The sequence below is a fragment of the Bacillus sp. AP8 genome, assembly GCF_000321185.1.
Taxonomy (GTDB): Bacteria; Bacillota; Bacilli; order Bacillales; family DSM-1321; genus Bacillus_AD; species Bacillus_AD massilioanorexius.
In genome coordinates, this window is the sequence record NZ_CAPG01000082.1 from 1 (window position 1) to 57,671 (window position 57,671).

General features: G+C 34.4%; 53 protein-coding genes, 16 tRNA genes, 1 rRNA gene and 1 riboswitch (1 of these 71 running past the window's edge). Of the genes, 47 read left to right on the forward strand and 23 right to left on the reverse strand.

Annotation, left to right across the window (positions count from 1 at the left end):
* Positions 1 to 163: 163 nt before the first annotated feature.
* The 16 genes from rrf to BN349_RS19515 all read left to right on the forward strand — a co-directional run bounded on the left by rrf (position 164) and on the right by BN349_RS19515 (position 1,643).
* Positions 164 to 279: ribosomal RNA gene (gene rrf, locus BN349_RS19440) — 5S ribosomal RNA — on the forward strand.
* 9 nt (positions 280 to 288) lie between these two features.
* Positions 289 to 363: transfer RNA gene (locus BN349_RS19445), tRNA-Asn, on the forward strand.
* A 7-nt stretch (positions 364 to 370) separates the two neighbouring features.
* Positions 371 to 463, forward strand: a tRNA-Ser gene (locus tag BN349_RS19450).
* A 21-nt stretch (positions 464 to 484) separates the two neighbouring features.
* Positions 485 to 559, forward strand: a tRNA-Glu gene (locus tag BN349_RS19455).
* Positions 560 to 564: 5 nt separating this feature from the next.
* Positions 565 to 640 (forward strand) — tRNA-Val (locus BN349_RS19460).
* Between the two features lie 11 nt (positions 641 to 651).
* Positions 652 to 725, forward strand: a tRNA-Met gene (locus BN349_RS19465).
* A 9-nt stretch (positions 726 to 734) separates the two neighbouring features.
* A tRNA-Asp gene (locus tag BN349_RS19470) sits at positions 735 to 810 on the forward strand.
* Positions 811 to 820: 10 nt separating this feature from the next.
* Positions 821 to 896: transfer RNA gene (locus BN349_RS19475), tRNA-Phe, on the forward strand.
* A gap of 9 nt (positions 897 to 905) precedes the next feature.
* Positions 906 to 981, forward strand: a tRNA-Thr gene (locus BN349_RS19480).
* 16 nt (positions 982 to 997) lie between these two features.
* Positions 998 to 1,081: transfer RNA gene (locus tag BN349_RS19485), tRNA-Tyr, on the forward strand.
* Between the two features lie 16 nt (positions 1,082 to 1,097).
* Positions 1,098 to 1,171 (forward strand) — tRNA-Trp (locus tag BN349_RS19490).
* Between the two features lie 11 nt (positions 1,172 to 1,182).
* A tRNA-His gene (locus BN349_RS19495) sits at positions 1,183 to 1,258 on the forward strand.
* A 41-nt stretch (positions 1,259 to 1,299) separates the two neighbouring features.
* A tRNA-Gln gene (locus BN349_RS19500) sits at positions 1,300 to 1,374 on the forward strand.
* Between the two features lie 5 nt (positions 1,375 to 1,379).
* Positions 1,380 to 1,454: transfer RNA gene (locus BN349_RS19505), tRNA-Gly, on the forward strand.
* A gap of 24 nt (positions 1,455 to 1,478) precedes the next feature.
* Positions 1,479 to 1,553 (forward strand) — tRNA-Cys (locus tag BN349_RS19510).
* A 5-nt stretch (positions 1,554 to 1,558) separates the two neighbouring features.
* Positions 1,559 to 1,643, forward strand: a tRNA-Leu gene (locus BN349_RS19515).
* A 147-nt stretch (positions 1,644 to 1,790) separates the two neighbouring features.
* On the opposite strand, the gene BN349_RS19520 is transcribed toward BN349_RS19515, so the two are convergent.
* Both BN349_RS19520 and BN349_RS26470 read right to left on the reverse strand, forming a co-directional pair.
* On the reverse strand, positions 1,791 to 2,048 hold the full coding sequence (locus BN349_RS19520; protein WP_332306686.1) for a hypothetical protein: 258 nt from the start codon (positions 2,046 to 2,048) through the stop codon (positions 1,791 to 1,793).
* A gap of 76 nt (positions 2,049 to 2,124) precedes the next feature.
* Positions 2,125 to 2,292: a hypothetical protein gene (locus BN349_RS26470; protein ID WP_222860249.1), complete on the reverse strand. Its 168-nt coding sequence runs from the start codon at positions 2,290 to 2,292 to the stop codon at positions 2,125 to 2,127.
* Between the two features lie 412 nt (positions 2,293 to 2,704).
* Between BN349_RS26470 and BN349_RS19525 the strand changes: the two genes are divergently transcribed.
* The 4 genes from BN349_RS19525 to BN349_RS19545 all read left to right on the forward strand — a co-directional run bounded on the left by BN349_RS19525 (position 2,705) and on the right by BN349_RS19545 (position 9,457).
* A complete protein-coding gene (locus tag BN349_RS19525; protein WP_019244004.1) occupies positions 2,705 to 4,987 on the forward strand; it encodes an FIMAH domain-containing protein in 2,283 nt (760 codons plus the stop codon).
* A gap of 208 nt (positions 4,988 to 5,195) precedes the next feature.
* Positions 5,196 to 6,098: a peptidylprolyl isomerase gene (locus tag BN349_RS19535; protein WP_019244005.1), complete on the forward strand. Its 903-nt coding sequence runs from the start codon at positions 5,196 to 5,198 to the stop codon at positions 6,096 to 6,098.
* A gap of 782 nt (positions 6,099 to 6,880) precedes the next feature.
* Positions 6,881 to 8,767: a Xaa-Pro dipeptidyl-peptidase gene (locus BN349_RS19540; protein WP_019244006.1), complete on the forward strand. Its 1,887-nt coding sequence runs from the start codon at positions 6,881 to 6,883 to the stop codon at positions 8,765 to 8,767.
* A 330-nt stretch (positions 8,768 to 9,097) separates the two neighbouring features.
* Positions 9,098 to 9,457: a hypothetical protein gene (locus BN349_RS19545; RefSeq protein ID WP_019244007.1), complete on the forward strand. Its 360-nt coding sequence runs from the start codon at positions 9,098 to 9,100 to the stop codon at positions 9,455 to 9,457.
* 143 nt (positions 9,458 to 9,600) lie between these two features.
* Here BN349_RS19545 and BN349_RS19550 read toward each other — a convergent pair whose 3' ends face one another.
* The 5 genes from BN349_RS19550 to BN349_RS19570 all read right to left on the reverse strand — a co-directional run bounded on the left by BN349_RS19550 (position 9,601) and on the right by BN349_RS19570 (position 13,224).
* Positions 9,601 to 10,617: a ThiF family adenylyltransferase gene (locus tag BN349_RS19550; RefSeq protein ID WP_019244008.1), complete on the reverse strand. Its 1,017-nt coding sequence runs from the start codon at positions 10,615 to 10,617 to the stop codon at positions 9,601 to 9,603.
* The gene (locus BN349_RS19555) at positions 10,614 to 11,381 is read right to left on the reverse strand and encodes a thiazole synthase (protein ID WP_019244009.1); all 768 of its coding nucleotides are present in this window, start codon (positions 11,379 to 11,381) and stop codon (positions 10,614 to 10,616) included. The genes BN349_RS19550 and BN349_RS19555 overlap by 4 nt, the downstream gene beginning before the upstream one ends.
* A 4-nt stretch (positions 11,382 to 11,385) precedes the next feature.
* On the reverse strand, positions 11,386 to 11,589 hold the full coding sequence (gene thiS, locus BN349_RS19560; protein WP_019244010.1) for a sulfur carrier protein ThiS: 204 nt from the start codon (positions 11,587 to 11,589) through the stop codon (positions 11,386 to 11,388).
* A gap of 181 nt (positions 11,590 to 11,770) precedes the next feature.
* Positions 11,771 to 12,373: a thiamine phosphate synthase gene (locus BN349_RS19565; RefSeq protein WP_019244011.1), complete on the reverse strand. Its 603-nt coding sequence runs from the start codon at positions 12,371 to 12,373 to the stop codon at positions 11,771 to 11,773.
* Positions 12,374 to 12,461: 88 nt separating this feature from the next.
* Positions 12,462 to 12,572, reverse strand: a riboswitch (TPP riboswitch).
* Between the two features lie 409 nt (positions 12,573 to 12,981).
* A complete protein-coding gene (locus BN349_RS19570; RefSeq protein WP_019244012.1) occupies positions 12,982 to 13,224 on the reverse strand; it encodes an FtsX-like permease family protein in 243 nt (80 codons plus the stop codon).
* Positions 13,225 to 13,434: 210 nt separating this feature from the next.
* On the opposite strand from BN349_RS19570, the gene BN349_RS19575 reads away from it, so the two are divergent.
* The 5 genes from BN349_RS19575 (at position 13,435) to BN349_RS19595 (ending at position 17,441) form a co-directional block, all read left to right on the forward strand.
* Positions 13,435 to 13,722, forward strand: a complete 288-nt coding sequence (locus BN349_RS19575) for a DUF2325 domain-containing protein (protein ID WP_019244013.1) — start codon at positions 13,435 to 13,437, stop codon at positions 13,720 to 13,722.
* Between the two features lie 26 nt (positions 13,723 to 13,748).
* Positions 13,749 to 14,534 carry an alpha/beta hydrolase gene (locus BN349_RS19580; RefSeq protein ID WP_019244014.1) on the forward strand — a complete coding sequence of 262 codons (786 nt, stop codon included), beginning with the start codon at positions 13,749 to 13,751 and terminating at the stop codon, positions 14,532 to 14,534.
* Positions 14,535 to 15,053: 519 nt separating this feature from the next.
* Positions 15,054 to 15,875, forward strand: coding sequence for a basic amino acid ABC transporter substrate-binding protein (locus BN349_RS19585; protein WP_019244015.1), 822 nt, complete (start codon positions 15,054 to 15,056; stop codon positions 15,873 to 15,875).
* A 176-nt stretch (positions 15,876 to 16,051) separates the two neighbouring features.
* Positions 16,052 to 17,218: a chromate efflux transporter gene (chrA, locus tag BN349_RS19590; protein WP_019244016.1), complete on the forward strand. Its 1,167-nt coding sequence runs from the start codon at positions 16,052 to 16,054 to the stop codon at positions 17,216 to 17,218.
* Between the two features lie 149 nt (positions 17,219 to 17,367).
* Positions 17,368 to 17,441: transfer RNA gene (locus tag BN349_RS19595), tRNA-Gly, on the forward strand.
* A 169-nt stretch (positions 17,442 to 17,610) separates the two neighbouring features.
* Here the strand turns inward: BN349_RS19595 and BN349_RS19600 are convergent.
* Positions 17,611 to 18,276: a B3/B4 domain-containing protein gene (locus tag BN349_RS19600; protein ID WP_019244017.1), complete on the reverse strand. Its 666-nt coding sequence runs from the start codon at positions 18,274 to 18,276 to the stop codon at positions 17,611 to 17,613.
* A gap of 129 nt (positions 18,277 to 18,405) precedes the next feature.
* Here BN349_RS19600 and queG point away from each other — a divergent pair, with 129 nt between their 5' ends.
* The 8 genes from queG to yhbH all read left to right on the forward strand — a co-directional run bounded on the left by queG (position 18,406) and on the right by yhbH (position 26,881).
* Positions 18,406 to 19,533 (forward strand): tRNA epoxyqueuosine(34) reductase QueG, encoded by a 1,128-nt coding sequence (queG, locus tag BN349_RS19605; RefSeq protein ID WP_019244018.1) that lies wholly within the window; start codon positions 18,406 to 18,408, stop codon positions 19,531 to 19,533.
* 214 nt (positions 19,534 to 19,747) lie between these two features.
* A complete protein-coding gene (locus BN349_RS19610; protein ID WP_019244019.1) occupies positions 19,748 to 20,611 on the forward strand; it encodes an amidase domain-containing protein in 864 nt (287 codons plus the stop codon).
* A gap of 72 nt (positions 20,612 to 20,683) precedes the next feature.
* Positions 20,684 to 21,157: a tRNA (uridine(34)/cytosine(34)/5-carboxymethylaminomethyluridine(34)-2'-O)-methyltransferase TrmL gene (trmL, locus tag BN349_RS19615; protein WP_019244020.1), complete on the forward strand. Its 474-nt coding sequence runs from the start codon at positions 20,684 to 20,686 to the stop codon at positions 21,155 to 21,157.
* Positions 21,158 to 21,460: 303 nt separating this feature from the next.
* Positions 21,461 to 22,096: a LysE family translocator gene (locus BN349_RS19620; protein WP_026089401.1), complete on the forward strand. Its 636-nt coding sequence runs from the start codon at positions 21,461 to 21,463 to the stop codon at positions 22,094 to 22,096.
* Between the two features lie 210 nt (positions 22,097 to 22,306).
* Complete coding sequence (locus BN349_RS19625) at positions 22,307 to 22,738, forward strand: CBS domain-containing protein (RefSeq protein ID WP_019244022.1); 432 nt, start codon at positions 22,307 to 22,309, stop codon at positions 22,736 to 22,738.
* Between the two features lie 400 nt (positions 22,739 to 23,138).
* Complete coding sequence (locus BN349_RS19635; protein ID WP_019244024.1) at positions 23,139 to 25,034, forward strand: PrkA family serine protein kinase; 1,896 nt, start codon at positions 23,139 to 23,141, stop codon at positions 25,032 to 25,034.
* A gap of 70 nt (positions 25,035 to 25,104) precedes the next feature.
* Positions 25,105 to 25,284 carry a hypothetical protein gene (locus BN349_RS19640; protein WP_019244025.1) on the forward strand — a complete coding sequence of 60 codons (180 nt, stop codon included), beginning with the start codon at positions 25,105 to 25,107 and terminating at the stop codon, positions 25,282 to 25,284.
* A gap of 427 nt (positions 25,285 to 25,711) precedes the next feature.
* Entirely contained in the window at positions 25,712 to 26,881 is a 1,170-nt protein-coding gene (yhbH, locus tag BN349_RS19645) for a sporulation protein YhbH (protein ID WP_019244026.1), read from the forward strand.
* A 164-nt stretch (positions 26,882 to 27,045) separates the two neighbouring features.
* Here the strand turns inward: yhbH and BN349_RS19650 are convergent, their stop codons facing one another.
* Genes BN349_RS19650 through BN349_RS19660 form a run of 3 tightly spaced genes read right to left on the reverse strand, consistent with a single transcriptional unit; the run spans position 27,046 to position 28,700 of the window.
* Complete coding sequence (locus BN349_RS19650; RefSeq protein WP_019244027.1) at positions 27,046 to 27,831, reverse strand: DUF4097 family beta strand repeat-containing protein; 786 nt, start codon at positions 27,829 to 27,831, stop codon at positions 27,046 to 27,048.
* Positions 27,824 to 28,384, reverse strand: coding sequence for an HAAS signaling domain-containing protein (locus BN349_RS19655; protein WP_019244028.1), 561 nt, complete (start codon positions 28,382 to 28,384; stop codon positions 27,824 to 27,826). Before BN349_RS19655 ends, BN349_RS19650 begins: the two co-directional genes overlap by 8 nt.
* Positions 28,377 to 28,700, reverse strand: coding sequence for a PadR family transcriptional regulator (locus BN349_RS19660; protein ID WP_019244029.1), 324 nt, complete (start codon positions 28,698 to 28,700; stop codon positions 28,377 to 28,379). Before BN349_RS19660 ends, BN349_RS19655 begins: the two co-directional genes overlap by 8 nt.
* A gap of 857 nt (positions 28,701 to 29,557) precedes the next feature.
* Here BN349_RS19660 and BN349_RS19665 point away from each other — a divergent pair.
* On the forward strand, positions 29,558 to 30,580 hold the full coding sequence (locus BN349_RS19665; protein WP_019244030.1) for a PTS transporter subunit IIC: 1,023 nt from the start codon (positions 29,558 to 29,560) through the stop codon (positions 30,578 to 30,580).
* A gap of 281 nt (positions 30,581 to 30,861) precedes the next feature.
* On the opposite strand, the gene BN349_RS19670 is transcribed toward BN349_RS19665, so the two are convergent.
* The gene (locus BN349_RS19670; RefSeq protein ID WP_019244031.1) at positions 30,862 to 31,314 is read right to left on the reverse strand and encodes an AraC family transcriptional regulator; all 453 of its coding nucleotides are present in this window, start codon (positions 31,312 to 31,314) and stop codon (positions 30,862 to 30,864) included.
* Positions 31,315 to 31,682: 368 nt separating this feature from the next.
* On the opposite strand from BN349_RS19670, the gene BN349_RS19675 reads away from it, so the two are divergent.
* The 6 genes from BN349_RS19675 (at position 31,683) to BN349_RS24385 (ending at position 38,870) form a co-directional block, all read left to right on the forward strand.
* On the forward strand, positions 31,683 to 32,594 hold the full coding sequence (locus tag BN349_RS19675) for a D-alanyl-D-alanine carboxypeptidase family protein (RefSeq protein WP_019244032.1): 912 nt from the start codon (positions 31,683 to 31,685) through the stop codon (positions 32,592 to 32,594).
* A gap of 119 nt (positions 32,595 to 32,713) precedes the next feature.
* Positions 32,714 to 33,670 (forward strand): LCP family protein, encoded by a 957-nt coding sequence (locus BN349_RS19680; protein WP_019244033.1) that lies wholly within the window; start codon positions 32,714 to 32,716, stop codon positions 33,668 to 33,670.
* Positions 33,671 to 34,362: 692 nt separating this feature from the next.
* Positions 34,363 to 35,058, forward strand: coding sequence for a copper homeostasis protein CutC (locus BN349_RS19685; RefSeq protein WP_019244034.1), 696 nt, complete (start codon positions 34,363 to 34,365; stop codon positions 35,056 to 35,058).
* A gap of 247 nt (positions 35,059 to 35,305) precedes the next feature.
* Positions 35,306 to 36,022, forward strand: a complete 717-nt coding sequence (locus BN349_RS19690; RefSeq protein WP_019244035.1) for an MBL fold metallo-hydrolase — start codon at positions 35,306 to 35,308, stop codon at positions 36,020 to 36,022.
* A 1-nt stretch (position 36,023) separates the two neighbouring features.
* Positions 36,024 to 36,602, forward strand: a complete 579-nt coding sequence (locus BN349_RS19695) for a TetR/AcrR family transcriptional regulator (RefSeq protein WP_019244036.1) — start codon at positions 36,024 to 36,026, stop codon at positions 36,600 to 36,602.
* Positions 36,603 to 36,725: 123 nt separating this feature from the next.
* Positions 36,726 to 38,870 carry a beta-propeller domain-containing protein gene (locus tag BN349_RS24385; protein ID WP_019244037.1) on the forward strand — a complete coding sequence of 715 codons (2,145 nt, stop codon included), beginning with the start codon at positions 36,726 to 36,728 and terminating at the stop codon, positions 38,868 to 38,870.
* A 76-nt stretch (positions 38,871 to 38,946) separates the two neighbouring features.
* Here BN349_RS24385 and BN349_RS19705 read toward each other — a convergent pair whose 3' ends face one another.
* Positions 38,947 to 39,567 carry a DNA-3-methyladenine glycosylase gene (locus BN349_RS19705; RefSeq protein WP_019244038.1) on the reverse strand — a complete coding sequence of 207 codons (621 nt, stop codon included), beginning with the start codon at positions 39,565 to 39,567 and terminating at the stop codon, positions 38,947 to 38,949.
* Positions 39,568 to 40,055: 488 nt separating this feature from the next.
* On the opposite strand from BN349_RS19705, the gene BN349_RS19710 reads away from it, so the two are divergent.
* The 5 genes from BN349_RS19710 (at position 40,056) to chbG (ending at position 44,308) form a co-directional block, all read left to right on the forward strand.
* The gene (locus BN349_RS19710) at positions 40,056 to 40,367 is read left to right on the forward strand and encodes a PTS sugar transporter subunit IIB (protein ID WP_019244039.1); all 312 of its coding nucleotides are present in this window, start codon (positions 40,056 to 40,058) and stop codon (positions 40,365 to 40,367) included.
* Positions 40,368 to 40,406: 39 nt separating this feature from the next.
* The gene (locus tag BN349_RS19715) at positions 40,407 to 41,747 is read left to right on the forward strand and encodes a PTS sugar transporter subunit IIC (protein WP_019244040.1); all 1,341 of its coding nucleotides are present in this window, start codon (positions 40,407 to 40,409) and stop codon (positions 41,745 to 41,747) included.
* Positions 41,748 to 41,783: 36 nt separating this feature from the next.
* Positions 41,784 to 42,113, forward strand: a complete 330-nt coding sequence (locus tag BN349_RS19720) for a PTS lactose/cellobiose transporter subunit IIA (protein WP_019244041.1) — start codon at positions 41,784 to 41,786, stop codon at positions 42,111 to 42,113.
* A gap of 132 nt (positions 42,114 to 42,245) precedes the next feature.
* Entirely contained in the window at positions 42,246 to 43,583 is a 1,338-nt protein-coding gene (locus BN349_RS19725; RefSeq protein ID WP_019244042.1) for a 6-phospho-beta-glucosidase, read from the forward strand.
* Positions 43,580 to 44,308: a chitin disaccharide deacetylase gene (gene chbG / locus BN349_RS19730; protein WP_019244043.1), complete on the forward strand. Its 729-nt coding sequence runs from the start codon at positions 43,580 to 43,582 to the stop codon at positions 44,306 to 44,308. Before BN349_RS19725 ends, chbG begins: the two co-directional genes overlap by 4 nt.
* A 182-nt stretch (positions 44,309 to 44,490) precedes the next feature.
* Here the strand turns inward: chbG and BN349_RS19735 are convergent, their stop codons facing one another.
* From BN349_RS19735 to BN349_RS19765, 7 genes are all read right to left on the reverse strand, one after another.
* Entirely contained in the window at positions 44,491 to 47,187 is a 2,697-nt protein-coding gene (locus tag BN349_RS19735) for a sigma 54-interacting transcriptional regulator (protein WP_019244044.1), read from the reverse strand.
* A 142-nt stretch (positions 47,188 to 47,329) separates the two neighbouring features.
* Positions 47,330 to 48,706, reverse strand: coding sequence for a peptide MFS transporter (locus BN349_RS19740; protein WP_019244045.1), 1,377 nt, complete (start codon positions 48,704 to 48,706; stop codon positions 47,330 to 47,332).
* A gap of 223 nt (positions 48,707 to 48,929) precedes the next feature.
* Complete coding sequence (gene ald / locus BN349_RS19745; protein WP_019244046.1) at positions 48,930 to 50,075, reverse strand: alanine dehydrogenase; 1,146 nt, start codon at positions 50,073 to 50,075, stop codon at positions 48,930 to 48,932.
* A gap of 318 nt (positions 50,076 to 50,393) precedes the next feature.
* Complete coding sequence (locus BN349_RS19750) at positions 50,394 to 51,209, reverse strand: EcsC family protein (RefSeq protein WP_019244047.1); 816 nt, start codon at positions 51,207 to 51,209, stop codon at positions 50,394 to 50,396.
* Positions 51,210 to 51,265: 56 nt separating this feature from the next.
* Positions 51,266 to 52,525 carry a PucR family transcriptional regulator gene (locus tag BN349_RS19755; RefSeq protein WP_019244048.1) on the reverse strand — a complete coding sequence of 420 codons (1,260 nt, stop codon included), beginning with the start codon at positions 52,523 to 52,525 and terminating at the stop codon, positions 51,266 to 51,268.
* 247 nt (positions 52,526 to 52,772) lie between these two features.
* Positions 52,773 to 53,771, reverse strand: a complete 999-nt coding sequence (locus BN349_RS19760; RefSeq protein WP_019244049.1) for an inorganic phosphate transporter — start codon at positions 53,769 to 53,771, stop codon at positions 52,773 to 52,775.
* Positions 53,772 to 53,785: 14 nt separating this feature from the next.
* Complete coding sequence (locus tag BN349_RS19765; RefSeq protein WP_019244050.1) at positions 53,786 to 54,406, reverse strand: DUF47 domain-containing protein; 621 nt, start codon at positions 54,404 to 54,406, stop codon at positions 53,786 to 53,788.
* A gap of 422 nt (positions 54,407 to 54,828) precedes the next feature.
* On the opposite strand from BN349_RS19765, the gene BN349_RS19770 reads away from it, so the two are divergent.
* Positions 54,829 to 55,086 (forward strand): GlsB/YeaQ/YmgE family stress response membrane protein, encoded by a 258-nt coding sequence (locus BN349_RS19770; RefSeq protein WP_019244051.1) that lies wholly within the window; start codon positions 54,829 to 54,831, stop codon positions 55,084 to 55,086.
* Between the two features lie 204 nt (positions 55,087 to 55,290).
* Here BN349_RS19770 and BN349_RS19775 read toward each other — a convergent pair whose 3' ends face one another.
* A complete protein-coding gene (locus BN349_RS19775) occupies positions 55,291 to 56,187 on the reverse strand; it encodes an RluA family pseudouridine synthase (protein ID WP_019244052.1) in 897 nt (298 codons plus the stop codon).
* Positions 56,188 to 56,354: 167 nt separating this feature from the next.
* Between BN349_RS19775 and BN349_RS19780 the strand changes: the two genes are divergently transcribed.
* Positions 56,355 to 56,765, forward strand: a complete 411-nt coding sequence (locus tag BN349_RS19780) for a DUF5365 family protein (protein WP_019244053.1) — start codon at positions 56,355 to 56,357, stop codon at positions 56,763 to 56,765.
* A 285-nt stretch (positions 56,766 to 57,050) separates the two neighbouring features.
* Here BN349_RS19780 and BN349_RS19785 read toward each other — a convergent pair whose 3' ends face one another.
* Entirely contained in the window at positions 57,051 to 57,518 is a 468-nt protein-coding gene (locus tag BN349_RS19785) for a thioredoxin family protein (RefSeq protein WP_019244054.1), read from the reverse strand.
* Positions 57,518 to 57,671, reverse strand: the 3' portion of a protein-coding gene (locus BN349_RS19790; RefSeq protein WP_019244055.1) for a disulfide oxidoreductase. Its footprint extends 275 nt past the window's final position; the window shows 154 of its 429 coding nt (coding positions 276-429); its start codon lies beyond the right edge, outside the window; it ends in the stop codon at positions 57,518 to 57,520. Before BN349_RS19790 ends, BN349_RS19785 begins: the two co-directional genes overlap by 1 nt.

Here is a 57,671-nt window from a genome sequence, read left to right on the forward strand (position 1 = left end):
GTAACTAGACATGGTTAGTCATACGCAACAAACAATTTACACCTTCTGTTATCTAGTTTTGAGAGAGTGAAAAATTTCCTCTTGAAAAATGCAGAGAAAATATTATAATAATATTTGTCTTTGATAAAAAGTCTGTTTTCGAAAGAAGGTCAGACAGCAATTATCTGGTAATGATGGCGAAGAGGTCACACCCGTTCCCATTCCGAACACGGAAGTTAAGCTCTTCAGCGCCGATGGTAGTTGGGGGGGTCCCCCTGTGAGAGTAGGACGTTGCCAGGTTCATATTGATCCGCAGTAGCTCAGTGGTAGAGCACTCGGCTGTTAACCGAGCGGTCGTAGGTTCGAATCCTACCTGCGGAGCCATAAATATGGAGAGCTGTCCGAGAGGCCGAAGGAGCACGATTGGAAATCGTGTAGACGGTTAACCACTGTCTCAAGGGTTCAAATCCCTTGCTCTCCGCCATTTTAATTCATTTGTTACCATGGCCCGTTGGTCAAGCGGTTAAGACACCGCCCTTTCACGGCGGTAACACGGGTTCGAATCCCGTACGGGTCACCATATTTGGAGGATTAGCTCAGCTGGGAGAGCACCTGCCTTACAAGCAGGGGGTCGGCGGTTCGATCCCGTCATCCTCCACCATATATTATCGTCGCGGGGTGGAGCAGTCTGGTAGCTCGTCGGGCTCATAACCCGAAGGTCGCAGGTTCAAATCCTGTCCCCGCAATACAATGAAGGTCCCGTGGTGTAGCGGTTAACATGCCTGCCTGTCACGCAGGAGATCGCGGGTTCGATTCCCGTCGGGACCGCCATTTCTAATTAGGCTCAGTAGCTCAGTCGGTAGAGCAAAGGACTGAAAATCCTTGTGTCGGCGGTTCGATTCCGTCCTGAGCCACCATTTATATGTGCCGGTGTAGCTCAGTTGGTAGAGCAACTGACTTGTAATCAGTAGGTCGGGGGTTCGACTCCTCTTGCCGGCACCATTCCAAATTCAATATTGGAGGGGTAGCGAAGTGGCTAAACGCGGCGGACTGTAAATCCGCTCCTTCGGGTTCGGCAGTTCGAATCTGCCCCCCTCCACCATTTTTATATTTAGTTTAGGGGTATAGTTTAAAGGTAGAACTACGGTCTCCAAAACCGTCAGTGTGGGTTCGATTCCTACTACCCCTGCCAATCAGATAATGGCGATTGTGGCGAAGTGGTTAACGCATCGGATTGTGGTTCCGACATTCGTGGGTTCGATTCCCATCAGTCGCCCCATTATTATCATAAATTAATGAAATGAGCATATATTTTATAAATGGGCTATAGCCAAGCGGTAAGGCAACGGATTTTGATTCCGTCATGCGAAGGTTCGAATCCTTCTAGCCCAGCCACTTATGCGGAAGTAGTTCAGTGGTAGAATACAACCTTGCCAAGGTTGGGGTCGCGGGTTCGAATCCCGTCTTCCGCTCCATTTCTTCTAAATAAATAATATATCGGCGGCATAGCCAAGTGGTAAGGCCAAGGTCTGCAAAACCTTTATTCACCGGTTCGAATCCGGTTGCCGCCTCCAAATTTGCCGGTGTGGCGGAATTGGCAGACGCGCACGACTCAAAATCGTGTTCCTTCTGGAGTGTCGGTTCGACCCCGACCACCGGTACCATACAATTTACATATTGATATTACAAGGATTTCAGCTATTTATAAGTTGAAATCCTTTTTTGTGTTATTACTAAAAAGCAATGTTTAATAACAAATTTGAAAGATTATTCTACTTTATAGTTAATAACATTCTGTAATATAGTTTCAGCTACTGCTCGTTTTGTTTCATTGTGTACGAATAATTAGGACAGCAAAAACCACCATCATCATTACTAATTACTAGGTTTAATGGAAATGATATTTGCATATTTCTATGTTCTTTTAAAGCGTTAATTAAGAAATCATTTAATGGAAGAGTACGAATACTAGATTGAGTTTTTTGTAGAGTGAGTCCCATATTTCTCTTAATGAGTTGACAATCAATTATGATAGAATTCTTTTCAAAATCAATTTTGTCCCAGGTCAATCCGAAAATTTCTCCTCTTCTTAGACCTAAAAAGAGTCCCAATAGTACAGGAATCTTAATACCAGTTCCATTATGTTCAGAAGTTATTATTAAATCTTTCCGCTGTTTTCTTCTGTATTTCTTCATTTGTATGAGAGTAAATATCCATTGTGATGCCGAATCGTGCATGCCCTAACTGTTCACTTACAACCTTTGGTTTTTCATCCATTCGCATTAATATTGTTGATCTATTTCCTTTTCCCAATACGTGAACTCATTTTGGTGTGGAATGCTTTATTAATTATAAATTCACAATACTTGTAATATTCTGTAAATTATGTAAATATTAGGATTAACATTAACGTTAAAAGAATCTATGAATATTTTTTTAAGATTCGTAGATTTTCCCTCATTGCAAAATCTTTGTGTAAGATTATTCCTTTTTCAACTTTCCAAATTAGTATTTTGGCATTTTTGCAGGTAGTAGTCATATTAATGACAATGCTTTATGACTGTGAGGGGGGTGATAACCAGGTATGGTATTAAGCTTTGAATGGAGGCGATAAAACGGCTAATAACGATAAAGAAATAATGACATAAGTTTATCATCAGGTGGGATTTGAAAACATAAATCTACATTTACAGTAGGTCATTTTCTAATAGGAAGGTGAATTTATTTGAAGCTTAGAAATAAGATTACAGCAATAACGACCACTATATTGCTTGCAATGTCTTCAACAGCCGCTTTTGCTGCTGAGCCAGGGCTGGATAAAATACCCGACCCAGTGGATCCACAATCATGGGTGAATCCGGAAAATATGACTTGGAAGGATTATAATACGATTCCAGGGATTGACTGGAATAACACCGATATTAAACCGAAAACAGAACTTAAAGGGGCATTGATTTTGGTCGACTTTCCTGATCAGGATTTTATCTTGACCAAACCAAAGGGTTCAGAACTCGTTGGTAACCCACAAGTCGATGCTGTTCCTCGTGAAAAATTAGGGGAATGGTGGAGGGATTTCTTGAATGTTCCTAGCAAACTCAATAACTATCAGACAATCGATAGCTTTTGGAAAGAGAACTCTAATGGAAAATGGGGCGTAGCCCTTGATTCTTATGGTCCATACCGCTTGGATAAAAATGAATTTCAGTATGGGCTTGAAAGCAGTTTTAACTCTAATTCACTTCCGAGTAACTATACAAGAGGAAACCTTTTTCAGGATGGTATAAATGCAGCTACCGCTGATATAGCTGCATCTGGAGAAGAATATGACTTTGCGTTCATCGTTCATGCCGGCTATGATGAATCAACTGTATGGCAGGAACTCGGAGAAATGATGTTTCTGAATCCAGAATCGGTACCTGGTGAATTTGGTCCACCAGATTTACCTGGATTTGAAAACATGCCAAATTGGGCAAAAACTCGTTATGTACCATGGACCTCTTATTATGCAGCCAAAGCTATTTGGTCTGCTGCATCTAGTGCAACGATTAATGGCAAAGCGATTCGAGTTTCTATTCAAGGCGAAAGTGATGGTATGGGCGTATTTGCCCACGAATTTGGTCATCTCCGCGGTCTGGGTGATAACTACAATAATGCAGCACTTGACCCTAGAACCTACTCGGGTTATTGGGAAACAATGAGCCGTGGATCATTTAATGGTCCTGGTGGAACTCACACTCGCTGGATGATTCCATCCACTCTTGGTGCTTCTTTATCGGCACCACATATGCTTCGTAATAAGATGAAACAGGGATTTGTAGAAGAAGATGAAGTCCTCCAGCTAAACCGTGATACCTTAAAAGAATCTGGACCAGTGTTTGCGGATATTATCGCGCGTCAAGCACCAATTGGCAGTGAATTTGGCCGGACCGGACTACACGGCATCAACATCAGTATGAACGATTTAACACCAACAAATTACCTTGCCGGTGACTGGCGTAACGATATTATAAACAATAGATTGTACAATAACTATACCCTTGAAGTGGTAGACCGCTTTGGTACGGATTCCTTTGCAGCAGACTCCGGTGTATTGATAGCCAAGACGAAAAATGCGGAGACTTCCCCGAACATTTGGGTAGTTGATTCACATCCTGAGGATATCAATCTGAAGGATTTTACAAGACCTGACGGCACAACAGTAATGGTTGGCAAAGGTGACCCCCGTCAAGCTCTTGATGCTTTATTCAAAGCTGGGAGTGGGACAAGTTTGGTTGCCGGAAAGTTCGATGGTTCTATAGACAAAGACACTATTGTCAGTGAGTATATAGATTCATACAATAAACTGCATTTCTATATCTTAGGTAATTCCAAAGACAAAGATGGTGTACTTCGTTATCAGGTTGCCGTCCGTAACACGGATGGTGCAGGTGCCTATAAACGTGGGCTAAATTTAAGTGCTGGAACTGTAGAGCCTGCCGTACAAGACAAAGTGGCAGTCTATCATTTTAATGTTACGAATACTGGCGAAGCAAAGGATCTTGTTCGTGTCAAAGCTTCTGCAGGTGATGATTGGAAAGTCCAAATGGATCATAACGTACTAGCTGTGGAGCCTGGAGCAACCGTTGATGTACCTGTGTACGTGAAAATTTCGAAGGGTAAGACTGCCCCTGATACTCTTACCTTTACGGCAACGTCAGAGACAGACCCTAATCAAACTGTTACAGATACAAATCTTTTGGCTAGCAGTCTTAACGCAACCGGTTTAAGTTCTATTATTGATAGCTTTGCCAAAGAGGGAGCCTTTAAAGCAGGTACAGCGCAAGCATTAAAGGCACATTTGAATTCCGTTGGCCAATTTGAAAAGAAAGGCTCTGCGGATAAGGTTGTTAAACAAATAAATAATTTTAAAGGATTTTTAGAGCTTAAAAAAGAGGCAAATCAGATCTCTGAGAAAGCTTATAACAGCTTAAAAGCTCATGCAGATGCAATAATTATGATCTGGCAATAGTAAGGTTCACTGTTTTAGAATATACCCCCTGTAACAGGGATGACTGTTCCAGGGGGCAAACTAAAAATCTTTCTAGTGAATGTGGGAAATTAAAGAATGGACTCCTGTGAAATTTGTATACTTAGTTGATTTTCTGGATGGTAAATCAAAGTTAAATCCGTAAGTTGTAATGGACTTGGGTAGTTGTCAAAAGTAGGAGTGAAGATAATTGAAGAATATACTTACCATTTTATCCATTTTAATATTGTTAGTTTTACTTGGCGCCTGTTCGGCTCTAACCTCTAGTGATGATAGTGATGTGCTTATTAAAACGGAATATGGAAATATCTCAAAAGATGATTTATATAACGAAGTGGCTAAGACCAAACGGGGAAATGAATTGATTCAGAAATTGGTTTATATGCAAATTTTGAAAGGCAAATATGAGGTATCTGATAAAGAAGTAAACCACCGGCTGGCAGAGATAAAGGAACAAGTAGGTGAAAAAGATGAATTTACAATGTTCCTGCAAAAACAGGGGTTTACTAACGAAAATGAACTAAAGGATTATATCGAACAATCTCTTTATTTTTCAAAAGCAACAACAGAAGGAGTGAAAGTCTCAGATAAACAAATAAAAGATTACTATGAACAACATAAAGACCAATATACAGAGGTGAGAACAAGCCATATTCTCGTGGATAATGAGTCGATTGCTAAAGAAGTTGGTAAGGAGCTAAAGAAAGGAACCGACTTTGCTGAAGTAGCAAAAAAACAATCGACAGATAAGGTGTCCGCAACACAAGGAGGGGATTTAGGCTATCTTTCCGGGAAAAGTAAGGAATTGGATCCAACATTTCTTGCTTCCGCTATGAAATTAAAAAAAGGTGAAGTGAGCGAGCCAGTCAAGACAGTATTTGGTTATCACATTATTATGGTAACAGATAGAAAGGAGACACCATTAAGTGAAGTGAAAGACCCAATCAAGCGAGCGCTTATGGAGAAAGACGCAAAACTGGTACAAGAGGTATTAAACAATTTGAATAAAGAAATTGAGATCAAAGAAGATGCATTTAAAGATGCATTTAAGGATGTAGAACCAAAACAAACAAATATGCCCTCTCAAGGTTAAAATGTTCAACGATAGTTTGGTTATCGTTGAACTTACACCAGTTACATACTTATCTATGCTAATAACGAGCTTGCAATCCAACTAATGAGTATTTTGCTATTTAAGGTGAGATGCAAATATATTTTTTAAAAAAATTCACCTGCACCTCATGTGTTGCTATGTACACTCTACACATGGGGAGTGAGGGAACAGGTTTTTATGTACTTATATTATTGATAACAAACTACATGAACGTAATGTAATGAACATTATAAAACAAACTATTTAATAAATAGAAAACCGGCTAAAACAGATAAAAAGGAACATGTAAAATGAGTTGATAATTAGATGAACTTCTATATCATGCGACTCAAAATCGTGTTCCTTCTGGAGTGTCGGTTCGACCCCGACCACCGGTACCAGTATTTTTTATAATGATATGTAAATAATTATTTGACTTTAACACGAATTGTTAAGGTTTTTTTATTTTAAATTCCGTGCTAAATCGTCTTGTGGAAATGTATTTTAGTAAAAAATAAAATAGTTAATAGGTTCTAGAATGGCAACTCTTTTAGAAAGAGTTGTCATTTTTTCGGGTATGAGAGAAGTGTTTATTTGGAGGTAAATGGACCCACTAGCCCAAATAGAAAGACAAAAGGAAGTTTTTCTCCATTTTTATCAGTTCTTTTGACATAACTCTCTTAATAGGAGTTTGATAGTTATTGGTAATATTAGGTAAAAATATGCTATTAATATTCCTATCATAACTTATAATTATATTAATTTATGATAGGAGGGATAGGATGAGAAATAAAAAATTACTACTAGTAACAAGTGTTTTTACCACTATTGCTCTAACTCTATCATCTTTGAATTTTAATCCACAAGTACATGCAGAAACGCATAGCATAGCCAAGTCTATGATAAAAGACTTGAAAACAAAACCGATTTATTCTTACAAGGACGCTATTCGCGAGACAGTTTTTGTAGAATCTAGCCTTGATACTGATAAGAACGGCGAGAAGGACCGAATTGCAGTAGATATTATCCGTCCTAAAGAATCAAATGGCAGACTCAAGGTACCAGTTATAATGGATGCAAGCCCATATTATGAGAGTATGGGTAGGGGAAATGAGAGTGAAATAAAGGATCAAAATAAAGATGGAATCAACGAGAAATTTCCTCTCTACTATGATAATTATTTCGTTCCTAGAGGGTATGCTGTTGTATTACCGGAAATGGTAGGTACTAATCAATCGGACGGATGTCCTACTACTGGTGGTTATGAAGAAATTGAAAGCATAAAAGTCGTTGTTGATTGGTTAAACGGAAGAGCGAAAGCATGGGATAAAAACAATCAAAAAGTCAGTGCAAAGTGGTCTACTGGTGATGTGGGCATGATTGGGAAATCATATGATGGAACTTTAGCAAATGGGGTTGCAGCTACTGGAGTAGAAGGCTTAAAGACAATTGTTCCTATAGGAGCAATAAGTAGTTGGTACAATTATTATCGTCATGAAGGACTTACATATTATAATAATGGTCCGAGTGGTTTAGCAAGTCGAGTCGTAAGTAGTACTCGAAAACAAGCTTGTCAGCCAGTTTTCGATCGTTTAAAAGCTGAATCAGATGATCAAACAGGAGACTATAATTCTTTTTGGGATGAGAGAAACTATGTAAAAGATGCCAAAAAGGTTAAAGCGAGTGTATTCGCTGTTCATGGATTAAATGATTATAACGTTAAAATGAACCATTTGGCAGATTGGTGGAATGAGCTCTCCAAAAATAAAGTACCAAGAAAGCTATGGCTTACACAAACCGGTCATGTCGATCCTTTTGATTTCCGCCGAGCTGAATGGGTAGATACATTGCACCAGTGGTTTGATTATTGGTTAATGGATATCGATAATGGAATCATGGATCAACCTGCTGTTGATATTGAACGAGGGGCAGATGAATGGCAAACTCAGTCATCTTGGCCAGCTAAAGAAGCAAAAGAAATTAAAATAAATTTGGCGCCCGGGAAAAATGTCAGTTCAAATGGGACACTGACTACAAGCCCTGTTAAAGGAAAGCCTACACTTAACTTTACTGATAATCCTAAACAAACAGAGAAAGAAATGGTTACAAATGAAACGACAGTTAGATCCGATCGAATGGTATTTCTGACAGATACATTAAAAAATGATGTTCAATTAAGTGGAATACCTGAAATCTCACTTCGTGCAAATGTCGATAAGGAAGATTCTAATCTGACCGTTTTAATTGTTGATTATGGCATGGATACCAGAGTCAATCATGAGGGCAGAGGTGAAGGTATTGAAACATTGTCTACAGAAAGTTGCTGGGGTGAAAGCAGTGAAACGGATGATGCTTGCTATAAAGATACAAAAAAAACGACTCACGCAGCTCCATATGAAGTTGTAACAAGAGGTTGGTTTGATCCGAAAAATTGGAAATCACTTTCAAAAGAAGAACCATTAACAATAGGTAAGAATTATAAGTTTGAGTGGCATGCATTGCCTGAAGATTATATATTTAAGAAAGGTCATCGAATGGGTGTCATCATTGCTGGAAGTGATTCTAGACGAACGATACCTTCTTCCACAGGTGCAACATTTGAAGTGCAACTCGGGCAAAGCTATATTAAACTACCGATAGTACATGGAAAAAAAGCAATAGATTTTTAAATAGTGAATAGGGCTGACTGAATAGTGATTTTATCACTATAAGAGTTCCTTAAACTTTATGTTATCTTGACGTATTTTGCCTAAGGGGTATTCTTATGTTACTCGTATTGTCCTATACATCGCTTTATTTTACACTTTGGGATGAGGTAAGAAAGAGTATAAAAATCATATAAAATGTAAAAGGGTGTCCATCAAATTTTTCCTTTTTGGACACCTTCATTTATTTTGGGAAGAAAGCTACTATTTTTCTTTTTTTATTACATAATGTAATATAACAATAACTTTAACATTCATGTTAAGGTTTTTTATTTGAAAAAGGGAGATGTTCCAATGAGTAACAATGAATCTATCTATATAGGAAAAACGACTAAAGAAATGAATCAATTTTTTGGTGAATCTTTCTTTCCTGAATTTCAGACAATTGCTATGATGATTTTTGAAAATGAAAAAAAGGTAGAGTTTCAAGAGTTTCAAGTATTTAAAGAGCAACATGTTGAAAAAGGCGAGGTTCTTTCATATAACCTTACATGTATGAGAGATGATAGAGAATTACCTTTAATTAATATATGTGGTACACAAGTAGTGGATTCTAGGGAACCGTTAAAAATTATTTTAGATTATTTAACATTAGATGGGCAGCTAAAGGAAGAATATATTTTATTTGAAGATGGAGAGTTCTTTTTTAATTAATGGGTGTGAGGGTATCTGTTATATTTTTTGAATTTTAGGATAAGTAAAGTTGTAATGATAGCGATGAATCTCTAAAAGCTTGTAGCCATAATTACTTAAGTAATAGGATACAGTTTTTAGAGATTCATGTATGGATATTCTCATTATGTATTATATTGCATGATTTTATTGTAGAGAGCTCTAGCTTCATCAGGATTGTTTGTTCCATGAATAATCGCCCTGCCATCTTTAAAAAGTACAATTCGATTTCTATCGATTGAGCAAGAAAGTAAATACGAATTCATAACACAATCGGATATGATATTTTGTACCCGTTCATATACACTTTGAATGGATATATGACGTTCAGCAGCTGGTCGAATTTGCACGGCATCTCGTCCGCAAAGAATATCTGTTTTTGTTGAATAATTCATGGAAAGGAATGGATATGTTCTATCATCACCACAGCTTAAACAGTTTTTCTTTTTTAAACTGTTGATATTGATTGCTGAGTTTTCTCCTTTCCAAATGTCAAAAGATCTTAATATAGGGTCAAAAAATGTATTCGTTATTACTTGTAAACCTTGTGTTACTTGATATGAAGCAACAAGTTGAACAATAGGACTGATGACACCGACTGTATCACAGGTCATTTGCTGATTTGTCACATGATCAATAAGGCAGTGTAGGCATGGAGTTTTATCAGGTATAACCGTAAATTGTAAACCATAGCTGCTGACACATGCTCCAAAAACAAAGGGTTTGTTATGTTTAACGGCAGCATCATTTACAATTAATCTGGTTTCGAAGTTATCTGTTGCATCGATGATGAGATCTACACCAGCTATTATGCGTTCAATATTTAATGTGTTAACATCCATAATCCACGATACTATATCAATTTCGCTATTTATACTTTGCAATCGTTCCTTAGCAGCTATCACTTTTGGAAGCTTATTAACTGCATCTCTTTCTGTATATAATTGCTGTCTTTGCAAATTACTCCATTCTACATAATCACGGTCGACAATGGTTATTTTACCTGCACCAGCTCTTGTTAACATTTCGGCACTTGCTGAACCAAGTGCTCCAGCTCCTATAATTAAAACATGTGCTTCTTGTATTTGCTTTTGACCAATCCTACCTATAAATCGTTCTTGCTTAGCGTAACGATTTATCAAGATGTCACCATTCCTGTTATAGGGCTACTTGCTTCCCCATAGTTTTTCTCTGGTATTCTTCCTGCTTCGAAACCTAATTGTCCTGCCTCGATTGCTAGTTTCATAGCGATAGCCATTTTTATAGGGTCTTTCGCATTCGCGACAGCTGTATTCAATAAGACCCCATCGGCTCCTAATTCCATAGCGAATGCAGCATCTTTAGGTGAACCGATACCAGCATCAACAATGACTGGAACAGAAGATTGTTCAATGATGAATTGTAAATTTAATGGATTCATTAGACCTTTACCCGAACCTATTGGGGAGGCACCAGGCATAATAGCATGTACTCCAAGTTGTTCAAGTCGCTTCGCTAAGACAACATCATCCGATGTATAGGGAAGAACTATAAAACCTTCTTCTAGTAGCATTTCTGATGCTTTTAACGTTTCTATAGGATCAGGTAAAAGGGAGCGATCACAGCCGATTACTTCTACTTTTATCATATCGCATAAACCAGAAGCTTTAGCTAATTTAGCTATTCTTACTGCTTCTTCAGCGGTCTTTGCTCCGGCAGTGTTAGGCAATAATTTGTATTTAGTCAAATCTAAGTGTTCCAAAAAATTGGGCTGACTTTCTTCAAAGATTTTCATTCTTCGCACGGCGAATGTTAAAATTTCAGCACCAGATACGGCAACTGCTTCTTTTTGAATTTCAAATGATGGATATTTACCTGTGCCAAGTAAAAGTCTTGATTGAAATGAATGATGGGCTATTTTTAACATATAATCATCCTCCTCCTACAAAATGAACAATTTCTACAGTATCACGTTCGTTAAGCGTGACAGAATCATAGGCTTCTTTGGTTACAATTTCTTTATTTAACTCTACAATGACAATTCGATTTTCTAGTTGATAATGCTGTAATAGATGTTGGACTGAGAGTACTTCTTGAGGTAATTCTGCTATTTTTCCATTTAGAGTGATATACATCATTTCACCTCCTTTTATCAGAGAAAGTTTCTTGAAAAGCTTCTAGCAAATCTTTTATCGGATAAGTTGCTGTAGAATGATGCGGATTATATAATGCTTGACTGAAAAATAGAATTCTTTCAGACTGTTAATGTATAAGGGACTTTATGCTAATTACAAAAATTCCAAAATTCATTATCTCTTATATGTTGTCTTTACACTTTTTATAATAAAGACTAGTGGAATCTGTTGGACTTGATGCTGAAAAAATTCCTGACATGACAGCTATTCCGTTCGCTCGAATACGCTGTAATTGATGTATGCGTTCTGGTGTAATACCACCAATAGCAAAAACGGGAATGGATAGATTCTCTTTTATTTGACGAAGAGTTTCTAATCCATTAGGAGTTTTCCCTTGTTTGCTCTTTGTTTCAAAGCAATGACCATATAAAACATAGTCAGCACCATCTGCTTCAGCTTCTGTGGCTTCTTTGAAAGTATGAACAGATTGCCCTACAGTGAAATGAGGACATTTTTGCTTTACTTTTTTGACTGGTAGTCCATATGAAGGTAAATGAATATTTGGAATATCCATTAGTAAGGAAACATCTAATCTATTATTCATGACGATTTTTTCTTTTGGGAGGTTTCCCATTATTAAAAGCTCTAATAACTTAAGAAGTTGCTTAGTCGTTTTGGATTTTTCTCGAATGTGTATAAAGTCAATTCGATCTTTTATTTGTAAAATGATTGATGATAGTTCATGTACAGAATGCTTGTCATCGGTTATGGCAATTAATTTCATAATGCTTGCTCCTATTCATTTCATAATAAAAAACCACTTCCAAATAAGTAGGAAAGTGGTTGTGCGAATTAGTCCTTAAATAAGTCCAAAAAAGCCTTAAGCACTTCCCTACGCAGGTACGAACCTGTTCAGGTTTTGAGGGTTTGCAAGTAAACTACTTTATTCTCAGCCCTTATCAAGGGATCCCCTAGTGTAAATATATGGTTGTTTCGAGTTATTAATTAAAATAGCATGTATTTGGAAGATGTGCAAGTAGATTTTGGAAATTAAATGGTATTTATTGAGTATTAGGCTATAGTTAGAAATGCGAGTTTCTGCATAGAAGTTTATAAGATGAATAAATAAAAGCTTTAGAAGTAGAGTAATCCTTGTATCTAAAGCTTTAAATAGATTATTCAGTAATCAAATTGTGAGCTGAAATATGCTTAATTCGTCCAGTGACCAACATAGATACAATTTAAGCCAATACTATAATACCAATACTATAATACCAATACATAAGGCAATCATGAACGGAATATTGACTGAGAAGACTGAATTAAATATGCCCATTTCAGAGAATAGGATGGAAGGAATGGAATTAGAAAATAGAGTACCAAAAACTCCTCCTATAAAACTCCCACGATGACAACAGGTAAAAAGCTCAAGGTGATTTGTGTTATGAGTTGGAAAGTAGTGTAACCAAGCGCTTTTAAAATACCCAATTCTCTTTTGTGTTTAATAATCATTGTTTTAATGATAAGGTATAAGATTAAGCTAACAGCAAGTACGGTCATAATGACAACAAGTATCATTACATAAGAAATTGATTTTATTGTAGAGCCCATTTGACTTTGAAAAGCGGCTTCCATATCATCCTAATAATCGACATATCCGAAGCTTCAATGTGCGATTATAAATGAAGCACATATATATATATATGGATTCTAAAAATTTTTTATTTTAATTCATACTTGATTTATATGAATTATATGATTAATATGGAATTATAACATGATATCTTACTTTGAATAGGCAACTAGAAAATATCTAACAGTCTTTGAAAAGGAGAACTCATAATCATGCAATCTTTATTAGTTGTAGGTGGAGATTATTTAGGTAAAATAACTGAAAATTTGTGCAATGAAGGTTTTACAGAAATCATTCATATAAATGGAAGAAAAACTCAGATGGTTCGAAAGGAAATACCTTCTAATATTGATTTAATTTTAGTTTTAACAGACTATATCAACCATAATTTATCAACCAATATTAAAAAAAGAGCGAATGAACAGTCTATTCCTATTTTTTATTCAAAACGGTCTTGGAGCGCTATTCATAATGAATTACAGAAAATCAAGAGGAGCTAAATTTAAATGGTAAGGGGATGAGCGATATGAGAGAAAACTTTGATGTAATAAAGGGAGCAGAGCCATTTTTTCATCCGGGTAATGAGATAGGTGTTCTCATTTCACATGGCTTCATGGGTACTCCACAAAGTGTACAATATGTGGGAGAAAGCTTGGCGCAATATGGCTATACAGTACTTGCCCCTAGATTAAAGGGACATGGTACACATTATTTAGATTTAGAAAAATGTACTCATGAAGATTGGTTCAACGAGCTAGAAAAGGGCTATTTTCAATTGAAGCAAACATGTGAAAATATTTATATTTTGGGGCAATCAATGGGAGGAGCTCTAGCGTTATGTCTAGCAAGTAAACACAAAGATATTAGTGGAATTATAGTTATTAATGCTGCTTTATCTGTACCTACCTATGATTATTTGAGAGAAAGAACCAGTCCTAGATATATAATTGAAGGGGAACCTGATATTAAGGCAGCAAATGTTTACGAAATAACCTATTCAAAAGTACCCATAAAAGCGGTTCATGAACTACAAAAAATAATGGATATATCAAAAAAAGTAATACCAACGGTGCATTGTCCAGTTTTAGGAATAAAATCTGCAATAGATCATGTTGCGCCACCTGAAAATACTGATTTTATTCTTCAAAATATCAGTTCTTTACAGAAGAAATTAAAAATATTACAGAACTCTTATCATGTGGCTTCCATGGACCATGATAAACTGAAAATAGTAGAATATAGTCAACAATTTATTGAAGAACTAGAAGGAAAAGCAAGCAAAAGAAGTAATCGATGGATGGAAAGTGTTTGAGATAGAAATATAAGTATAAACATATAAAAAGGAACCTCTAGAAAAGGGATATTTTATTACTTTTCAGAGGTTCCTTTTTATATGATCTGCATTTTTATGGATACGATTTATGTGAGTGCTCTGACTTTCTAAAAAAGCTGATTTTTCATGCTTTGTTTTATTTTCCTTTTTGGTTAATAGAAGGAGTGGTTTGGAAATAACTTAAAATGTAAGAGGGTGTCCATCACTTGTTACTCATTGGACAGCCTCTTTTTTGTTTTTTTTTCATTATGTTTAAAAAATATTTAATGCTGAAGTTACGACAGTTTTGATTCGTTTATTTGAAAGAGTTGAATATATGGTATAAGGAGGGGAGCTTTATTTTCAATCATCCTATTAATTATGATATGCCTCTGTAGTATATGATTTTCTAAATTTTATAAAAATAATATTTATACAAAATATTGAATAAAAATGAACGAGCGTATATAATATATAAAAATCAGAAAATAAAAACTTCTAGTTGAGGGAGATAAGTCTATGAAAAAGTTGACGATTAGTTTTATGCTATTATGTGCTTTTTTAGTTGTATTAAGCGGCTGTGGTAAGTCGGAAGAAAGCGGTAGTAAGAGTGGTAGTGAAAGTAAAGATAAAACATTACGTATTGTAACAAATGCCGAATATGCTCCTATGGAATATAGAGACAAAGATGAAATTAAAGGTTTTGATGTTGATTTAATTAAAGCAGTTGCGAAGGAAGCTGGATATAAAGTAACAATCGATCATGTTGGTTGGGATCCAATGATGGTTGAAGTAAAAGATAAACGAGCAGATTTAGCTATTGGTGCTATTACGATTAATGAAGAACGTAAACAGTCTTATGAATTTACGGTACCATACTTCCTAGCATCTCAAAAAATCCTTGTACCAAAAGGTAGTCCAATTAAAAGTGCTGCTGATTTGAAAGGGAAATATGTAGCAGTGCAAGGTGGTACAACAGGTATGATCGTATCTGAAAAACTATTAGGTAAAAATAGCAAGTATGTTAAAAAATTTGAGAATAATAATTTAGCAATAATGGAACTTAATAAGGGTGGAGCAGATGCTGTAGTAGCTGATAATGCTGTAGTTGAGGAATATGCTAAAAATAACCCTAAAGATAAACTAGTTGTAATTGAAGATAAAGGAACTTTTGAGTCAGAATTTTATGGATTTATGTTCCCTAAAGGTGAAACTAAACTTAAAGATGAATTCGATAAAGCTTTAAATACTTTGTTTGACAATGGTGAGTATGCAAAAATTTATCAGGATTGGTTTGGAAATGAGCCAGACGTTGCATTCTTAAAAGAACAACAAAAATAATTTCTAAAAAACACCGGATCTTATGGCGATTCGGTGTTTTTAGTATGGAAATTTTTTTATGAATTCGGTTTATTAAGATTTTGTAAAAAATCGAGTGATTTTCCTTTTGTATGTATAGACTCATATATAATAAGAAAAATTGTGTTTTTTAACACGTAAAGATTATAAGGAGGAAAATGAAAGTTAGAAACTATTTAGAAATTTTTCTTGTATCATTGAAACTTGGACTTACTTCTTTTGGAGGGCCGATTGCTCACTTAGGCTATTTTCAAAATGAATATGTGAAGAAGAAAAAGTGGCTTGATCAAGATACATACATGCAGATAATTGGTTTGTGTCAATTTTTACCTGGACCTGCTAGCAGTCAAGTTGGTATGGCAATTGGAATGATTAGAGGAGGTATTTACGGAGGAGTTCTTTCTTTTTTAGGGTTTACACTTCCATCTGTACTTGTTTTGGTATTTTTTGCTTATTTATTTGGTATATATCAATTTTCTGGTATGGGATGGATTCATGGATTAAAGTTGGTCGCAGTAGCAATTGTAGCCCAAGCTGTATTGGATATGTCAAAAAAAATTTCAAATAATCGAGTTCAAATTGCAATGGCCATCGCGGCAGCTGCAATGATATTGTTGTTTCCCTTACCATTTATACAAATCATTGTTATTGCCATAGCAGGATGCATAGGGATTTTCGTTTTTAGAAATCAAAAAGATGTTTTCACTGAAACATTCCATATACCGATAAGCAAAAGAATTGGGATGCTTGCTTTCATTTCCTTTTTCGCACTATTAATTGGGCTTCCAGTATTAAATAAGTTTTTTGATCTTACCTGGATTTCTATCTTCGATTCGTTTTACAGAGCAGGTTCTCTTGTGTTTGGCGGGGGACACGTTGTTTTGCCGCTACTAGAGCAGGAAGTAGTACCAACGGGATTACTGAATAAAGAGGAATTTCTGGCAGGCTATGGATTAGCACAAGCGGTTCCAGGACCGTTATTTACATTTGCAAGTTATTTAGGAATGATGATTTCAGGTGTGATGGGGGCATTAATTGCAACACTAGCCATCTTTTTACCAGCCTTTTTATTAATTGTAGGTTCCTTACCGTTTTATGGACTAGTTAGAAATCAACCACTATTTCAAGGAGCCTTTAAAGGAATCGGAGCAGCCGTTATAGGAATTTTGTTAGCTGCTTTATATGACCCTATTTGGACGAGTACAGTGCAAAATAATTTAGATTTTATTATAGTAATTATTTTATACTCATGTCTCGTTTTTTGGAAGTTGGCACCGTGGAAAATTGTTTTAATAGGAGCTTTATTAGGTACAATTGCCTTTTAAAATAGAGATGTAAAGAGGAAGATTCATAAGTATACGATATGTGAAAAAACAAAGGTATACTTATGAATATTTTTTTAAAAACTACTTGCAATAAGGTTTGAAAAGGTATATAATCAATTTTGTTGTTACAAATTTCGACAAAAATATATGCGGGTGTAGTTTAGTGGTAAAACCTCAGCCTTCCAAGCTGATGATGAGGGTTCGATTCCCTTCACCCGCTCCATACATAGCTACTAACGCAGTGTTTCGTTACATAGGAGAACGAGGCATTGCGTTTATTTATGTTTTTAAATACTATTAAACAAGGAATTTGAGACAAAATTTTTTTACTATGAAATAAAAGGATGCCTTACTATATGGAAGAGAAGGCATCCTTTTGTATAGTTTTTGTATTAGCGATATATGGTAAAGCTTCCTTCTCCTCCATGTATGCTTAATAACATGTTCATCAAAGATTCTGTTAGTTTTTCAGATTCTTCTAAGGATAAAGAAGGTCGTAAATAAATAAATTGAATAGCATTTGTTGTACTAGTTGTAACAATCGTTCGTTTAGAATCGACATAAGGACTTCCGAAGGCTCCAATTTCATCTTTTGATATAATAATGTTTTTCATGGTATTATTTCTTTCGTTAATACCTAAATATTCATCAGTTTCTTTACCGATAGTAAATACAATGTTTCCCTGGATATGTGCTAAATCATAAATGCCTAGGGGACATTCGTATTGTAAAGAAAAGAAATTATTAATATCTGTAGCTGTATGTATAGAAGGTAAATAGTTCTGTTTTTTTACTCGGCGGTATAAAGCTTCAGCTGAGTGACGATAACGAGAAGGGTCACCTCCAGCTAATTTAAAAACATTTCTCCATTCTTTTAAACCTGGAAAATCCATTAATTCTTTTTCCTGAGTTTCAAAATATAGAGATTCCTGAAACATCTGCAATCGTCCTTTTAACATTTGAGGAGAATCACTTACGGTTATAGAGTGATAGTAAATAGCAGCTATTTTAAAGTCTGGAATTTTTTCTTTTAATATAGAGTCAATTTGGATAGTCAAGGGATCATCTCCTATGGTTTTGGTAGTTAGTCCTTTTTATTGATAAATATTTGTGAATTTATAAAGAGCGATAACTGCTTTTTTTTATATATTTTACCATATTATCCTATTTAGAAAGGAGGTAAACTCTTGGATTATAAACAATTGAAGTATGATATTATCCAATATAGTAAACAAATTGGAATCGATAAAATTGGCTTTACAACAGCTGATCCGTTCGTTGAATTAAAGGATCGATTAATTAGACAACAGGAATTGAATTATCAGTCGGGGTTTGAGGAACCAGATTTGGATAAACGTACAGATCCTTCCCTTTTATTTGATCAACCAAAGTCGATTATATCGATTGCATTAGCTTATCCGTCTAAAATGAAAGAGCATATACAAGGCAAAAAGGGAGAAAGAAGAGGAATCTTCTGTCGAGCATCCTGGGGAGTAGATTATCATGTATTAGTGAAAGAAAAGCTACAGATGCTAGAACAATATCTATTGGATAAAATTCCAGATGTGCGTACAAAATCTATGGTTGATACAGGTGAATTATCAGATCGTGCTGTTGCAGAACGAGCTGGGATAGGTTGGAGTGCGAAAAACTGTGCGATTATTACACCAGAATTTGGTTCTTATGTTTATTTAGGTGAATTGATTACCAATCTTCCTCTTGAACCAGATGAACCTTTAGAAGATCAGTGCGGCTCATGTACGAAATGTTTAGATGTCTGTCCAACAGGAGCGTTAATTGAAGGCGGACAAATAAATGCGAAGCGTTGTATAGCTTTTTTAACTCAAACAAAAGAGGTTATACCAGAAGAACTTCGAAAAAAAATCGGAAATCGCTTATATGGCTGTGATAGTTGCCAAACGATATGTCCGAAAAATAAAGGAATAGATTTTCATTATCATGAAAAAATGGAACCTGATCCTGAAATTGCAAAGCCATTGCTAACACCACTTCTAACGCTTAGTAATCGTCAATTTAAAGAGCAATTTGGTCATTTATCTGGAGCGTGGAGAGGAAAGAAAATTATCCAAAGAAATGCCATAATCGCTTTAGCACATTTTAAAGAGGAAGAATCACTTGAAGCATTAGAGGAAGTATTAAGAAAAGATCCACGTGCTGATATGCGAGGTATCGCAGCTTGGACAATTGGAAAGATTTCATCTGAAAGAGCAGACGATGTATTACAGAGAGCTTTGTTAGCTGAAAAGGATGAAACCGTATTAGAGGAAATTAAAAAGACGTTAAGCAACAGATAATTACTTCTGTTGCTTATTTTTTTTCATTTCTTTCATATATTTTTATTATGAAGTTATTTGCTCTTATGTTTTTGTTCGTTCAATACGATGTTTGTTTAACTATAGCGATTCGTATTTGATTGACAGAGGTGTATCCTATGATATGGATTGGCATTGCTTCAATTCTTCAACATATGTGAATCGTTATGGTTTTTCATAAAAAGGAGGTTAAGACTTGAAAAAACAACTGCAGGAGCATTTGCAAAAACGTTGTCAGGAATATGTTGATGATTCTACTTCTCTTAGTTGTACTAAAGTGGAATTGAAATCCAACTTATTTCAAAAAAGAAATGCTCAAATTGTATATGTAAAGGCGAGAGGAACCATTCGTTCTCATCACTCAGCAGATGAACGTTCAAGTGTTAATTATACAATTCATTGGCAGTTTTTTATTAAGCAAAATCAAAAATTTTATATCGAAGAAGAAATGGAGGAGCGTAAGGCCTATTTTGATAGAGAGACATTAGTGGAAGATGAAGAAGTCATTTTACTGTTTTCTGAGGAACAATCATCTGCAAAATGGAGGAAAGATACAGATTTACGTATTCCCTTTTATTATGATCGATTAAGGGCCGTTCAGTATGCAGAAACATGGTGGAATGAGTTCAATCCTTCATTTGAGATGTTCGAGAACGACTGTACAAACTTCATTTCGCAATGTTTACTAGCTGGCGAAGCACCCATGAGAGGAGCACCGAATCGTTCAGCTGGTTGGTGGTATAACAGAAATAACTGGAGTTATAGCTGGGCAGTGGCTCACGCATTTGTTTTGTATTTATCTAATTCAAAAACAGGATTAAAAGCCATTGAAGTAGATTCTCCTGAGAAATTGTTATTAGGTGATGTCATTTGTTATGATTTTGAAGGTGATGGACGTTTTAATCATACAACAATTGTAACAGGAAAGGATGCAGAAGGGATGCCACTCGTTAATGCGCATACGACGAATAGTCGTTTAAGGTACTGGTCATATGAAGATTCAACAGCATATACACCAAACATCCAATATCGATTTTTTACAATTGTAGGCGATGAATAAGACCGAATCAGAAAAGCATGATATAATTATAAGATATGAATTGAAGATATTTTTTAGAGGTGAACATATAAGGTGGCAATACACGTAGTATTATTTCAACCCGAAATACCTGCAAATACTGGTAATATAGCAAGAACTTGTGCAGGAACGGATACAATTTTGCATTTAATCCGTCCACTTGGTTTTTCAACAGATGATAAAATGCTAAAAAGAGCAGGATTGGATTATTGGGAGTTTGTCCAAATCCATTATCATGATAATTTAGAGGCTTTCTTTGAAAGTACTAAAGGCGGCGAATATTTCTATATAACGAAATTCGGTAAAAAAACGTACACAACATTTGATTATAGTGACGTTTCTAAGGATTATTATTTCGTGTTTGGTAGAGAGACAAAAGGATTACCTCCAGAACTGATTCAAAATAATCTAGAACATTGCCTGCGTATACCGATGAATGACAATATTCGTTCTTTAAACCTGTCTAATACAGCAGCAATTCTCGTTTATGAAGCATTACGTCAACAAAATTATATTCATTTGAAATGATGAATTAAAAGCATGTCTTTTCTTTATTGAATAGATGTGCTTTTTTATGAAGGTTGTATTTTCATACTTTGTCTATCAACATAGGTTTCAGTTGAATTCCGTTTCAGGACGCTTACTTTATGAGTATCGGATTTGATCCCCCCTTACACGTAGATTCTAATCCTTATGCTTTTCGCCTAGATGGCGTTTACTATGAATAAAATTGTGAAACAGTGAACAGGAATTTATTATTATCTTAAGTCCACATTGTTATAAATATATGTTAAATTTAAAATACTGAATTTTTAGATAAATGGAGATGTAATTATGAATCATTATTTTGTATTTGTTCTTATGTGTATTTTTTTAATTCTTTTACCTGGACCTGATGCGGCTGTTGTCACCAAAAATACGCTAGTTATGAAGAAGGTAGGTGGCTTTAAAACATCGCTAGGTATATGTTGTGCGTTAATGATTCATACGCTGGCAGCCATAGTAGGATTATCTGCAATCATTGTGAAATCTTCTTTTTTGTTTTCTATTTTTAAGTATGTAGGAGCGGTATATTTAATTTATTTAGGAATTAAAACATTATGGGCTTTGAGAAAACAAGAGCAGGCTGTAGAAATTCAAGCTGAAAAAGTGAATAATCATGTATCCTGTTTTAAACAAGGTTTTTTTACGAATATTTTAAACCCGAAGGTAGCAATTTTCTTTTTAACCTTTTTCCCACAATTTGTTGATCCAAAAGGAGATACTTTGATTCCTTTTCTTATCATGGGAATCACATTTATTGCTTTGTCAGCATTATGGTATTTGTTTTATGTATCTTTAATTATTCAAATTAGTGAATGGATGAGGAAGCCTATTGTTCAAAAAGGAATTGAAGGCATTACTGGTATTGTTCTTATTGGATTTGGAATAAGATTAGCATTAGAAAAAGCACAAAATTCAGTTTAACCATATAAAAGCGGATGTTTGAGAAGCCTAGCTTTTTCAGACATCCGTTTCTTTTGGCTGTTGTATTTGTCAATTACCTCGCCTTGTTATAGCATCTTGTATTTTGACCCTTTATATCTTGTTTCCATCTTGCTAGTGATGTTCTTAGTATAATTTTGGATAACAAGAAAAAAATACATGATAGGTATAGGTATGAAGGAGAGATGACAGATGAAAACAGTTAAAGATGTAATGACGACAAATATTCATTATTGCACTCCCTTAGATAATGTATATGAGGTAGCTGTTCTGATGAAGGATTACGGGATTGGTGTAGTACCAATTTGTGAAGAGGGTATTCTACTAGGGATGATAACAGATCGAGACATAGCGATAAGAGGAGTAGGAAGTAAACGTCCGGGTTCAACAAAGGTTACCGATATTATGAGTGAAAACTTAGTTACTATATCACCTAATACAAGTATTGATGAAGCTGCTGAAATTATGTCTGATGAGCAAATACGGAGATTACCGGTTGTAGAGGGAAATCGTCTCGTAGGAATGGTTTCTCTTGGAGATCTTGCGGTGAGAAAAAACTATGAACACGAGGCGAGCCAAGCGTTAAGTGAAATATCTGAAAACCATAGTGAATGGCAACACTAAAAGAAGACAAGCTTCTCAATATGAGAGCTTGTCTTCTTGTATGTAGCTAGCGCCTGAAGAAAATAATTATTTAGTACTTGGTTTATCATTATAACCAGAAGTAAAGATTGCGATTAAGAATGTAAGACTCACTAAAATAATTAATGTTAATTTCAACTGAATTCCCCCTTTTCGAAAATCACCTAAAATATCCATTTATTCCATATATAATCATTATATCGGAAGTGCGGCTACGATAAAAGGAAAACTATGGCTATTTTCGTACAAGTTCACATGCTATTTCTTTTTCATATGTTAAGTAAAGGATTGTTTAAATCAGCAAGTACTCTTTAATCATTATTATGCTTGGTTGTGCATAGATTATAGAAACATCTCTGAAAAAACTAGGGGAGGTTCCTTTATGGATATTTTGAGAAAAATTGAAAGATATAGAGAAGAAGAGCAAAAGTTAAAGTGGGAAGGCACCTTCGCAGAATATTTAGAGCTTTTAAAAGAGCGACCTTGGATTGCTCAATCCGCACATTCTCGTGTCTACAACATGATAAAGGATGTCGGAATAGAAGAAGTAAATGGAAAGAAAAGTTATCGTTTTTTCAATAGCCAAATGTTTGGTCTCGAAGAATCATTAGAGAGATTAGTAGAAGAATATTTTCATCCAGCTGCTAAAAGATTAGATGTTAGGAAAAGAATTTTATTGTTAATGGGTCCTGTTAGCGGAGGGAAATCGACTCTTGTTAGTATGTTAAAAAGAGGATTAGAGCAATATTCTCATAGCGATCTTGGTTCCATATATGCAATTAAATCGTGTCCGATGCATGAAGATCCTCTTCACCTTATTCCACAACATTTACGAGAAGATTTTTTTGAGGAGTATGGAATTCGGATAGAAGGAAATTTATCACCTCTTAATGTTATGAAGCTTGAACAAGAATATGGTGGACGAATTGAAGATGTAATGGTTGAGCGTATCTTTTTATCAGAGGATAAACGTATAGGAATTGGAACCTTTAGTCCATCAGACCCTAAATCGCAGGATATAGCTGATTTAACAGGGAGTATCGATTTCTCAACTATCGCAGAGTATGGATCAGAGTCGGATCCACGTGCTTATCGTTTTGATGGAGAGCTCAATAAAGCAAATCGAGGAATTATGGAATTTCAAGAGATGTTGAAATGTGATGAAAAGTTTTTGTGGCATTTGCTTTCATTGACACAAGAGGGAAATTTTAAAGCAGGAAGGTTTGCGCTCATTTCAGCTGATGAACTTATAATTGCTCACACCAATGAAACTGAATATCGTTCTTTTATTTCGAATAAGAAAAATGAGGCGTTGCATTCACGAATTATCGTTATGCCGGTTCCGTATAATTTACAAGTTTCCCAAGAAGAAAAGATTTATGAGAAAATGATTAGAGAAAGTGATGTAAGAGATGTGCATATAGCTCCTCATACATTACGAGTAGCAGCGATGTTTACCATTTTAACTCGATTAAAAGATCCGAAAAAGGGAGATATTGATTTAGTTAAAAAAATGCGCCTATATGATGGAGAAAGTGTTGAAGGCTACAATACAGCAGATATAGAAGAATTGAAGAAAGAGCATCAAGATGAAGGAATGTCAGGCATTGATCCACGTTATGTCATAAATCGTATTTCTTCGACTATTATTAGAAAAGAAGTAGCATCCATTAATGCATTAGATGTATTACGAAGTTTAAAAGAAGGATTAGATCAGCATCCATCGATTACGAACGAGCTAAGAGAAAAATATTTAAACTACATTTCTTTAGCTAGAAAAGAATTCGATGATATTGCTAAAAAAGAAGTACAGAAAGCGTTCGTTTATTCATACGAAGAATCTGCTAAAACGTTAATGGATAATTATTTAGATAATGTTGAGGCATATTGTAATAAAACGAAGCTTCACGATCCTTTAACTGGGGAAGAAATTACACCTGATGAAAAATTAATGCGCTCTATTGAAGAGCAAATTGGTATTTCAGAGAATGCCAAAAAAGCATTCCGTGAAGAAATATTAATTCGAATTTCTGCTTATGCTCGTAAAGGGAAGCGTTTTGATTATAATTCGCATGATCGATTACGTGAAGCTATACAAAAAAAATTATTTGCTGATTTAAAAGATGTCGTAAAAATTACAACTTCTAGTAAAACACCAAATGAAGAACAATTGAAGAAAGTTAATGAAGTAGTCGCTCGATTAGTAAATGAGCATGGTTACAATACAACTTCTGCAAATGAACTACTTAGATATGTGGGCAGTTTGTTAAATAGGTAAAAAAAACTAATGTTTACATTTATTTGAATCGGGTATTTTAAAGGTACAGATGTTTAAGGAGTGATGATATATGAATCAAAATCCAAAGAAAACATTTAATAAAGATTTTGTACCAGAAAATAGTTCGATGGCAAAAGATTTAGAAGAAGTGAAAGAATTAGGCAAACAAATGGAGCAGATGGAAACAGCAAAAGAACTTAGAGAAGAGAAGGATTTAATTTCTGATCCAATACAAGAAAAGCATCTATAAAAATTTTTATAGGGCTATCTTAAAAATGATGCTTCATCGTTTTTAAGAAGCCCTTATGCTATTACAAAGAGTTTTTACTTTGGTATATGGACGATTAGAGAAATATTTTGGTGGAAGATGGAATAGTAATCCGTTCGTTTTACAAATGAAGTCTGTTTTTTTGTGTGATCAGTTTCACTGTTTGCATATGTAGTATTGGTTTCAAGTTTGGGGAACTTCTTGTTTTAAGCGAGGATTTTCATTAGGACCAAAAGTAGGTAAAAGTACAATTGTCAAAATAATTCGCAAATTATAAGAGATTCGTGCATAAGATAAAGAAACCAAAAATTTTATCTTATACACACTATTGCATAGAGTAGTTGGGTCGTTTCACAAGACTGATGTTTAAGTAGTTGCATTCAATAATTTCATAGAGGAGGGGAACAGCATGTCGGTTAACAGCAACCATCAGTATGTTATTTCAAAAGAAGATTGGTCCCTCCATCGCAAAGGATTTGATGATCAACAACGTCATCAGGAAAAGGTTCAAGAGGCCATTAATAATAATTTACCTGATTTAATCTCAGAAGAGAGTATTGTCATGTCAAATGGCACTGATGTCATTAAAATACCGATTCGTTCATTAGATGAATTTAAAATTCGCTACAACTATGACAAGAATAAGCATGTTGGTCAAGGCGATGGAGATAGTCAAGTTGGCGATGTTGTAGCAAGAGATGGATCAAGTAATCAAAAGGGACCTGGGAAAGGCCAAGGAGCAGGAGATCAAGCTGGAGAAGATTATTACGAGGCTGAAGTTTCTTTATTAGAGCTAGAAGAAGCGCTTTTTAGTCAACTAGAGCTTCCTAATCTGAAAAGAAAAGAGCACGCAGAGCATACTGTAGAATTTATTGAGTTTAACGATATCCGCAAAACAGGTTTAATGGGTAATATTGATAAAAAGAAAACGATGGTTTCAGCATTTAAACGGAATGCACTTAATGGAAAACCAGGTTTTCATCCCATTTTTCAAGAGGATCTTAAATTTAAAACATGGAATGAAGTCATTAAACCTGATTCAAAAGCGGTTGTGCTAGCGATGATGGATACTTCAGGTTCTATGGGTATCTGGGAAAAGTATATGGCACGCAGCTTCTTCTTTTGGATGACTAGATTTTTGCGAACGAAGTATGAAACGGTGGAGATTGAATTTATTGCCCATCATACAGAAGCAAAAGTGGTTTCTGAAGAGGATTTTTTTACTAAAGGGGAAAGTGGCGGCACAATTTGTTCCTCTGCCTATCGTAAAGCGTTAGAAATTATAGAAGAGAAATATCATCCTGATAAATTTAATATTTATCCATTTCATTTTTCAGATGGTGATAACCTAACATCCGATAATGCGCGGTGTGTGAAGCTGGTCGAAGAAATTATGAAGGTATCGAATATGTTTGGCTATGGAGAAGTGAATCAATACAATCGTCATTCTACACTTATGAGTGCGTATAAAAATATTAAAAATGAACAGTTTTTGTATTATATTTTAAAACAGAAATCAGATGTATTTCACGCCATGAAGAGCTTTTTTAAAAAGGAAGAAGATAAGCAATTTGTGTAAAACAAAATCATTATAAAGTTTAAAGACATCTAAGCGGTGATTTAAAATCACTGTTTAGATGTCTTTTTATCTCAATATGGCTTTATTGCCTACTTTGTATAGTAATATGAATGTCTAAAAAGGAATAGAGATTCACTTTTTAGATAGCCCTTTTGTTTTAAATTTTATTCTACTTTGATACTTCCGGTTTTTGTTTCTAGTTTCAAAGTATGCTGACTATTGCCGTTTGTATAAGTATTGGTATCTTCACCAAAAATCGAAGTGCTACCAATTTTAGTATTCGCTGTAATCATGTAGTTTTCTGGTTTTTTATCTGTAAAAACTTTTATAGATCCAACAGAACTACTGATTGAGCCAGGATGTTGTAAAGAGTCAGTATCTACTTTAATAGAGCCAGCTTCACTTGATAATACAAGATTTTTGGTTTCTCCGAAAACCTTTATGGAGCCAACTTGTGAGCGTGCAACTGTTTTTAATACATCTACATCTTTCATCTGTATACTGCCTGTTTTTGAAGATAATACAAGATTTTTAGCCTGTATATTAGCCACTTTAATAGAGCCAACACTATTATCTACAATTATTTTTTTGAATTCTTTTTTTGGAAGATACACATACATTTTGTCTTCATTATATCTGAAATTGATTCCTAACTGAAATTGGTTTTTATGTGAAGTTTTTATAAGTAATGTATCTCCGTTAATTTCGACCTTTGGCTTCATTGCTTTATTTGATTGGGATGTTTTTATAATAATTTCATCAGATGTTCCTTCAACAATTTCAAAAGCTCCATAGCTTGAGTTAAGTTTGATTACTTGAATAGAATCACTTTGTATTTTTTGTGTATCTTGTTGTTCGATATTTGTAAAATAAGCTTTAGCAGTAAAAACGGTTCCAATAATTCCAATGGTCAGAAGGAAAATAGCAAGTATAAATAGCTTTTTATGCATGGTTTATTCCTCCTTTGACAATGGAAATATTCCAACGATAATACATTTTAAAACCTTTTGAAACTATTTTTGATAAATGATACATACCTACTAAAAGAAAAATACCTAAGCCAGAGCAAGCGATGGCGACAAAAAATTCAAAGAGATAATAATCATTAAATCCGAGTACTAAGCTTAGAACTTGAAGAAGAGGTGCTGCTGTTAAGCAAATACCAGCTACCCAACCACCGAATAATACACCTATAAGACCAATTGCTGGTCCAAGTATAAAAACGAGATTGAAGAAGCCGAGAGCGATTGTAGCAACGATAGAACCGAATGAACTAGAATTCTTTGTTGTATTCTCGGATAAATCCAAGCCACTATTAACTCCTAATTCTTTCGCAATAATTATGGGTGATCCTAGTTTTTCTACAATTTCTTCCTCTGATTTTCCTTCTGTTAAACCGTTGGCAAAATACTCGTTATAATCAGTTAAAATATCTTCACGCTCCTCTTTAGATAAAGAAGAGAGTAAGCGTTCTAATTCATTTAAGAATTGTTTTCTATTCATTTTGTTCACCTTCCTCGATAATTTGATTTACAGCTAAAGAGAAGTCCTTCCATTCTTGAACCAACTGTTTCATATATAACTGACCACTATCTGTTAAATGATAATATTTACGCGAAGGACCTTCTGTTGATTCTTTAAGATAGGTTGTAAAATACTCTTCTTTGGTTAATCGTCTTAATAAAGGATAAACGGACCCTTCGGATATTTGGAATCTATCTGAGATGTTTTGAACTAACTCATAGCCGTAGCGATCTTTTTTATTAACTAATACAAGTACACATAATTCTAGAACGCCTTTTTTGAATTGAACATTCAAATTTTGTCCTCCTTTCTGCAACTACTGTTTAATGTATAGTACTGAGTTAACTATAGTATGACATTTACTATTATTTAATGCAAGGTAGTGAAAAATTTTTTAAACAATATGCTAAACGATCATTTACATGTTTTTGCAAAATAAGACCACAATACCTTCCAGTGTACTGTGGTCTTATAGCTTTAATTTGAATTTTGACTTTCATTTCTGCTCTTTCGCTGTCTTTTAATCTTGGACAAATATAACATTTTTCACCATCTTTACGGCAGTCGTACAAGCAGCAAGCAGAGCGTAAAATCAATTTCTCATCTGGTTGATAAGGATTATCTACGTAACAAATTTTATGTTTGAAAGGGTTGCGGCTGCGATTAAATATTTCAGGTGATAATGTTCCACAGCAAGACGGACTGATTTTTCAAATGAAAATTATTATTTTAAACTTTTTATAACTTTATATTTATATAATGGTGAGTTGCGAATATTTGATAATAAATTCATCTAATTATTGATACAAAAAACATTTATGTTTTAAAAATCTTCTTTTGAAATAGATTAAATGTTTTGCTTTTTCAGAAAATAAGTGTTAGTATTTCAAAATAACAAATAGAAAAGAGGTACCTAAGATGAGAAGATTTAACAGTAAAAATATAAATCTTATAACTCTCATATTATGCTAAAGGCTCAAGCGTTTCTAACATATTAAAAAACGTTTGGGTTACGCTTGTTATGAAGTAGTGAATGAAGCGAAGTGCTCAAACGGGATGCATATATTTCCCGTCCTTAATGGTCAGGGTTTTTTATTTGAATTCATACGTTTGAATATTCGGAATATTTATGCAGCATAGGAGTGGTACAAGATGAGTAGAAAAGAATATATCATTGATCGCATGTTTAAGGCTTCAACAGGAATTGCGAATGCCGTATTAGTAACATTAGGGATTGGCCTTTTATTTGAATCAATTGGAAATTATTTAGATTGGGAGATGTTTCTAACAATTGGTGGGGCGGCTAAAGTACTGTTAGCTCCAGCGCTAGGTGCAGGGATCGCCTATCAACTTGGAGGTAATTCATTAGTTATCTTTAGTGCAATGGCTTGTAGTACTGTTGGTGGTGCAGCGATTAATCGGACCGCAGAGGGTGCTATTACGATTGTGACTGGACAGCCTATTTCAGCAGTGTTAGCTGCAATTGTTGCAACCTATGTAGGCAAAAGAATGCTAGGAAAAACAAAACTCGATATTATGGCTATTCCATTAGCGGCTATTTTTGTTGGTGGAATTGCAGGTGTTGGTTTGGCAAAGGTTACAACGCCATTATTAAATTGGATTAGTGGACAAATTACAGAATCTGTTTCTGGTTCACCTTTAATTGGTTCAATTGTTCTTGCTCTTGTATTTAGTTTATTATTAATGACACCAGCATCTTCAGCTGCACTAGCAATTGCGTTACAATTAGATCCTGTATCCAGTGCAGCAGCACTTATCGGTTGTACGGTACAATTCGTTGGCTTTACATTAATGTCATTAAAAGACAATGACCTTGGAGGTTTCCTCGCACAATCAGTGGTAACACCGAAGGTTCAGTTTCCAAACTTAATTAAAAATCCAATTTATCTAGTACCAACTTTAATTGCTGCAGCGATTAGTGCACCGATTGCAACGATGCTATTCAATTTTCAGGTTCCTTATGAATTGGGAGGAATGGGATTAAGTTCTTTAATTGCACCAATTAATATCGTCACATCACAAGGCATACAAGTATTTTTCATTTATGTAGCAGTAGGAATGATCTTACCAGCAATTATTACACTTATTTTGCACAAAGTTTTAAAACTAATGGGAAAAGTAAAACCAGGAGATCTTCACTTAGAAGTAAATTAATCATCCGTTTTTACTAACCATACTTGAATCTTTTCATATATGAATAGAAAGGTACCTAAAGAATTTTTCTTTAGGTACTTACAAATTGTCGCCAAAAGGTATGGATAGGGTTTCCTCTTCATATCTTTTGGTATTTTTATTGAGTACTAAGGCTCTATTGATATTGAATTTTGAATAGCTTGTTTTGTTCAATTGCAGCTAAGCTGAAGAAGTTATTGGCTTAATAAGCCACGTGCTCTTCTCAATGATAAAGTATTACGTAAGTGAAAACTACTAATCAACTATAACGGTTTAACAGGTACACATATTTCGCAATAATGGCTTTTAACCAAATCGTCCGTGTATCTTTCCAAAATGGGCTTGTTATCAATTTGATATCCACTATTGTGTAAAGCAGGAAATATTTCAGCCCATGCTTTTTGAATATCTTCTGCTGTATGTTTAACTTGGAAGGTTGCATATTCGCCACCAGAAAGTTCGCCTTCATAAACAGAATCCTCTAATGGATAATCCATAGAGATTACAATACAAGCATCATATCTACAATTTTCTGAAAGTGTTATAGCAGGATTATCTTGTGGAATTCCAAATATTATTGCTGATTTAAAAAGATTTTTCTTTTTAGCCCATCCCTTTAAATTTTCCATTACCTGACTGTTAGCGGGTCCATAAGGACCGACTTGTCGCATATATGCAACGCGATATTTTGGGAGAGTTTCAATTTTAAATGTCATAGATCGCTTCATCCCTTCTTCATTTGAATTTGTGGGGTACATTTTGAATGTAACATGCTTTAAAAATATATACGCTTTATTTTTATAAATTATTGAAAATGACAGGAACGTTAGTAGAAAAAGAAACAGTCGAGATTCTGGACTGTATGTAGCGAGGAAAGTGCATCGGCCCTGCATGTGGAAATCAATAAGGTTATTTTATATTTTGCACTATATAGAAGATAGGTGAAGAAGGTAAGCGATTGTTCTTATCCGAATGAGGAATGATGCTTTTTATTAACTTTAAGAAGTTCTTAAGATTCTTTTTAATCTCTCTTAAGATTGATTGGCTATCATGATAGTAGAACTCATGTAAGAGGAGAATTAAAATGATGAAAAATTCGAAATTCGTTTGGGTTATAGCCATCGCCATTATTATATGTGTAATTCCTAATTTAAAAGAGCTTGTTTCTTCTAAAGAAAATGAGTGGAAAAGAGCCATTTATCAAAAAGGGATGAATGAGCCCTACATTTCAGGAGAGGCAGCAATTGTTCTCAATCAACAATCTGAAAAAGTTTTGTTTTCTAAAAATGAACATGAAAAATTATATCCTGCCAGCACCACAAAAATTATGACGGCATTATTAGCTATAGAAAAAGGAGATTTAGAGGATGTTATTATGGTGGGTAAAGAAGTTTCTTTAAAGGAGTCAGGAGAAAGTACAGCTTATCTTCAAAAGGGTCAAACCCTAACATTAAAACAATTATTGTCCGGATTAATGCTTCCATCTGGCAATGATGCTGCTCGAACAATCGCAATTTATGTTGCAAATAAAGAAAAGCCTGGCTTATCCAATAAGAAAGCTATGGAGTATTTTGTGAGCTTAATGAATAAAAGAGCGAAAGAATTAGGGGCAAATGAATCGAATTTTATGAATCCACATGGTCTTCATCATAAGAATCATTTCTCAACAGCATACGATTTAGTAAAAATAGCATCTGAAGCAATGAAGCATCAAGAGTTTCAAGAGATTGTTAATCAAAAAATGTATAGAGATTCAGAATTAACATATTCGAATCGCAATAAATTATTAGATGATGATAATGATTATTTTTATAAAGGTGCAAATGGAGTGAAAACTGGATATACAGATGAGGCTGGCTATTGTCTTGTTTCATCAGCTACAAGAAAGAATCAAAATGTAATTGCTGTTGTTTTACATTCGACAAAAAATGATGTTTGGAGCGATTCGATTAATCTATTAGATTACGGTTTTTCTTCTGTAAAAACTAGTAACTAAGACTTAGGTAAAATTTAGTTTATATAGATTTTTGAGAAAATATTGTCTACTTTTGGCTTGTTTGATAAATTAGAACTAGGTAATTGTTTATTCTAAAAATTCAAATACGGAGATTGTTCATGAGTAGATTAAGGAGAGCGAAAAAAAGAAAAAAGAAAAAGATTGTTATATCAACGATTCTAGGTATTGCTATATTTTTAATTAGTGGTATTTCTTATGCAGCATACGGGTATTACAGTAGTTATAAGGATGCAGAAAAAGCAACTGGTATAAAAAAAGAGGAACTCGATTTTAAAGGAGATCCATTCGAAGGAACGATGAATGTACTCTTAATAGGAGTAGATACCCGTGGTGAGGAAGCCTCTAATTCTGATTCTATTTTACTAGCACAATATGATACTAAAACAAAAAAGGCGAAGCTTGTATCATTTTTACGAGATATGTATTTAAATATCCCTGGTAAAGAGAAGAAATATCGGATTAATGCATCCTATTTAATGGGTGGAGAAAGTTTATTGACAGAAACACTTAAACAGACTTTTGATATCGATATTCACTATGTAGCTATTGTCGATTTTAATGGATTTATTCATGCAATTGATACAGCTTTTCCAGACGGCATTGAGATTAATGTAAAGAAAGAAATGTCTGAAGGTATATGGCAAACATTGCATCCTGGAGTACAAAGACTAAATGGCAAACAGTTATTAGGTTATTCACGTTTCCGAAAGGATGCAGAAAGTGATTTTGGAAGAACGGAGAGACAGCATGAGGTACTACAAGCTATAACAGATGAAATCGTCAGTGTTAAAGGTATGATGAAAATGCCTCAAATGATAGGTTCTGTTCAGCCGTTTATTACAACAAATATAAAAACGGGTACTTTATTAAGTGTGTTAGCATCCTTTTTCTCAAGTGATGATCATACGATTGAAAAATTAAGAATTCCAATTGATGGTGCTTATGAAAATATCACACTAGATGATCAGTGGAGATCACAAGTATTGGATATTGATATAGAAAAAAATAAAGAGGCATTGCATGAGTTTTTAAATAGTGAACCAGTTACTGAATAAATCATAATAGAATAGTAGATAAAGTAATATAAAGAAAGTACTTAATTCTGCAGAGGATTATGATAGAGATTGTGTTTTTTTACTAAAGGCTGTTTTCTAAAAGATGGTTGTTTTTGAATAAGCTCGGTGGCGCATATATAGAGTGTAAGGATTGAAACTCCTTGTGGAAGCAGCGGGGGAGGCTATAGGTGAACCGGCTTTTATAAATAACATGGTAGTATAGGAACAACTAAGTCTGTAATCCTCTAAAAAATGGATGCAGGCTTTTTGTTTTTTATATAGTATTATGATAAATAATGCTTTTTTGATATAAAGCTAGAATAGTGATAACAGTGGTCATAAAGAGAGTTATAGATGAAGCTGCTTTCTAAAAGATAGTTGTTAAAACTAACATAAAAGGTCTATAGGATCGTAAGGTACTAGACTCCTGAGGAGAACAGCTGGGGATCCCAAAGGCTGGAGCTGAATTCAATTTAGTCTATATTTACTAGCTTGTTCCACGACAATAAAGTATGCGAAAACAGTATAAGATAAAAAGATGTAGTTAAGGAAGATAGCATTTGGTATTTTACGGAAATATATACCGATTTATTATTGTTCGGTTATAATAATGAGAGAAAAGCATAAGATGGTGCTATCGATATAACTTGGACATCTTAGAAAATTAGTAAAATGAAAAGAAGGTGGATAGCATGATTTTAGAATGTATTGTGCAAAATGAAAAAGACGCTATAATAGCTGAAAAATTAGGGATTAATCGCTTAGAATTGGTTTCAGCCATATCAGAAGGTGGATTAACACCAAGCTATGGAACAATCAAACGTATAATAGAAAATGTAGCCATTCCTATTCAAGTTATGATTCGACCTCATAGTTATCATTTCACATATGATGAGAGTGATTGGAATGTGATTCGTGAGGATTTAATAATAGCAAAAGAGTTAGGCGTAACAGGCATCGTATTTGGATGTCTGAAAAATGGAGAAATTGATCAATCACTTTTAGAAAAAGTAATTAATTTAGTTCCTGATCTTGATATTACTTTCCATCGTGCCTTTGATGAATTACATCATCAAGCAGATGGTTTAGAAGTCCTTTGTCAATATAGTAAGCATATACGACGCATCTTAACATCAGGTGGCATGGCTAATGCTGTTGAAGGAAGAGAAAAGCTTCAACAACTCATGACGTTATCTGATGTTTGGCACGGACCAAAAATTTTAGTGGGAGCAGGACTTCAAGCGGATAATATTTCTGAAGTTCATTCATTCTTAAAAGCTGATGAATATCATTTTGGTACGGGTGTTAGAATAGGAGGCTCATTAGAGAATCCTTTTGATGAAGAAAAGGTAAGTAAAGTTCTTTCAGTACTTCATTCAGAAATATAATTAGTAAAACAGAGAGATTAGTTAAATGAATCGTAGCTAGCTTAATCCATTTATGATTTTATAAAAATATCAGTTTGATTAATCAAGCAAGATAGACGCAACTTTATGACGTTTGTTATAAGGTTGCGTTTTTATTTGCCGTCGTAACCTAAAAAACAATGATTCACATCCAACTGGAAAAAACTCGAAAAACTAATGGTGTTAGTTATAATAAAACTAGTACCATTAGTTTTCAGGAGGCCTAATTATGAGATTGACTAAAATGAATACGATTTATCAACTTTCCTTCATGACTCATTTTTTCCCTGTAAATTGCTATTTAGTTGAAGAAGTAGATTCTTTTACTTTAATTGATGCGGCTCTTCCTTTCTGTAAAAAATCTATCTTGAACACGGCACGTAAATTAGGAAAACCCCTTAGTAAAATTGTATTAACACATGCTCATAGTGACCATTTGGGAGCTCTTGATGGATTGAAAGAAGAACTTCCTAATGTGGAAGTTCTTTTGCCAAAACGAGAATTAAAGTTGCTTGAAGGAGATTTATCATTAGAAGAGGGAGAAGGCAATATGCCGATTAAAGGGAGTTTTCCAAAGAAAATGAAAACGAGACCTGACACGTTAATAAATGATGGAAATCAAATTGGGTCCTTGGTAGCTATTCATTCACCAGGCCATACTCCAGGAATGATGGCGTTTATGGATGTTAGAAATAACAGTTTAATTGCTGGGGATGCTTTTCAGACAAAGGGAGGAATAGCTGTATCAGGTAATTTGCGTGTAAGCTTTCCATTCCCCGCCTTGGCTACGTGGAATAAAGAAGTTGCTATACAATCAGCAGAAAATCTATTAAGCTTTAAGCCATCCCTTTTGGCAGTGGGGCATGGAAATATCATGACTAAACCAGAGAAAAATATGAAACAAGCAATAAATCAAGCTAAAAAATATCTATTGGGAGGGGAATGATATGGCACCTCAAGCTGGGTTAAATCAAGAGATTATAACGAATAAAGCACTTGAAATAGCTGATAAAGAAGGGATGGATGCAGTAACAATGGCTACATTAGCAAGGGAGCTGCATGTCAAAACACCTTCTTTATATAATCATGTCAAAGGATTAACAGAAGTAAAGGAAGTTATGGCAATTAAAGGATTTAACCTCCTTTTTCAACATCTAAAGGAAGCTACTTTGGATGTCAGTAAAGGCTTTGATGCTATTCAAGCTATGGGAAAAGCTTATATAAGATTTGCTAATCAATATCCTGGAATGTACGAGGCTTCCTTATGTACTCCTGATTTATCATCAAAAAAAGTTCAAGTTTCAGGAGATGCTATTATCAGTTTGATGAGAGAGGCGTTGTCTATATATTCATTAACTGAATTTGAGATGATTCATACTATAAGAGGAATAAGAAGCTTATTGTATGGATTAGTCGATTTAAAAAGAAAAGGTGGATTTAATTATCAAGTAGACCTTGAGGACTCTTTAGAAAGTATTATTGGAACCTTTATGAAAGGATTGGATGAGAAAATGAAAGATAACTAGAAGGTATGAAAAAATGATTATTAATTAAATACCATAGATCATATAGTAAGCTACTATATTTCGTGATGTAACTTTCTTAATTTTCTGTCGTCTAATTGGTAAACAGGAAATGGAAGTGAGAATATGCGAAAAAAGGGATGGTGGATCGTAGGCATTTTTACAGCAGTAGTAATTTGTTTTTGGGGTGTATGGCAATTTGGTACGACGAAGATTACAAATAGTCAGGTAAAGGGTTCAGAAAGAATAATTTTGACGAATTCGAATTTGAAGATTTCTTTTTCGAATCCGATAAAGGCTTCAAGCATCAATTCTGAAAGAATAAAGGTTAAGGATGAACAAGGAAAGTTAGTCCCTATAACTTATAAGCTTAGTGATGATCGAAAGATGTTGATTGTTTCCCCTCCGAAAGAAGGATTTAATCTACAAACGAAAAACTACGAATTATCTATTTCTGATAACATAACATCAAGCATAGGAATACCACTATTGGGCGAAAAAAAGCTTGCATTTACAGTAGCAGCTACTTTACCGAAAATGCAATCAAAAAAGCAATTACAAGAGTACATGAAATCTTTTTTAAACAAAGAAAGGCCATTTGCAAAATCAGAGTTCTTTCAAAGTTCAAGAGAAGATAAAGCTGAAAAGACTTCAAATACTTCAAATGATTTTTCGCAAACGAATACACAAGTAGCGGGAATTGATGAAGGCGATGTTGTGAAAACAGATGGTAAATATATCTATACGATAAGTAATCAACAATTATTTATTACCCAGGCTGTTCCAGCAAAGTCAATAAAATTAACATCGTCTATCCACTTTAAAAATAACTTTTATCCGAGTGAGTTGATGCTTTCCGAGCACAAGTTAATGGTAATTGGTCATGGTTTTGATGAAAATCGAGGGAAATCTACAGAGGATAAAGTCGAAAAAATCATGCTAAATGGTTATACGAAAGTTTTCATTTACAATATTAGTGAAGCATCAAAACCGAAATTAATGAAAGAAATTGCAATGGAAGGCAGCTATGTTACGGCTAGAAAAAACGGAAAATTCTTATATTTGGTAGCGAACCAATACCCAGATCTATGGATGCTAAGAGAAGATACAACAGCTGTTATGACTCCTCGATTTTTTGATAATGAAAAAGGGGTATACGAACAGAAAGTAAGTCAAATAAGTTATGTGCCAGAGTCCAATGAATCAAATTACGTTCATATGGCAGCAATCGACTTAGAGGATGAAAAAATACCATATAAGATAGAAACTTTATTAGGCAGTGGAGAAAATATCTATATGTCTGAAGAAAATATGTATATTGCCGCTACGAAATATGGGGACCAAAATAAAAACAATTTCACTCAACCGTATACGGAAGTATATAAATTTAAAATAGATGGCTTAAATATGACGTTCTCTAGCATGGGTGAGGTAGAAGGTAGAGTTCTTAATCAATTTTCTATGGATGAACATAAAGGACATTTTCGCGTAGCGACGACAGAAGATCATGATATCACGAAAAGAGATTCTTCAACAAATGCTCTTTTTATATTAAATGACAATATGAAAAAGGTTGGAGAAGTGAATAATTTAGCTAAAGGGGAACGGATCTACTCTGTTCGTTTTATGGGAGACAAAGCGTATATAGTGACATTTAAGCAAGTTGATCCCTTATTTGTCATAGATACAAGCGAACCAACAAAACCAAAGGTATTAGGAGAACTCAAGATTCCGGGATATAGTACTTATTTACATCCTTATGATGAAAATCATTTAATTGGATTTGGATATCACACAGAATTAGTAAAAAATAACTTTGGTGGAGAGCCTAACGTAAGAAATAAAGGAATGAAAATATCCTTATTTGATATTACAGATTTTCATAATCCAAAAGAAAAAGATTCTGTTATTATCGGCCGAGCTAGCGTGGAATCTCCTATCCTTTATGACCATAAAGCATTATTTCAGCACAAGGATCAACATTTATTTGGTTTTCCAATCACTGTATACGATGAAATAGAAAATTTTGAAACGAAGCTAACTTTCGACGGAGCGATGATATATGAAATTACTCCTGAAAAAGGCATAGTTCAAAAAGCAAAACTAGCTAACGATAGTCAAAAGCGTGATTATCCTGATTATGATGAAATGATTCGAAGAATGATTTTTATTAAGAACGATATATATTCAATTTCTAATAAAAGGATTAATGCTTATCAATTAAGCAACTATGAGAAAATCGGTCAAGTAAAATTACCATTGAAATACTAAATAAAAAAAGTTGAATCTACATTCGAAAGGATGGATTCAACTTTTTTTATTTTAACCATTGTATAAATATATCATTTTATTTAGAGACAAAAGGATTATTTGAAATCCAAAAACGGTAAGGATAATCTTTTGCTTCACCCGAATTTTGAATACCAATACGTTTACCAACAGAAATATTAGATGGAGTAAATCCAGTTGAAATCGTTAAAGAGGAAGAAAAAAAGGTTTGTCCATAGTCAGCCATTGTAATATTCATAGCTTTAGTAAGCTTCCCTGGACCATTTGTTAGTTTCTTTAAATCTGTTATCCCTCTTCGTTTTTTCATGATTTCTTTCCCGACAAAAGGTTCAATAGCTCTTATTAAGATCGCGTTAGGAGTATCTTTGGGAGCACAAACAACGTTTACTAGGCAATGGGTATGCATTAAGTATGTATATATGTGACCAGGTGAATGAAACATAATTTCAGTACGTTTCGTTCGCTTGTTATTAAAACTATGTGCAGCACGGTCATTTGCTCCCATATAGGCTTCTGTTTCAACAATAAAGCCAGCTGTTGAGCCCTCTTCATCTTCTTTAATTAATAAGCAGCCTAAAAGAGATTGAGCTAATTCTAATGTTGGTTGATTATAAAAGCTTTCAGGAAGTATTTCAGGAATTAAAAGAATTTGGTTAGGATGTAGCGTTTTATTTTCCATGGTCCGCTCCTTCTTACATAGGTATGTTCGTAATGAAATAATGATAAAAAGAGGTTTTTATAGTGATAAAAGAGAAACCATAATATTCAAATTGTTTCATCTTTTTTATACTGCTTGTAAGTTAAAGCCTAATTGTTCATATATCGTACTTTAAATCTATTCCATAATCAAACACTAGTCATCAATCCTAAAAAAACAACACAAAAACGAAACACTAATGAAATGAACGAAACACTAGCATCTTTTCATTAGAACACTACTGGTATTATAGGGAAACAGTAAAAATGAAGGACGAGTTTCTCTATTTAAAACATGAGACAAACGTTGAAAAATAGGGATTTTAATTCATGAAAATGAAGATGATATAAAGTTGGCATGGCAATTGCAATAGAAATAAGTGTAAATTTCTTTCGAAATCATTTACCGTGCATTTATTCATAATCATTTTATTTTGGTAAATGTACTGAAAAACAAAGGAGGCATTATTAATGAATATCTTATTAGTTTGTTCAGCAGGTATGTCTACTAGTTTACTAGTAACGAAGATGGAAAAGGCAGCAGCAGCAAAAGGGGTTACAGCGAAAATATGGGCTGTATCGGGAGAAGCAGCAGAAGCAAACATGGATCAAGCGGATGTTTTACTTTTAGGTCCTCAAGTTCGTTTTTTATTGAATAAGATGAAAGGGCTTGCAGAACCGAAAGGGGTTAAGGTAGACGCTATTAATCCAGTGGATTATGGAATGATGAATGGAGAGAAAGTGTTAGAACAAGCAATAGCTATGTTGGGCACGAAAGCATAATAAACACTTTATTATTATGGAAAAGAGGGATGATGACCCATGATGAAATTTATGGAAAAGTATATAATGCCAGCAGCTACTAAGATTGGAAATCAACGTCACTTGTTGGCAATTAGGGATGCACTTATTGGGATATTAGCGATTACGATGATTGCTTCTTTTGCAGTATTAATTAATAACTTAGGTGGAGCAATCCCAGCTTATGAAAAAATGATGATTGCTGTTTTTGGAGAGAACTTTAGACAGCTAGGCGGAGATATTTACTGGGGTACAATGTCATTCCTTACAGTTTTCGCTGTAGTGGGAATTGGTTACAAGCTAGCAAAATCATACGGAGATGAAGGTTTTGAAGCAATGCTTATTGCATTAGCCTGTTTCTATGTTTTAACACCTCAAATTGCGAAAGTAACTGTACAAGCGGATGGAAAAGATATAACAGGTGACATGTATGGATTATTACCTGTAAGTTATACAGGTGCAACAGCACTATTTACTGGAATTATTGTAGCGTTACTTGCCACTGAAATCTTTGTTCGTTTGTCAAAAGTAAAGTATTTAGTTGTTAAAATGCCAGATGGTGTACCACCAGCTGTATCAAGATCATTTGCAAGATTATTCCCTGGAATGCTAACTATTGCTATTTTTGGAATTGTAGGATTGTTATTCCGTAAATTAGTAGATGACGTTTATTTCCAAGATTGGATTACAAAAATACTTGTAGCACCACTAACAGATTCAGCAGACTCTTTAGGATTTGCTGTGGTTCTTGCTTTATTAATTCATGGTTTCTGGGCATTAGGCTTACATGGACCAAATATTCTCGGCGGTATTACAACACCTTTATTTACTAAATCAGGTGTGGAAAATATGGATTTATATGCAAAAGGGGTTAAAGACCTTAGTGAATATGGAATTATGGCAGGTAAATTCTTCGACGCTTTCGTATTCTTAGGAGGATCTGGTGCTACTTTAGGTTTGTTAATTGCTTTATGGATTGCATCGAAAAAACGAAAACAAATGGTTGCTCTTGGTTTACCACCGGGGGTTTTCCAAATTAACGAACCAGTTCTATTCGGTTTGCCAATTGTCTTAAATCCAATTTGGTTAATTCCGTTTATTTGTACACCTATTATATTAACAATTATTTCTTATCTATCGATTCAGGTTGGAATGGTTCATCCAGTCGTAGTTGATATTCCATGGGTAACCCCAGCGATAATGGGTGGATGGTTAGCAACAGGGGGACATCTATCGGGTGCAATCCTTGCAGCTATTAATCTAGCCATATCGATAGCCATATATTTCCCATTCGTGCTTATTCAAGAGCGAATGGATAAAAAGAAAATCACAGAATCAGGTGATGGTGGTCAGGCAGCGTAACGAACCTAGCAATATCTTTAATAAGGAGGAGACATCATGACAGCGTCTTTATCATTCGACCAAATAGCTTTTCAACTTATTCTTCATAGTGGCAATGCCCGAAGTAGTGTAATGGAAGCTATGTATTTAGCTCGTGAAGGGAAATTTGAAGAAGCAAAGCAAAAAGTTGAATCTGCAAGATTAGATTTGAACGAAGCACATAGGACACAAACAACACTTATTCAAGCTGAAGCAAGTGGTGAAAAGAAAGACGTTACAATACTAATGGTACACGCTCAAGATCATTTGATGACGTCTATAACAGTGAAAGAATTAGCAGAAGAAATTATCTTTCTCCATGAAAAAATGGCAAAAGATGAAAAGTAAATACTTGTAAGAATGGTAGTGAGATAGAGAAGGAAGAGAATGAATATTTCTTCTCTTCCTTCTCTAATTATCATAATTTTTAGATACATCCAAAGAACCTAAGTCGTGTTTCAAATAGAAAGGGTGAGTGGAATGGGTAAAGGAATTAAAGTTGTAACAATTGGTGGGGGTTCAAGTTATACACCAGAGTTAATCGAAGGTTTTATAAAGAGGTACCATGAATTTCCTATCGAGGAACTTTGGCTAGTTGATATAGAGACAGGGAAAGAAAAACTACATATAGTTGGAGAATTGGCGAAACGTATGGTTGCTAAAGCAGGAATCCCAATGACGATCCATTTAACTTTAAACCGTAGGGAAGCATTAAAAGATGCAGATTTTGTTACGACGCAAATGCGTGTAGGGCAAATTGATGCCCGCATTATAGATGAAAAAATTCCTTTAAAATATGATGTAATCGGTCAAGAAACGAATGGACCAGGAGGTTTATTTAAAGCTCTTCGTACAATTCCTGTGATTTTAGGTATCGTTAAAGATATGGAAGAATTATGTCCGGAAGCTTGGTTAATTAACTTTACAAATCCTGCAGGTATGGTCACTGAAGCTGTTCTTCGCTATACAAATTTCAAAAGAGTTGTAGGTCTTTGCAATGTTCCAATTCACATTCGAATGAACGTTGCAGAAATGCTCGGTGTCGAGGCAGAAAGAGTGCAAATCGATTTTGCTGGTTTAAATCATATGGTTTATGGATTACATGTGTATTTAGATGGAGAAGAAATCACAGAGGAAATTATTGATAAGTTAACGAGCGAAGAGACAAAAATGACTATGCAAAACATTGCTTCTTTAGATTGGGAGCCAGAATTTATCCAGGCTCTTCAAGCTTTACCATGCCCATATCATCGTTATTATTATAAAACGAGTGAAATGTTAGAAGAAGAAAAACAATCAGCTATGGAAAATGGTTGTAGAGGTGAAGTTGTTAAAAAACTAGAAGCTGAGTTATTTGAGTTATATCAAGATCCTAATTTAAATATTAAGCCACCTCAGTTGGAGAAGCGTGGAGGAGCGTATTACAGTGATGCCGCTTGCAGTTTAATGACGTCGATTTATAATAATAAATGTGATATTCAGCCTGTAAATGTTCAAAATAATGGAGCAATTGCAAGCATCCCGGATGAATCAGCTGTTGAAATTAATTGTGTTATTACAAAGGATGGTCCAAAGCCTATTGCTATTGGTGATTTACCAGTGTCCGTTAGAGGACTTGTTCAACAAATTAAATCATTCGAAAGAGTAACATGTGAAGCGGCAGTAACAGGAGATTACAAAACTGCTTTATTAGCTATGGTCATTAACCCTCTCGTTCCTTCAGATGTAGTAGCAAAGAAAATTTTAGATGAAATGTTAGAAGCTCATAAAGAGTATTTACCACAATTTAATCGTGATAGCATTGAGGTAGTACAATGATTAAAGTAATTGTAAATGCTGATGATTTCGGTTACTCTCGTGGAACGAATTTCGGAATCATAGATGCTCACCGATATGGTGTTGTTAATTCAGCTACAATGATGATGAATATGACAGCGGTAGATCATGCTTTTGAATTAGCTTCAGAAAATAAGGAGCTTGCTGTAGGGATTCATCTTGTGTTAACAGCAGGAACACCATTACTTCAGACAGGTGTAAGTTCATTAATCCAAGAGAATGGGAAATTCAAAACGCAATCGATGTTAATGAATCAATTTGATATGGATCCCGGTGAAGTGGAGAAAGAGTGGGAAGCACAAATTCATAAGTTTCTATCTTATGGAGTGAAGCCTAACCATATGGATAGTCATCACCATGTTCATACATTACCAGAGCTTGAGCAGGTAGTACGTCGTTTATCGAAAAAATATAATCTTCCGGTGAGAGTATGTAATATAGAAGATGTTGAAATGTACTCTGATATTGGTTTATTTGATTTTTACGATAGCGGAGTTACAGAGAATTATTTTGATGAGCTACCAAACAAAGTAATGGATGGCCAAACTGTTGAAATTATGTGCCACCCAGCTTATATCGATACCATTTTACAAAGCGGAACATCCTATTGTTCTCAAAGGTTGAAAGAACTTGATATCTTAATGAAAGCTAAACTACCTGAACAATGTGAGTTAATACAATTTGAATATCTAAAAATAAATCAATAGATTTTGAAAGATAACAGAGCCATCACGAAGAGTGATGGCTCTGTTTTGTTGGAGGAGCGGGAAATTGATAGAAGTTGAAACGCCCAGAAAAGATGAGGAACACTTAGAAAACGGGATATAACATTTAAAAAACAAGATAAAAGCCAAGAAGAATACGCTAATTTGCGATTCTTTTTGGCTTTTTAGTAATTAGAATGGATGATTTCTTCATTTTTAATAAAAATGTAAATGATATAACAAATTTCATCGTCAGGAATAGTGATATTATAATTTGTTTCGAGTGATGATAGACATTGCTTTGTTTTTATAAAAAGACGATAGTGATTATTAATATAATCTTCTTTATTTGAAAAACTTGTAAGTGGCTGTTGTTTTTGGAGACGATCCACCATACAACTGATGTGTAGCACCATGCCAATCATGCTATCTAAATTAACAAATTTATTTGTTGCGTTTTGTAGCTCTTGTAATGATCTACGAATGTTAGTAATTAAAGCGCTTCCTCCACTAATCTGCAAGGTTTCTTCAAGAGTAATTGCCATTTTACTATATGTTTCTTCAATGGTAATCAGTTCTTGAATTTTTTTCGTTGCCTTCATCGAAAGAATGTCTTTTAAATGAAAGGTAAGGATTGGTGATTGGATTTCAAAATTACAAACAATACAAAGAATGTTTCTCTCTTTTGAGATTTTCGTTAACATCGCTTGTAATTCGTTTTTATCAAAAATACTAATAGGGAGAATATCTAAATAATCCTTATTATAGTGCAAATAATTTTCGAGCATCGTTTTAATGGCGACTGCACTACCTTCTCCTGTTAAACAAGCAGTCAAAATGACGGACTTTAGTTCTTGTTGTTTATTAGATGGTCCTTTTTTCGTTTGCATATAGAAAGGAGTTAAGTTCCGCACATCTTGATAAAGCTCATCTAAGCTATAACCTATTTGTGATTTTCGAGAGGCTTCGAGTACATGTGCAGTGCTAACCATTGGCAATACTCGTACAGGAATTTGATATTCGGTTTCAATCATCTCCCCAATGTATGCTAATGAACCCATATCTATAAGTAAAAGTATTCCAGTAGGTGGCTCAATGGATCCGATATAGCCTTTTACTCGATCAAGAAAATTCTTTGGCGATTCATGTAGTGGCATATCTATTCCTGTAACTGCATCATTGTTAAGCAGATGATTGGTCACGTTAGCCATTTCTTTTGCGATTCCATTTCCATGAGCAAGAACAATGATTTTGGTATGAGCAGATGAATGCTCGTCACTTTCTACGACAAAAAACATCGTGATAAAAGCCACTTCATCAAAAGGAATATTTACTTGAAATGATTCTTCGATTAATTTAATGCATTCTAAAGCTACATTAAAAGGCTGCTTATAATTTTGTCTTATACTATTAATATTAGGATGATAGATTGGTTTATTGGCTTTAATTCGCTGAAGTAAAGTTTGAATATGTAAACATAAGCCCGATACAATCTTCTCATCATACGTTCGCTGAAGCTTATTTTCAGCCAAAGAAATTATTTTCTCGCTAATAGCAATAATATCTTTACTAACAATTTTTAGTAAATTTTCTTTGGATATTTTTTTATTAATGCTACTTAAATAATGTGTAAAATAACTTTGAATATCATTTTCCATTAAAATTGCTAACTCTGCATGATCTACATTACGTTTCTTTAATTCATCGTATTTTTGATCAATTTGATCATAAATAGTAGTAGAAGCAGATGAAATATTCGACAATAACCCTTCAGTTACATTAAAAATATATTGATGGTCATAGAAGGGGATGGAATGCTTTGTTTTTTTCTCGATGAATAATCCTTCCTTGATATACCATTGTAAATCTGTACTGAAAATTTTAATTTCGTTTCTTTTGCCTGTTACAAATTCTGAATAAGCCTTTGCACAAGCAAGCTGAATATCGGCTTTCAATTGTCCAATATTATTAGGACATTGATAAAAAATGAAGGAACGCATGGAATTCGCACTCACATAAATATCTTTGCCTATTCTTTTACTTTCCTCAAAGAAAAATCGTTTAATAAGTAAAAAACGTTCTTCATATGTTCGATCGCGTAACGGAGGGATGGTAATCGTCATAGGAATTCTGCGACTAAAGGTATTTAATAAAGATGATTCACGATTCTCAGTTGTCGCACAAATAATTAACACATTAGCAGTAGATTCGTTTTCAGTTTCACCAAGTCGTCTGAAATATCCATGATCGATAAAGGTAAATAACATCTCCTGTCCTTCTGCTGATAAACGATGTATTTCGTCTAAAAATAAGATTCCATTATGCGCTTTTTCAAGTAGTCCTTTTTGGTTAACAGCTCCAGTATAAGCTCCTTTTTTTACACCGAAAAGCTGTCCAAGTAATAGTTGCGGGTTATTAGCATAATCAGCGCAGTTAAAAACAATAAATGGAGCATCTTTTTGTAATCGCTCCGTTTCAATTGCAAATGTATGCATAATCGATGCAAACAAAGATTTACCAACACCTGTTTCTCCTAGTAGGAGCGTATGCATTCCTAGCGGGGGATATAGTACAGCAGATTTAGCTTGGTCAATGGCAGGACGAAGACTAATGTTCTCTTGATAGAAGAGATTGAATGTAGTATTCGGTTTTTTTGATGTTTGTTCGATGGAATGATCGAGGGGAAGTGTTTGATTCATAATAAATTTAACTGGTCGAGAATTCGTTTTTTGTAATCTGTTCTCTTTAACCAATTGATTTAAATCATTGCTGACATTAGCCCTATTCATATTGAGTAAGTCGGCTAGTTCTATTGTCGTAAAAGCTGTATCAAATCCGAAATGCTCTTGGATTGCCTGAAATATGTTGTCCTTTCTTTTCATGTTATAGACCCCTTCGTTCAAGTAATAATAGGTCTATTATACAATATTTATTAAGATTTACATATATTGAGAACTTTGGAAGAGAAAAGCTTTAGTAAATAGTGATAGGAGATTACCAATAAGAATAATCTCCTATCAAGGTTTAATCTAAATGCATCATTTTTGTTAATTTCTTTGAAACCAATAATAAAATTAATCCAAGTACGATAGCCATAACTCCAATAATGGCAAATACCTCAAAATAACCAAGAGATTGAGTAAACGTTGCAATTTGCCCACCTAAAATATTGGCAATACCTGAGCTGGAGAACCATACACCCATTAGTAAAGAAGCGATTTTAATGGGGGCGATTCTACTTACTGTTGATAAACCAACAGGTGATAAAAATAGTTCACCTAACGTATGAAATAAATAGGTCAATACAATAAAAATGATATTGGCTTTAGTCACAATAGCATTTTCATTGCTACCTGTTTTTAAGACAGCGAGTAATAAGATTAAATAGCCAAATCCAAGCATAATCATCCCTAAAGCCATTTTCACAGGAGAACTAAGATCTCCTCGTTTAGATTTCGATAATTTAATCCAAAGCATGGATACAACTGGGGCTAAAAGAATAATAAATAATGGATTGACTGATTGAAACCAAGGGGTTGGAATAACGAAACCAAAAATATCACGATTGACAAATTTGTCTGTATATAGTGTTAATGAGCTCCCTGCTTGTTCAAACCCAGCCCAAAAAAAGACAACAAAGCAAGCCAATATTAAAATAACAGCGGTTCTTTGTTTTTCGATTTTTGTTAAAGGAGCTGTTTTAGTATCCGAAGATGAACGATTAGGTCGTCCGGTTGGCTGTTTACCTAGGTTCCCTAAATACCGATTGCCTAATGAATTATAAAGAATTTGTCCAATCACCATACCAATAGATGAAGCTAGGAAACCATATTTATATCCATGTACAAAAACGCCATTGACGCTATCTACAAATAATTTATCAGTTAAAAAAGCAATAATAAGTGGGGCGAAGAAAGCACCGATATTAATCCCCATATAAAAAATAGTAAAGGCAGCATCCCGCTTGGGATCGTTCTCTTCGTATAAATCACCAACTAATGCGGATATATTTGGTTTAAAGAAGCCATTGCCAATGATTAAAAAAGCCAAGCCAGTAAACATAGCCCACTGAGCTTGGTCAATAAAAATAGTGAAATTTCCTACTGCCATACATATTCCACCAATGGTTATAGCTAGACGCTTACCCAGATACATATCAGAAAGATATCCGCCTATAAGAGGAGCGATGTAGGAAGCGCCTGTATAAAATCCATAAATGCTTAATGCAATGCTAGGTGACATACCAAGTCCGCCACTAATGAGCTCTTTAGTTAAATACAGGACTAAAATACCTCTCATTCCATAATAGCTAAATCTCTCCCACATTTCTGTAAAAAACAATAAATATAACCCAGGTGGATGCTTTGTCGTATCTTTCTGTTTATTAATAGCTGAACCCATTTTTGTTCCTCCTGAAAATATGAGCTTAGAAGATGGGGGAATTTAAAAGTCCACCACCAATCAAAGTTCCATCTTATTCTCATAGTAATATTTCCATAAATAGAACGAACTATTAATAAATTGTCGAAAGATACTAAAGAAGATTCAATAATAAAACCACGCTAATCATATAGCGTGGTTTTATTATTACTAAAGGGAAACAAAGTTTGTCAAAATCGCTTAGTTAATTAAAACTAGGTGTGTTTGAACCATTTCCTTGTATCGCTTTTTCAACTGGAACATATTCATATCCTAAATCATTAGCAACGGCTTCAAAGGTAATATTTCCATTAGCTACATTGACACCTTTTGCTAATGCAGGGTTTGTTAATATAGCTGGAACCGCTCCTTTATTTGCTATTTGTAAAGCGTATGGAACAGTTGCATTAGTTAGTGCAATAGTCGAAGTTTGCGGAACTGCACCTGGCATATTCGCAACGGCATAATGAACGACGCCATGTTTTATATAGGTTGGGTTGTCATGAGTTGTTATATGATCAACTGTTTCAAAAATTCCACCTTGGTCAATAGCCACATCTACAATGACTGAACCTGGTGACATAGATTTAACCATTTCTTCAGTAATCAACTTCGGAGCTTTTGCTCCTGGAATTAATACAGCCCCAATTACTAAATCAGATTCTGCCACAGCTTGTGCAATATTGTATGGATTAGAAATAAGAGTTGTAACGCTATTTCCGAATATATCATCTAAGTAACGTAATCGATCTGCGCTAAGGTCGATAATGGTAACATCAGCGCCTAGTCCTATGGCAATTTTGGCAGCATTTGTTCCAACACCACCACCTCCCACAATCGTTACTTTACCTCTCTTAACACCTGGAACTCCACTTAGTAAAATCCCTTTTCCGCCCTGAGAGCTTTCTAAGAATTGAGCCCCGATTTGTGCTGCCATTCTTCCAGCTACCTCACTCATTGGTGTTAGAAGTGGAAGAGAGCGTCCTTCGGAAACTGTTTCATATGCGATAGCTAAAATTCCACTATCTTTTAATGCTTTTGTTAAATTAGGTTCCGCAGCTAAATGTAAATAAGTGAATAGAATTAAATCTTTTCTAAAGTATTTATATTCACTAGGAAGTGGTTCTTTTACTTTCATAATCATGTCAGCCTGTTCCCATAGAAGATTTACATCTTCGATAATGCTAGCTCCTGCAGCTAAATAGGCATCATTTGTAAAACCACTACCTTCTCCAGCTCCTTTTTCTATAAAAACTTCATGTCCATCTTTTTTAAATGCAATAACTCCAGCGGGTGTTAGTGCAACTCGATTTTCATTATTTTTAATTTCCTTTGGTACACAAATACGCATATTACAAAACCTCCACAAAATATAATGTCTTTCTTTCGTTCTAACTGGTATCTTGACTCCTATTCCATTTATGCTAGAAAATAAGTGCTTACTAATGGAGTTTGAATGCTAGTTAAAAAAATACGATTTGCTTCTTTACTTATCGTTTGGAGATGAACGAAGTCTCCACCAATTATATATCCACTTTATAAAAGTATAATCTTGATTGAGTTATTAATTGTTTGTGAATTCTAAAGAAATAAAAAAGTACCTTTTGTGAAATTCTACAAAAGGTACAATGAGTAGTATATGCAACTGTATGATCGGTAGATGATTTTCTTAACTCTTGTTGACGTTTACTGTTTGTAGCTTTTCAAGGAGGCGTCTTTTTCTGTACAGCATAATACCAACCTCAGAAACATCTTGAATCATGGTACGGTTAGCATAGGCACCAAACAGAATACCTGCGATTGGTACCATCTGTAGAAGCTTTTTCCAACCAAATTGATCTCTGTACGTATAAACGACTTCTCTCCAGCCTTGGAGCTGAGAAACCATGTCTTTTGAAGCTCGTTCTGCTTGAAATGATTGATTTAGTTCATTTAAAATAGCTTCTTTTCCAACAATATCTGCTGAGGCAAATTGAAGACATTTGACAATAAAAATTCTTTCTTCGCGATTATTAGGGTCATAGCCATGGATAATTGCGATTTCCTGTAACGTTTTTAAAGATAAGCCAAGAATAATGGGAATATCTATGGCTAAGGTAAATATTCCTCCCATTCCAGTGGAAGCACCTTGTACGGTTGCTAACTTAGCTCGATTATTCTTTAAGTCTTCACTTAACTCAATCATATTTTGGAGTGGAACATTTTTAATATCCTGAATATTTTCGATAGAAAGATCAGGGTTTGTTTTCTGAATTTTAGTGATTAGTGATTTTTCTTGTGTTAAATATTTCCCACCATTTTGAATATAACTACCTAATTCATCTAGTAAAACGCCAATCTTCTTTTGAATAAAGGCAGGAGTAAGTTTATCTAATAACTTAAAGGGTAAACGACTTAGTCTTTCCCAGAACCACAGCCCTTTCTGATCTTTTTCCCATTTTGTTATGATACTTAATTCATTTAAAAGAGTTTCTTTTGTTTCCAAGATCATCATTCCTTTAGATAATTTATAAAAGTAATAATTGTTGTAAGAATAGGAGGTTAAAAGGAATCATCTTTCAAAGACTGGATAAATTGTTCATATTTATCTAATAAGAATTCAATATAAAGTGTCATTTTTTGAAGAGGATCCTTTAAGTTGATCTCACCGATTTCACCGATTCTTTTCATTCGATAATGTATGGTATTAACATGTAAATGAAGATCCTTTGCCACTAGATATGGGTCTGAATCATTTTCTAAGAAAGATTTTAAAGTGAGAACTAAACTTGTATGATTTTTGCTGTCATACTCACATAAATTCTGAATATTTCGTTTAAAAGAACTATACTTTTTACTATCATACAGGGTTTTAATATATTGATAGATTCCGAGTGATGCGTAACTGTACAAAGGGTTTGCCTTTGTTGAAAATGCATTCTGGAGCAGTAAAGTATATTGGGCTTCCTGATAGCAGGTTTTGGCATGGATAAAGGAATCATATGGCTGACCGCATGCGCCTTTTATTTGTTTAATTTCAAAACGAGCATTCATTTGGGCAATAAAAGAAGATATGAAGTTATTCAATGAATAGGTAAAATCGTCTTGATCAGAAGGACTCGCCATTAGAATTAATTTTTTCTGGTCAATTGTATATAGGTTAACCTTTATTTTTTGTGTTGTGCTTAGCATGTAAGTAATATTTCGTTCTGTCGAGTGGTCAATGGTATTGGGAAATGTAAATAATACAATGGAATAGACAGCTGGCAGCGGAATCGATTGTTCAGCACAAAGTTCAAAAATTTCTTTTTCTGTATCAAAATGTCCCGTTAGTAGTTTCCACAAAAACTCTTGGTCATTTTCTTGGTGTCTTTTTTTCTTGTATTGTAATAGTAGTAGTTGATTTTTTGCTTCTTTAGCTGCTATTTTCAGAAAGGTGAGGTCTTCCTCAGAAAATGCTCGAGAAGATTCTAAGGCCCAAATAAAACCAAGGACTTCGTTATTCTTTCTTACAGAAATAGCGGCTCTTCTTCCAAGCTCTAATTCATCTTTAGAAGGAGTGATAATAGGAGCATCCTCTTTTAATAGAGCCGGCATAATTCCTTCCTTCCAAAAACTGTTAATGATTTTTTCTGGTACTCTTCTTCGAATAATAGTTGAAATGCGAACCGGATCACTAAAGTCATCATGTATGCTATAAGCTAATAAACGATGATTTGCATCCTCAAGAGTAACGGGGCAGCCTAGAATATGACTGATACGATCAACAAATTCAGTTAAATCTCCATGTATTCCTTTAAAAATACTACTGTGATTTTGCATGCTTTTTTCTCCTTTGTTGATCTCTTATTTGTATTTTAATATATTTACAATTTTTTTAAAAATAAGTGAATTCAAAAAGAACAGAAGTTGGGGGAAGAGTAGAGTTTATGAAGAATAAAAGGAGACTAATAAATAAATTGATAGGTTGCCTATAAGTGATTTTTCTTTTAAAAACTACGTATCATCATATAAAGTATAGGGGCCTCCCAAAAGTAATTAATCACTCTTAGGAAAGCCCCTTTTGACATTAAAAAATTAAATTTAAAACTAAATACACGAGTCCAGCTAATGTTGCTGAAATTGGTAATGTAATCACCCAAGTAACTAGCATTCGTTGAGCCGTTCCCCATTTAACACCTTTTAGACGATGAGCAGAACCAACCCCAAGAATAGAAGAAGAAATAACGTGAGTTGTACTTACTGGTAAATGAATAAATGTAGCTCCAAAGATAATTGCGGCACCAGTTAAGTCAGCAGCCACTCCGTTAACAGGACGGATTTTCATAATTTTACCACCAACGGTTTTAATGATTTTCCACCCACCTACAGATGTTCCTAAACCCATTGCCAAGGCACATGAGAATTGTACCCAAAAAGGAATTTCTGTTGATGTCACATAATTATTTGCGATTAAGGCCATCGTAATAATCCCCATTGCTTTTTGAGCATCATTTGTACCATGTGTATAAGATTGAAGAGCAGCCGTAGCTATTTGGATATACCTAAAACGTTTATTGGTTTTTGGTAAGTTATGATTTTTAAAGACCACTTTGAAAATACTATATACGATAAAACCAACTACAAAAGCAAGTATTGGTGAAAGAATTAGAGCCTGTATAATTTTTGCGAACCCGCCGAGTTTAATGGCTCCTATTCCTGCTGCAGCAACGGCAGCTCCTGCAATACTACCAATAATAGCATGAGAGGATGAACTTGGAATACCATAGTACCAAGTAATTAAGTTCCAAGCAATGGCAGCAATTAATGCTGCTAGAATAACAAGTGATCCGTTTTCTAATGTAAATGGATCTACAATATCTTTTGTAATAGTTTTAGCAACACCTGTAAATGTCATTGCACCTACAAAGTTCATTACGGCGGCTAATATAATAGCATGTCTAGGTTTTAACGCTTTCGTTGAAACGGCTGTAGCAATAGCGTTTGCTGTATCATGAAATCCATTTATAAAATCAAATGCTAGAGCACCAATGACAATTAAAATGGTTAATATAAGTAAAGTATCCATTTGAAATAGGCTCCTTACGCATTCTTCATAATGATAGTCTCAAGTGTGTTTGCTACTGTTTGACAGCTATCAGCAACCTCTTCTAGACTCTCATAGATTTCTTTATATTGAATGATGCGAATTGGATCCTTTTCTACAACGAATAGATTTTTTATACTTTGACGGTGTATACCATCACATAATGATTCGTAATCTTTAATTTTAATGGCATGATCACGAATATCTAATAATTTCTTTGAAGAAAGCAAGTCAACGGCTTTATCAATTTCGTATGCACTATTGCGAAGATGTTCAACTAATTTCAGCATATACTCATCTGCATTTACAATGGAGTACATTTCAAATAAAGCTGCACAATGCTCAAGTCCATCAAGTACGTCATCCATACTCATAGCAAGATGAAGAATGTCTTCACGTTCAATAGGTGTAATGAAGGCTTTGTTTAATTCTTTAATTACTTCATGAACATAAGAATCACCTTTATGCTCGTAGTCTTTCATCGCATCTGTGAATACTTTTAAGTCGCTAATGTTATTTAATTTATAATCAGCAAAATAGTCAGCACCCTGCTTTAAATTGTCTGATATGTTAATTAAAAGAGTAGCGAATTTATCCTTTTTTGATTTAAAAACCATTATTTTTCCTCCAAAATCCAAGAAGTTTTAAATTAAAGTTAGTTTTTAAACTAACTGACCCGACGATTATTTTACGCAAAATTTTCAAGAAGATAAAGTATTTGTTAAAGAAATTTACAAAAACTTAACATTGAAATATTTGTGGAATTTATATGGATATTGTAATAGCGTTTTCAATATGGATGATGTTGGAATATATGTGTTGGGAAGGGTAGCCAAACCCTTGATACATAAGGATTTTGTCTATAAATTTTATTGAGTATTAGCATTGGTTAAATTTGAATAAATTATGAACAAAATCTACTGCTTATTTTTATAATATGTACCAAATATAAAAGAAGATTAGACAATTTGAGGTTTTATTTTTAAAAAATCGGTAAATATATACATAAATATTTATTACAATAATGGAGGTAATTACTATGTTTTCGTTTTTATGGTCGTTAGTTGTTGGAGGAATAATCGGTTGGTTAGCAGGATTAATTGTAGGAAGAGATGTACCTTTTGGAGTATTGGGTAATATATTAGCTGGATTTATAGGAGCTTGGTTAGCGTCATTCTTTTTTAAAGATTTTGGACCAGTTTTCGGTGGATTCGCTATTATTCCGGCATTAATTGGAGCGGTGATTTTAGTGTTTATCTTAAGTCTTATCTTTAGAGGAATGAAAAAAGCTGCATAATCAGGATATTGAAGCGTGTCCAATTTGTTTGAATAAAAGCAATTGGACACGCTTTTTTTCAGGCTGTTTTCGCATACTTTGTTTCCTATGAACAAGTAGTGAATAGAGGCTGTGTTGAATTCCGCTCAAGAATACTCACTTGTTCAGATGTTCCCGCATAAGTCTCACAGCTTCCGCTCTTTCTATTCACCAAAAGGTTAGATTTTAAAAAATAGCCGGCTCATCAAGAAAGGGGGCTTGAATCGTTAATAGCTCTTCTGTTATCGGGTGTTTTAATGTAATTTGATAAGCGTGCAAAGCTTGTCTTTTGAAAATTGGTTTTCCACCATATAAAATATCTCCTGCAAGTGGATGACCAATGTGACTTAGATGTACACGAATTTGATGTGTTCTACCCGTATCCAATTTACATTTTATAAGTGTAAGCTTTGTCTTATTATCGTACTGAATAACCTCATAATGCGTAATAGCATGTTGACCAGTTGGAGAAACTCTTCTTCTTGTGGCGTGGTGTCGGTCTCTTCCAATATTAGCTGAAATGGTTCCTTTTTTGTCTCGTACTTTTCCATGAACGAGAGCTTTATAGGTTCTTGTTATGTTTCTTTCTTCGAGCATTCTATGCAGAATAGCACCGGTAAATTCATTTTTTGAAAAAATGATAGCGCCACTAGTATCTTTGTCTAGTCGGTGAAGATGCTTTAGATCTCCTTGATGTCCTTCAGACAATAAATAGAAAGCAACAGCATTAAGTAGGGTATCTGATTGATTTGGCTGTGATGGATGTGTTTCCATTCCAGCTGGTTTATTTACAATAATCATAAACTCATCTTCATATAAAATTTGTATATCTTGGTAGAAAGGTTCAACAGTGTTGGTCGTTTCCTTAAACATAGGTAACAGTAGTGTATCATCTTCCTGAAGCTTGGTATTCCAAGGCACAGTTTGATTATTAAGAAGAATGCTTTTTTGCATTCTCCATTCATGGACTAGCTTCTTAGGAGCTTTCCAATAGGTTCTTAACAAATCTTCAATTGAAAAGTTTGTCCATTCTTTTGGAACAACTATTTCGAGAAATTGACCTTTTTTCGATGTGCTTATCATTTTATCCTGCCAGCTCCTTCAATTTAAATATTGTAAATGTTCCTTAAATAAACATGGTTGTAATTGTCAAATCTCAAGAGTGAGTTTCGTTTGAATTTTTATGATATTCTAATATCGGGATTGGGTTTAAAAAATACGAACATTGTTTATAAAGGGTGGGGGTACAATTGAAAATTGCTTTTGCTTCTACTGAAGAGCAAGAAAAGGCAATAGAAGGGTTAATTTTGACAATTAGATCATCTATTTTACCAAATTATATTTCTGAAAAAGATCTTAAATCATTTGATGAATTTGGCCTTTTACAATTTACAAAGCACAGAAACCTCTATAATGGCACATTGGCTGAAGCATATCATGTAATGGTTGCACTTCAAACAATAATACAAGTTATTGAGCATGTAAATGAATGTGATGAATTAGAATTTGTAAAACTCCAGAAATTATTTAATCGAAATGTACAAAAGCTGCAATATTACGGAATATTTTTCCCATTTTCGCTAGATTCTTTTACCAAAGTAAAAGCAAATCAAGAATATTCACAGAATATTTCTCAGCCATTAAATGACATGATCATGTAAAAAAGAGGCTGTCTCAAAAGTGATTTTCATCGCTTTTGGACGCCTCTACGCTCTATATTACATTAATTTTTAAAATTATCTTGTTTATGGGTGTATTTTACCCTGCTTACAAAAGCTGAAGTATCGCTTTTTGTGAAGTAATATACAATATTTTTGCTCCACTATTATAAAATGAAAAATATAAATGAAAATGACATAAGGAAGAGGGTATCCAACAAAATCATACTTTTGGGATACCCTCTTTTTGATGAGTAATAAATTACTTATCTTCAGTCATTTTGGATTTTATTGTTGATTCTTCTTGAAAAAGTCTTCAAATACTTTTTGATCAGTATCTCCTACAATTCGGTCCTTTTCTTTTCCATTTTCATAAACGACAAGGGTCGGAGTGTTTTCGATTCCATAATCATCCCAGCCATTTTCAAATTCATACAGGTTATATTGGTTAACGTCGATATCAAGCTTCTTTGCAGCAGCAAGAACTTTTGGTGTTGCTTCTTTGCAATAATGACATGTTGGACTATAAAAATATACGATGGTTTCTTTTTCATTGTTCAATTTTTTTTCAAGATTTTCTGGTGTAATGACATATTGATAATTCTTATCGTCAAGTTGGTCAATTGTTTCTTGATGTAGGTCGTCTTTTCCGTAGGGATTATCTTTTACTTTCTGTGAATTTTGTGTGTTCGTAATTAATGCTATACCGACGAATAAAGCAATAATAACGATTAAAAATATAATGACTTTCTTCATTAATAAGCCTCCTTAGCGTTTTTCCAGACTATGTAACTGCAAACAAAAATGATGATAAATGCAGTGAGAGCTAAAAAAGGTATGGTAATGAATCCAAACCAATTTATATATTGCGCTTCACAAGGTATTCTACCACAAGAAGGAACAGTGGCT

What these genes read in the sequence shown, in the direction of transcription:
- BN349_RS19540 (WP_019244006.1), top strand. Translation starts at nt 6,881, where the DNA reads ATGAGAAATAAAAAATTACTACTAGTAACAAGTGTTTTTACCACTATT.
- BN349_RS19545 (WP_019244007.1), top strand. Translation starts at nt 9,098, where the DNA reads ATGAGTAACAATGAATCTATCTATATAGGAAAAACGACTAAAGAAATG.
- BN349_RS19555 (WP_019244009.1), bottom strand. Translation starts at nt 11,381, where the DNA reads ATGTTAAAAATAGCCCATCATTCATTTCAATCAAGACTTTTACTTGGC.
- thiS (WP_019244010.1), bottom strand. Translation starts at nt 11,589, where the DNA reads ATGTATATCACTCTAAATGGAAAAATAGCAGAATTACCTCAAGAAGTA.
- BN349_RS19565 (WP_019244011.1), bottom strand. Translation starts at nt 12,373, where the DNA reads ATGAAATTAATTGCCATAACCGATGACAAGCATTCTGTACATGAACTA.
- BN349_RS19570 (WP_019244012.1), bottom strand. Translation starts at nt 13,224, where the DNA reads ATGGAAGCCGCTTTTCAAAGTCAAATGGGCTCTACAATAAAATCAATT.
- BN349_RS19575 (WP_019244013.1), top strand. Translation starts at nt 13,435, where the DNA reads ATGCAATCTTTATTAGTTGTAGGTGGAGATTATTTAGGTAAAATAACT.
- BN349_RS19580 (WP_019244014.1), top strand. Translation starts at nt 13,749, where the DNA reads ATGAGAGAAAACTTTGATGTAATAAAGGGAGCAGAGCCATTTTTTCAT.
- BN349_RS19585 (WP_019244015.1), top strand. Translation starts at nt 15,054, where the DNA reads ATGAAAAAGTTGACGATTAGTTTTATGCTATTATGTGCTTTTTTAGTT.
- chrA (WP_019244016.1), top strand. Translation starts at nt 16,052, where the DNA reads ATGAAAGTTAGAAACTATTTAGAAATTTTTCTTGTATCATTGAAACTT.
- BN349_RS19625 (WP_019244022.1), top strand. Translation starts at nt 22,307, where the DNA reads ATGAAAACAGTTAAAGATGTAATGACGACAAATATTCATTATTGCACT.
- BN349_RS19635 (WP_019244024.1), top strand. Translation starts at nt 23,139, where the DNA reads ATGGATATTTTGAGAAAAATTGAAAGATATAGAGAAGAAGAGCAAAAG.
- BN349_RS19640 (WP_019244025.1), top strand. Translation starts at nt 25,105, where the DNA reads ATGAATCAAAATCCAAAGAAAACATTTAATAAAGATTTTGTACCAGAA.
- yhbH (WP_019244026.1), top strand. Translation starts at nt 25,712, where the DNA reads ATGTCGGTTAACAGCAACCATCAGTATGTTATTTCAAAAGAAGATTGG.
- BN349_RS19650 (WP_019244027.1), bottom strand. Translation starts at nt 27,831, where the DNA reads ATGCATAAAAAGCTATTTATACTTGCTATTTTCCTTCTGACCATTGGA.
- BN349_RS19655 (WP_019244028.1), bottom strand. Translation starts at nt 28,384, where the DNA reads ATGAATAGAAAACAATTCTTAAATGAATTAGAACGCTTACTCTCTTCT.
- BN349_RS19665 (WP_019244030.1), top strand. Translation starts at nt 29,558, where the DNA reads ATGAGTAGAAAAGAATATATCATTGATCGCATGTTTAAGGCTTCAACA.
- BN349_RS19670 (WP_019244031.1), bottom strand. Translation starts at nt 31,314, where the DNA reads ATGACATTTAAAATTGAAACTCTCCCAAAATATCGCGTTGCATATATG.
- BN349_RS19675 (WP_019244032.1), top strand. Translation starts at nt 31,683, where the DNA reads ATGATGAAAAATTCGAAATTCGTTTGGGTTATAGCCATCGCCATTATT.
- BN349_RS19680 (WP_019244033.1), top strand. Translation starts at nt 32,714, where the DNA reads ATGAGTAGATTAAGGAGAGCGAAAAAAAGAAAAAAGAAAAAGATTGTT.
- BN349_RS19685 (WP_019244034.1), top strand. Translation starts at nt 34,363, where the DNA reads ATGATTTTAGAATGTATTGTGCAAAATGAAAAAGACGCTATAATAGCT.
- BN349_RS19690 (WP_019244035.1), top strand. Translation starts at nt 35,306, where the DNA reads ATGAGATTGACTAAAATGAATACGATTTATCAACTTTCCTTCATGACT.
- BN349_RS19695 (WP_019244036.1), top strand. Translation starts at nt 36,024, where the DNA reads ATGGCACCTCAAGCTGGGTTAAATCAAGAGATTATAACGAATAAAGCA.
- BN349_RS24385 (WP_019244037.1), top strand. Translation starts at nt 36,726, where the DNA reads ATGCGAAAAAAGGGATGGTGGATCGTAGGCATTTTTACAGCAGTAGTA.
- BN349_RS19705 (WP_019244038.1), bottom strand. Translation starts at nt 39,567, where the DNA reads ATGGAAAATAAAACGCTACATCCTAACCAAATTCTTTTAATTCCTGAA.
- BN349_RS19710 (WP_019244039.1), top strand. Translation starts at nt 40,056, where the DNA reads ATGAATATCTTATTAGTTTGTTCAGCAGGTATGTCTACTAGTTTACTA.
- BN349_RS19715 (WP_019244040.1), top strand. Translation starts at nt 40,407, where the DNA reads ATGATGAAATTTATGGAAAAGTATATAATGCCAGCAGCTACTAAGATT.
- BN349_RS19720 (WP_019244041.1), top strand. Translation starts at nt 41,784, where the DNA reads ATGACAGCGTCTTTATCATTCGACCAAATAGCTTTTCAACTTATTCTT.
- BN349_RS19725 (WP_019244042.1), top strand. Translation starts at nt 42,246, where the DNA reads ATGGGTAAAGGAATTAAAGTTGTAACAATTGGTGGGGGTTCAAGTTAT.
- chbG (WP_019244043.1), top strand. Translation starts at nt 43,580, where the DNA reads ATGATTAAAGTAATTGTAAATGCTGATGATTTCGGTTACTCTCGTGGA.
- BN349_RS19735 (WP_019244044.1), bottom strand. Translation starts at nt 47,187, where the DNA reads ATGAAAAGAAAGGACAACATATTTCAGGCAATCCAAGAGCATTTCGGA.
- BN349_RS19740 (WP_019244045.1), bottom strand. Translation starts at nt 48,706, where the DNA reads ATGGGTTCAGCTATTAATAAACAGAAAGATACGACAAAGCATCCACCT.
- ald (WP_019244046.1), bottom strand. Translation starts at nt 50,075, where the DNA reads ATGCGTATTTGTGTACCAAAGGAAATTAAAAATAATGAAAATCGAGTT.
- BN349_RS19755 (WP_019244048.1), bottom strand. Translation starts at nt 52,525, where the DNA reads ATGCAAAATCACAGTAGTATTTTTAAAGGAATACATGGAGATTTAACT.
- BN349_RS19760 (WP_019244049.1), bottom strand. Translation starts at nt 53,771, where the DNA reads ATGGATACTTTACTTATATTAACCATTTTAATTGTCATTGGTGCTCTA.
- BN349_RS19765 (WP_019244050.1), bottom strand. Translation starts at nt 54,406, where the DNA reads ATGGTTTTTAAATCAAAAAAGGATAAATTCGCTACTCTTTTAATTAAC.
- BN349_RS19770 (WP_019244051.1), top strand. Translation starts at nt 54,829, where the DNA reads ATGTTTTCGTTTTTATGGTCGTTAGTTGTTGGAGGAATAATCGGTTGG.
- BN349_RS19775 (WP_019244052.1), bottom strand. Translation starts at nt 56,187, where the DNA reads ATGATAAGCACATCGAAAAAAGGTCAATTTCTCGAAATAGTTGTTCCA.
- BN349_RS19785 (WP_019244054.1), bottom strand. Translation starts at nt 57,518, where the DNA reads ATGAAGAAAGTCATTATATTTTTAATCGTTATTATTGCTTTATTCGTC.